The sequence below is a fragment of the Herbiconiux moechotypicola genome (genome assembly GCF_024979255.1).
GTDB classification, from domain to species: domain Bacteria; phylum Actinomycetota; class Actinomycetes; order Actinomycetales; family Microbacteriaceae; genus Herbiconiux; species Herbiconiux moechotypicola.
The window spans coordinates 113,442-171,112 of sequence record NZ_JANLCN010000006.1 but is presented as its reverse complement, the minus strand read 5'-3'; the positions used below and the strand labels follow the sequence as shown (position 1 = coordinate 171,112).

The following is a 57,671-nucleotide window of genomic DNA, read 5'->3' as shown; positions in this document are numbered from 1 at the left end:
CCCTCGTGGGCATAGAAGAACGGCGCTGCCCAGCCGCCGGTGCGGTCGAACACCGAGCGGGGCAGCAGGGTGGCGCCCTCCCACACCGAGAACACGTTCCCCGAGGCGTCGGGTTCGCCCTTGCGGATGCGCGGCACCCAGCGGCGCGGGTTCTCGGCGCCGGAGGGGTCGACCACGCGGGGCTGCAGCAGGCCGATGCCGCCGTCACGGCCGAGCAGCGCGATCGCGTCGGCGAGGAAGCGGGGGTCGGGGAGGCTGGCGTCGTCGTCGAGGAAGAACACGTAGTCGCCCTGCACCACGGCGGCTCCGGCGTTGCGGCCGGCGGGGATGCCGAGGTTCTCGGGGAGCTCCAGTGTGCGCACCGCCTCCGGCAGGCCTGCGGGCGCCCAGCCGTTGCCGACGCAGACGATGTCGAGGGTGACGCCGGTCTGGGCGAGCAGCGACTCCGCGCCGCGCAGCAGATCGGCGGGCCGGGTGCCCTGCGTGAGCAGCACCACGCCGACGGTGGGTGCGCTCATCGAACCCGCTCCGCGCATCCGCTGCCGCCCCGGCCTGTCGCGCTCAGGAGCGCACCCGCTTCGAGGCCATGATGGCCACGAAGTGCCCCACCAGAGCGAGCAGCGACAGCGGCACGAGCGCGCCGAGCAGGATGCGGTCGGCGAGTACCCCGCCCACGAACAGCCCGACCACCGCGAACACGAAGACGAGCATGGTGAGCTCGACCGAGTGGTAGAGCCGGTGGAACGGCACGAAGCGGGCGGCGCGGCGCAGCCGGGCGACGAGCGCCTGGGAGGGCTCCGACTCGCCTTTGCGGTCGGCGAGCTTCTCGAGCCCCGCGTTCGCGCGGGCGACGTGCACCATGTCGTTGAGGGCCTTGTTGAGCACGATCACGAGGGCCAGCAGCAGTCCGAGCGTGGTCCAGAGGAAGTCGGCGGGGGCCTCGAACGGGTAGCCGGCCGCGCGGATGCCGAGGGCGATCGGGATGAGCGCCTCGGTCGTGTAGTGACCCACCTTGTCGAGGAACACCCCGGCGGGTGACGAGGTGCGGCGCCAGCGGGCCACCTCGCCGTCGCAGCAGTCCACGAGCATCTGCAGCTGCCCGAGCACCAGGGCGAGCGCCGCACCGGCGATGCCGGGGATGAGCAGCGCGGCGGCGGTGGCCCAGCCGGTGAGGATCATGAGGCCCGTCACACCGTTGGCCGAGATGGAGGTCTTCAGCAGCAACCAGGTGAGGTAGGGCGAGATGCGCCGCAGGTAGAGCGACGCGGTCCAGTGCTCGGCGTTGCGGCGGCCGCGCACCTCGGGCGGCTGCGCGACGGCCTTCAACTCGGCGATGGAGCGGGGCGCGCCGTGGTTCGGCATCGTCTGGTCGTTCGCCCCGGTCTCGTTCGCCACAGTCACCTTTCCCGCACCGTCGTTCGTCACCGGTGCCCTCCTCGCCACAGTCACCGTCCGTTGTGGGCCGTGATGTTCGAGGTCAGCTTGCCGAAGCCGAGCAGAAAGCCCAGACCCCAGCTGAAGTGGATGCACGGCAGCACCACGAGAAACCATACCCCGGTTCGCGCGCCCGCCCTGAGACCGGCGGCGAGCGCCGACACGGCGACGAACAGCAGGTACACCCCCGGCACCACGAAGCCGAGCAGGAGCCACGGCCCGGCCGCTCCGCCGAGCCCGGTGACGATCGCACCCACCACGCCCACGACGGCGCCGAGCACGGCCACGAGCACCATCACGGGCGGCACGAAGTACTTCAGCGCGTTCGCCGAGAAGAAGCGCCGGGCCAGCTCCCCCCGCCACAGGCCGGTGGAGAAGAACTGCCGCGCCAGCCGCTCCAGACTGGGACGAGGACGGTAGACCACGACGAGCTCCGGAGTGAACCAGACCGTTCCCCCCGCGTCGCGCAGGCGGCGGTTGAGCTCCCAGTCCTGCCCGCGGCGGATGTCCTCGTCGAAGAGTCCCACCCGGGTGAGCCACTCGCGCTGGAAGACCCCGAGGTACACCGTCTCGGCCGGTCCCTCCGACCCGCCGACGTGGTGCGCTCCCCCGCCGAGCCCCGCCTTGGAGCCGTAGGCGAGAGCGACCGCCGACTCGAACGGCGTGGTGCCCTCGGCCTTCATGATGCCGCCGACGTTCGCCGCGTCGGTGCGCAGCATCGTCGCCACCGCGATGCGGGTGTAGTCGCGGGGCAGCAGGGAGTGGGCGTCGACCCGCACCACGATCGGGTGCTGCGAGGCCTCGATGGCCACGTTGAGACCGCTCGGGGTGGAACCCGTGGGGTTCTCGATCACCCGGATGCGCGGGTCGACCCTCGAGAGCCGCTCCACGAGTTCGGTGGTGCCGTCGATCGACGGGCCGAGCGCCACGATCACGTCGAACGGGCCCGTGTAGTCCTGGTCGAGGAGGCTCGCGATCGCCGCCTCCACATGGGTGACCTCGTTGAGCACCGGCATCACGTAGGAGACCCCGGGCAGAGCCCCGGCGGGCTGGGCCGACCGGGTCGTCGGGGAGTCGGTCATCGCATCCGTTCGTCGTTCGTGCATCGTCGTTGCTGCGTCGTCGTCGGTGCGGCGTCGACCACGGCCGGAAGAGCGGCCGGGCATGCGTCGAGGCCGGCAGGCCGACGTCGCGGGACAGCGACGCCGAGCCTACCAGCCTCGTGGCGAGGCGCCTCGTGGAGGCGCAGCGCGGGTGGGGTGCTGCTCGACTACTGGGGTGCTCGGCTACCGAGTTGCTCGACTACTGGGCGGCGAGCTGCCCCAGGGTCACGTCGACGGTGTGCGAGTCGCCGTCGCGCAGGTAGGTGAGCTGCACCTCGGAACCCGCCGCCTGGGTGCGCACGAGCGCGGTCAAGTCGATCGAGTCGGTGACGGGCAGCCCGTCGAGGGCGGTCACCACGTCGCCGGCGGCGAGGCCGGCCTTCTCGGCCGCTCCCCCGGAGGTGACCGACTGGATGAGGGCGCCGGCGGTGGTGCTGCCCTCGGCCGAGGCGGCGTCGCCGACGGTGGCGCCGAGCAGGCCGTGCGTGGCGGTGCCGTTCTCGATGATCTCGTCGGTCACGCGCTTGACCAGGTTGACCGGGATGGAGAAGCCCACACCGATGTTGCCGGCCTCGGTCGAGCTCGAGCCGGCGCTCGCGATCGCCACGTTGATGCCGATGAGCTTGCCCTCGGAGTCGAGCAGCGCGCCGCCGGAGTTGCCCGGGTTGATCGCGGCGTCGGTCTGGATGACCGAGAGCGAGATCGACTGCTGCTGCGTGGTCTGCTGCGGGGTGGACTGCTCCTCCTGGCCGGGGATGTCGAAGTTCCAGAAGTCGTACGGGCCCTGCTCGCCGTCGCCCTGGTCGGGCGTGGGGTTCGTCTCGGTGTCGTCGGGGGCGGCCGAGGAGGCCACCGTGATGCTGCGGTTGAGCGCGCTCACGATGCCGTTGGTGACGGTGCCGGCCAGGCCCAGCGGGGCGCCGATGGCGATCGTCACGTCGCCGACGTTGAGCTTGGACGAGTCGGCGAACTCGATGGGGGTGAGCCCGGAGGCGTCGTCGAGCTTGATGACGGCGAGGTCGGCGACCGGGTCGGTGCCGATGATCGTGGCGTCCCAGATCTTGCCGTCGTTGGTCTCGACCTTGATCGAGGGGTCGTTGGTCTCGCCGTCGAGGGTCACCACGTGCGTGTTGGTGACGATGTAGCCGTCCTCGGAGAGGATGACGCCGGAGCCGGTGCCCGCGGCACTGTCGCTCTGCACCGAGATCGTGACCACCGAGGGCGAGGCCTTCGCGGCGACCGCCGTGATGAGGTTCGCGCTGTCGGGGTTGTTGACGGTGATGCTGGTGGGGCTCGAGGCGGAGGTCGTGGTTCCCGAGTCGTTCTGGGTGACGACCCAGGCGGTGACCCCGGCGCCCGAGGCGCCTCCGATGAGGGCGCCGATCGCGAGGGCGGCGACCAGGGCGACTCCGCCGCGGCGCTTCTTCGGGGGCTTGGGGGCGGTGGCCTGGTTGACGTAAGCCCCTGATGCGGCGTACATCGCCGAGTTGAACGCGGGGTCGGGAGCGGTGTAGCTCTGAACCGGGGAGCCGAAGGCGCCGTTGCCGTAGTAGGGCTGCTGGGGGGCGGGCTGCAGAGGGGCCGGCTGCTGGGGGGCCGGCTGCTGGGGGGCGCCGTAGCCCTGAGCCGGGTAGGGGGTGGTGGGGTTCGTGGGGGTGTGGTTGACCGGAGCGACCGGTGCGGGGATCGGCGAGACGATGGCCGCAGCGGTGGGCTCGACCGGGGCCGGGGCCTGACCGAGGTTCTCGGTGGGGACGGGGGTCTCGGTCGGCACAGGTGCCGGGCCGAGGTTCTCCGTGGGGGCCGTGTCGGCCGGAGTGGTGTCTGGGGTGGTGGCAGGGGTGGCGGGAATGCCGGTGCTGTCATCCGAGATGTGGTCTGGGTTCGTGCTGCCCGAGTTCCCGGTGCTGTCTGACATGAGTGCTCCTTCCAAGCACTCGCTAGCCTCGCCAGCCAAGCTGAGCGTTCTCTATGACCAGGCTGAGCACCGACTGCCGTGTGCTTATGACCGAGCCGTGAGCGGGCGCGCTCTCGCCCCGAGCATCCCGACCGTTCCGCGCCCGTACAATGGCGACGACCCGAATCGGAGACCCGCATGACCATTACAGGATCCTGGCAGCGCACGGCCCGGGGCGCCGGACTTCTCGGCACCGACGGCAGGATCGCCTCCACCATCTTCGCCGAGATGAGCGCCCTCGCCGTCTCCACCGGAGCCATCAACCTGGGTCAGGGCTTCCCCGACGAGGACGGCCCGGCCGTCGTGCTCGAGGCGGCGCGCGAGGCCATCGCCGACGGCCTCAACCAGTACCCTCCGGCCATCGGCATGCCGGTGCTGCGCCAGGCGGTCGCCGAGCACCAGCGCCGTTTCTACGGCCTCGAGGTCGACGCCGACCGCGAGGTGCTCGTCACTGCGGGGGCCACCGAGGCGCTAGCCGCCACCATCCTCGCCCTCGTCGACGAGGGCGACGAGGTGCTCACCTTCGAACCGTTCTACGACGCCTACGGCGGGCTGATCTCCCTCGCCCGCGGCGTGCACAAGACGGTGCCGCTGCGCCTGCCCGGCTTCGTGCCCGACCACGACGAGCTGCGCGCCGCCGTCACCGACCGCACCCGCCTCATCCTGGTCAACAACCCCCACAACCCCACCGGCAGCGTGCTGCCGAAGGAGACCCTCGAGCTGATCGTCGAGCTGGCCGAGCGCCACGACGCCGTTATCGTGACCGACGAGGTGTACGAGCACCTCGTGTTCGACGGGGTGCCCGTGGTGCCGGTCGCCACGCTGCCGGGAGCCAGGGAGCGCACCGTCACGATCTCGTCTGCCGGCAAGACCTTCAGCACCACGGGCTGGAAGACCGGCTGGATCGTGAGCACGCCCGAGCTCGTCACGGCGATCCTCGCGGTGAAGCAGTTCCTCACCTTCGTCAACGGCGCACCGTTCCAGCCCGCGGTCGCGCTGGGCCTGGGCCTCGGCGACGACTTCTACTCGGGCATCGCGGCCACCCTGCAGGGCAAGCGCGACCTGCTCTCGGAGGGGCTCCGGGCGGCGGGCTTCGAGGTCACCGTGCCGAAGGGCACCTACTTCGTGGTGGCGGATGCGGCGGCGCTCGGCTACGACGACGGGGCGGCGTTCTGCCGCGAACTCCCCTCGCTCGCCGGAGTGGTGGGGGTGCCGATCAGCGCGTTCTGCCACCCGCGGCTGGCCGGGGAGTACTCGAGCCTCGTGCGCTTCGCGTTCTGCAAGAAGACCGAGGTGCTCGAGCGGGCCGCCGCGCAGCTCGCGGGGCTGGCGGTCAGCGCCGCGTGACGGCTGTCAGCGCGGCGTGACGTCGAAACGGCGGAGCGCGAGCGCGGGGTTCACCCGGCGCACCTCGTCGATACGGCGGGGATCGATCTCGGCCACGGCCACGTCTTCGCGCTCGCCGAGCGACGCCAGCGTGACACCCATGGGATCGACCACGAGGCTCGCGCCCACCCCGATCGGCGGGGTCTGGTCGGCGGCGGCCACATAGATCGTGTTCTCGAGCGCCCGGGCCGTCACCAGGGTGCGCCAGTGGTGCTCCTTGAGGGGGCCGCGCACCCACTCGGCGGGCACCACCACGAGGTCGGCCCCGGCGTCGACGAGTCGCCTGGACACCTCGGGGAAACGGATGTCGTAACAGGTCTGCAGTCCGACGGTCACACCCTCGATCGAGAAGGTCTCCGGCTGCTCGATCGCGCCGGCCTCCACCCAGTCGCTCTCACGCGAACCGAACGCGTCGTAGAGGTGCAGCTTGCTGTAGCGGGCCACGATGCCGTCGACCGGCGAGATCGCCACGAGGATGTTCGCGAAGCGGTCGGCGTCGGCAGCCGTGGCCACCATTCCCGCGACCAGGTGCACGTCGAGACGGTTCGCGAGGGCCGACAGGGCGGTCACGAAGGGGCCGTCCAGCGGCTCCGCGTTCTCGACCAGGGCGGGTCCGAGTGGATCGGAGAAGTAGGAGGAGTACTCGGGGAACACCACGAGCGATGCCCCTCGCCGCACGGCCTCCTCGGCGAGCCGGGTGATCGTGGCGAGGTTCTCCGTCTTGCCGGGGCCGGGGGCGAACTGCGCCACGGCGACGCCGAAACCGAGCCGGGCGCTCACGAGACGCTCACCATCGCCTTGATCGCGCGCTGTGCACAACCGAGCCGGGCGCTCACGAGACGCTCACCATCGCTTTGATCGCGCGACGTTCATCCATCGCGGCGTAGGCGTCGGGCAGCTGCTCGAGGCCGACCGTGAGGTCGAAGACCGACCCGGGCCGCAGCACGCCGTCGAGCACCTCCTCGAGCAGGGTGGGAAGGTAGTGCCGGGCAGGAGCGAGGCCGCCGGCCAGGCCCACGTTGTTGAAGAAGGCGATGCCGATCGGGAACTCGATGCCGTGCGGCATGCCCACGAACCCCACCCTCGAGCCCGGCCGGGCCACCGCGAAGGCCGTCGAGAACGCCTCGGCGGTGCCCACGCACTCGAGCGTCGCATCCGCCCCCACTCCCCCGGTGAGCTCGATCACGGTCTCGACGGCGTCGGCGCCCCGAGCCTCCACCAGGTCGGTGGCCCCGAACTCGAGGGCGACAGCCTGCCGGGCCGGGTTGCGGCTCAAGGCGATCACCCGCTCGGCGCCGAGGCGCTTCGCGGCGAGCACCCCACTCAGCCCCACGGCCCCGTCGCCCACCACGGCGACGGTGGATCCCGGAACCACCCCCGCACTCACCGCGGCGTGGTAGCCCGTGCAGTACACATCGGAGAGCGCGAGCAGGTGCGGCAGCAGCGCGTCGTCGGGCCGCCCACCGGGCACCACCACGAGCGTGCCGTCGGCCTGGGGCACCCGCACGAACTGACCCTGGCCGCCGTCGACGCCCTTGGCGGCGAAGTAGCCCCCGTGCAGGCAGGCGCTCGTCACCCCGTGCACGCAGTGCGGGCAGGTGCCGTCGCTGTACATGAACGGGGCCACCACGAAGTCGCCGACCCGCAGCGTGCCCACGTCGGTGCCCACCGCCTCCACCACGCCCACGAACTCGTGGCCGATGCGGCTGCCGGGAGCGCGGTCGGACTCCCCGCGGTAGTACCAGAGGTCGGAACCGCACACGCAGGTGGAGACCACACGCACGACGGCGTCGGTGGACGCCTCGATCACCGGGTCGGGAACGTCGTCGACCGAGACCGAACCGGCGGCGTGGAAGAGCAGAGCGCGCATGCTGCGACTCTACCGAACCCCCGCGGCACGGGCCGCGCTCGCCCCGCACCGGCACCCGCCCGAATCCGCTCGGCGCTCAGCCGGCGCCGAGCACCAGCCGGCGGTAGCCCGGGATGAGCACACCGCGCTGGGCAGACCGCCTCAGCAGCCGGAGCGGCCGGCCCGCCCCGCCCGACTCGAGCTCGGCGTCGAGCACCGCGTCGAGCACCAGCGAGATCTGCGCCATGGCCAGCGGCGCGCCGAGACAGAAGTGCGCACCGGCACCGAACCACAGCTGTTTGAGGTCGGCCGACGGGTTGCCCACCGGGTCGAACGCGCCCGAGGCACGGTTGGCCAGGAACGTCGCCAGCACGAGCCGCTCGCCCGGACGCACCACGACCCCGCCGACGTCGGCCTCGGCCACGACGCTGCGGAGCATGACCGGCGAGGGCGTGGTCACCCGGAGACCCTCCGCGACCGCGGCGGCCACGAGCGTGCGGTCGGCCGCGAGACGGCTCAGCCAGCCGGTGTCGGCCAGCACGGCGATCAGCCGCGGCAGGTACGACACGAGCGTCTCGGTACCGGTGAGCACGAAGGCGCCGACCGCTCCCATCGCCTCCTCCTCGCTCAGGCCGAGCTCCCGCATCCTCGCCGGCACCGTGTCGGCCTCGGCGTGGTAGGCGCCCCGGGCACCTCGGGTGAGTTCGTCGAGCACCGCGCGCGCGGAGGCGACCTGCGCGTCGGTGAGGCGCGGGCGCGACAGCCGCACGTAGCCGGTGATGCGCGAGACCCTGGCGAACAGCTCCTCGCCCACCACCTCGCGGTCGAGGCCCACCAGCCCGCTGATCATGCGCCCGGCGAACTCGCGCACCGTCGCCACGAGGTCGACCGGCTCTCCCGCGGCGAGCGCGCGGCGCATCCGGTCGGCCTCGACGGACAGGGTCGACCGGGTGAGCTCGCTCACCACGGCGGGCGAGAAGAGCGGCGACAGCCGCCTGCGCAGGGCCAGGTGATCGGCGCCCTCCATGTTGAGCAGCACCGAGGGCCCGAGCACCGGGGTCCACAGGTCGCTCGGCGACCCCGGGCCGGTCTTCGTGAACGCCGCCGGCCGCAGCAGCACCGAGCGCAGCACCTCGGCGTCGGTGACGAGTACGCCCACGCCCGGCACCCGCAGCACGGGGCGGCGTGCACGGGAGAGCAGCGGGTAGACGAGCGGATGCGCGGCGCGCTGCACCCGTTCCTCCCAGCGTCGCTCGAGGCCGAGCGGCTCGAGGCTGCGCCGCACGGGGCTGCGCCGCTCGGGGCCGGGCGGCGTCGCCCCCGTCGCAGTCGAGCCGGTCACAGTCGCACCACCATCGCCCCGAGCGAGATGCCCCCGGCGAGGCCGATGAGGGCCACGAGCGAGCCCTCGCCGACCAGCCCGCGGTCGAGGGCGAGCCTCAGCTGCAGCGGGAGCGTCACCGACGCCAGGTTGCCGTGCTCCGCGACGGTGAGCAGGGTGCGCTCCACGTCGACGCCGAGCGCCTCGACGATGGTGCCGTGGTAGGCGGCGGCCACCTGGTGGATCGCCACGAAGTCGAGCTCGGAGCGGTCGATGCCGAGCTGGTCGAGCGTCTCCTGCACCAGACCGACGCCCACCCGGGCGAAGGCCCGCTGGAGGGCGGCGCCGTCCATGTCGAAGTAGCTGCCGCCGACCGCGTGCGGGTTCACCGAGCCGCCGGTGGGCAGGGTGCCCACCTGCCAGTGCTCGGAGCGGGCGACGAAACGGCTGCCGAGCACGCCGGCGGGGGCCGCGGCCGCCTCACTGGCCTCACTGGCCTCGAGCAGCACGGCCGCCCCGGCGTCGCTCATGGTGTAGCCCGCGAAACTGCGCAGGAACTGCTCCCGGCCGTCGAGGCGCCACCGCACCGCGTGCGAGGGCTGCTCCCCCGACGCCACGAGCACGCGGCGGTACCGCCCGCTCTCGATCAGGGCCGTCGCCACCTCCATCGCGTTGATGACGCTGTTGCAGGCGTTCTTCACGTCCATCACGGGGCAGTCGAGCCCCAGCTTCGAGGCGACGATGTGGCTGGTGGCGGGCTCGATGAGGTCTTGACTCGCGGAGGCGAACAGCAGTAGGTCGACGGGACCGCCGGCGCGCTCGGCCACCGGCCGGGCCGCGGCTGCGGCGAGGTCGGAGGTCTGCCAGCCTTCGGGCCGCAGGTGCACCCGGTCGACGCCGGTGAGCCGCGCGATGAGGCCGGTGGGCAGCTTGAGATCGGGGTTCTCGGCGCGCAGGCACTGCTCGGTCTCGTCGGCCGAGCGGGTGACGGGTGGCAGGAAGGTCTCGACGTCGGCGAGCCTGGCCCGGATGCGCGCGGCGCTCACGAGACCGCCTCCCGGAGCTGCAGCGCGTCGAGGCCGTCGCGGGTGGTGACGAGGGGCGGGCCGAGCAGGTCGACCGTCGGGCGGGCGTCGAAGGTGAACGAATACGCATAGGCGGCGACCGTGTACCGCGTGACGGGGGGTTCACCCGAACGGCGTGCGAGCCGCCAGACCGCCTCCGACGCGGCGCCGAGGGCGAGGGCGGCGGATCGGGGAATCGTACGCCGCGGGAGGGGGATGCCCTCGCGTTCGAGCAGCCGGAACACTTCGTGCTCGAGACGGACAGGATCGCCGCCCGTCACCGCCAGGGTGCGGCCTCGCGCGCCCGGAGCCGTCGCGGCGCGCACGATGTACTCGACGAGGGTGTCGACAGGCACGAGGTCGCTCAGCGCCGGGCCTGCGGGCCCCTGTCCGAAGCGGGGCAGGCGTCCACGACGGGCGGCGTCGAGGAGGCGCGGCACGAGGGTCGTGTCTCCGGCTCCGAACACCGCGCGGGGCCTCAGCACCACCCACTCCCCCGGATATTCGCGCACCACGGACTCCGCGGCCGCTTTGGTGCGGGCGTAGATGCCCAGACCACGCGCCGGAGCGGCGTCTCCGGCCACCCCGATCCGGTCGTGACCGTCGTAGAGCACCGAGGCCGAGGAGATGTGCACGATCCGGGGCCTCCGCGCCGCCCGCGCCGCGGCCCTCACGATCCGCGTCGTGGCCGTGACGTTCTGCGCGGTGAACTGCTCAACGGTGCCCCAGGGCTCGCTGCGCGCGGCGGCGTGCACCACGACGTCGGGTGCGAGGTCGGCGAGAACGTCGTCGAGTGCGGCTGCGGCCTCGGGCGCGGAGAGATCGAGACTCCGGTATGCGGGATGGAATCCCGGGCGTCGGCCGATGCCGCTCACCTCGAACCCGGCGTCATGGTCCAGACGGGCGAAGAGCACCCCGCCGACGAACCCCGAGGCGCCGGTGACGAGAACGCGCAGAGGGGTCGAGGCGGTCATGCGGCCGCCTCGCGCACGATGCGGCGGAGCTTGGCCGCGGGGTCGCGCTCGACCCAGGCGGTCGGCACGACGTCGCCCGCGCATCCGTACCTGTCCAGCAGGCCGGCGAGCGCCTCGGCCACGACGCGCTCCGCATCGGGCGCCGGGTTCTGCAGGGAGAGCCGCAGTTCGAGACCGTGCTGGCGGAGGGCCCAGTCGCGGTAGGCGCCCGGCGGGGTGGGCGCGGCGGCGATCGCCTGGCGCACGGCGTCGGGGAACAGCTCGACCACGCTCCGCCCGTTGGCCGCGGGGAGGTGGAGCACGGCGTCGTCGCGCCCGTCGATCGCGGCGATCACGGCGGTGACCCGGCCGCAGGCGCAGCGTTCGCCCTCGGCAGCGGGTTCGATCCGGAGCACGTCGTCGAGGCGGTAGCGGATGACGAGCTGGGTGCGCCGCTCGAAGTCGGTGACCACGGGGCGGAACCGGGTGTGCTCGTCGTCGAGCCACTCGCGCTCCACGAGGACGGACTCCTCGTTGAGGTGGAGGGAGCCGCGCTCGCAGCTGAGGGCGAGGAGGCCCTCGGTGGCCTGGTACACCTGGCGAACCGGCCGGCCCCACGCCGCCACGATGCGGGTCTCCATGTCGGGCTCGAGCACTTCGGCCACCGAGATCACCTGCAGCGGGCGGAACTCGTCGGCGACGGCGTCGCGCGCGAGGGCGTCGAGCACCGAGGCGGGCGCGACGAGGAGGTGGGGCGGCCGGCCTGCCGCGACCGCATCGCGCAGGGCTGTGACGTGGTCTTCGATCGGGCGGGTGAGGTCGAACCAGGAGAAGTCCACGCGGTTGCTGCCGACCGCTTCGTAGAGACCGCCGCCGGCGCGGAGGAAGAACGCGATGCGCAGCGGGCCACGGCGGCGGTCGAGCGCGAGCCGGAGCGCTGGCCGGCCGAGCAGTCGGCCGAGCACGGTACCCGCCCAGAGCGCGCGCTCGCGGGGGTCGACGAGGAAGACTCCGCGAGTGCCCGAGGTGCCGCTCGAGAGGCCCACCACGACATCGCCGTCGACGACGGGTGTGAAGTCCCGGCTGCGTTCGGCCTCGAGGGCGACGGCGAGGGCGTCGACGAGTCTCAGGCCGCGCGTGTTGAGCCCATCGAACTCGGCCAGCAGCACCGACTTGTCGATGACGGGGAACCACTCGAGCCGTGACGGGAGACGGCGGTAGAAACTCGTGCGCCCAGCCCTGCGGAAGAGTTGTCGAACCCGGCGCGACTGCCAGGCCTCGAGCCGCGCGCGTGAGCGGAATCGAAGCCCCCATCTCGCGCGGGCGAAGCGGGCGAGCAGCAGGAGCGAACGCACACGGTCCCCCACGGCTCGGCTCACAGTCCCAGAATACGCACGCCGCGCCGTGCTCCTAGAATGGCGGCATGGCGGGGATCATCGGGCACCTCCTTCCGCTCGCCGTGGGGGTGGCCCTGAGCTCGGTGCCGATCGTCGTGATGGTGCTCATCCTGCTCTCGCCCCGCGGCCGGTGGGCGAGCCTGTCGTACCTCGTGGGCACCGTCGTCGGTCTCTCGGCGCTCACGGTGGGGTTCACGGCCGCGGCCAGTCTGCTGCCCCCGCTGCCGGCCTCGAAGGAGAGCCCCGAGGTGGCGGCGATCGAGATCGTGCTCGGCGTGGCGCTGCTCGCCCTGGCCGTGGTGCGGTTCGTTCGGGCACGGCACCGCAACAGAGTGCGTGCCGCCCGGGTGGTGGGCGGCATGCGGGCCGCCGACACCGCTGCCGGGCCCGACCCGGCCCTGAGCATCCTCGACGACGACGTCTCGCACGGCCCGCCGGTGTGGATGACCCGGCTCACCGGACTCGGACCGGTGCCCTCGTTCGGTGTGGGCTTCGTGCTCATGCTGAGGCCCAAGAACCTGCTGCTCACCATCGCGGCGGGCGTCGCCATCGCGACCGGCGGGGTGTCGGTCGGCGAGATGGCGGTGGCGGTCGCCGTGTACGTGGTGCTCGGCCTCTCGACCCTGGCGGCACCCATCATCTTCACGCTGCTCGACCCCGCCCGCATGAAGCGCCCCCTCGAAGAGACCAGGGTGTGGATCGAGGGCAACAGCGCGATGGTCACGACCATCGTCGTGTTCGTGCTCGCCACGGTCATCATCGGCAGCGGGCTCACGCACCTCTGAGGCGCGACACCTCTGGGGCGTGAGCCCGCTGTCGACGCGGCGATCCGAGCCCGCTGTCGAGCTCGCGAATCAATGGAAGTCGCGCAGGAACCGCTCGAATTCCACCCGACCGGTCGAGGTCGCGCTGCCCGTCACCTGCGGCAGCCTCAGCACGGTGAGACCCGAGTAGGCCGACGGCGTGCCCGAGAAGGCGTCGCGGATGTGCGACCAGCCGACCGTCGACGGGGTGCCCGCGGAGCCCAGGTTGTCGGCGAGCGCGTTCTCGCCCTTGAGCGTCACGCCCGACTTGCCCGCGGCCGCCCCGACCCAGCGCACGAGCGACGCGGCGTCGGAGTAGGCGTGATCGGCTCCGTCCCACTCCCGGCCGTCGGGCATCTCGAGGGCCGTGAAGTGCAGCGTGACGGCGTGGGCGGGCGCCCTGCCGCCGTCGGTCTCCGACCGCAGCTCGCGGGCGAGCGAGACGATGCCGTCGTACCCGAAGTCGGTCGACGAGCCGTTGTAGTCCTGGTCGGTGTGGAGCATCCCCGCCGCGATCTCGGGCGCACGCCGCATCGGGCTCGTCGCCATCGTCTGCCAGTGCACGCCGGGGATCTTGAAGCCGAGCGGCACCGAGGCGAACCCCTCGTCGAACGCCCCGACCGCCTGGCGCATGACCTCGCGGCCGTGCTGCAGGAGGCTCTCGTGGTACCAGCGGGTGAAGTCGCGGCCGTAGCGCAGCGAGTGGTACGAGCCCGAGGTGATGAACCGCTCGTGGTCGGTGGGCGGCGTGATGGCGGCGTAGCTCAGCCCCGGGATGCTCCAGGCCGCGGCCACGCCGGCGACCGACCCGTAGCGGGCCACGGCCCAGTCGGCGAACGACCGCACGGCCGCCGGGCTGGAGCTCTGGAAGGTTCCCCTGTTGGGGTACCCGGCCGGGTTGCCCGGCACCGACTTGTCGTGCGCGTTGTAGGACGGATAGCGCAGCTCACCCGCGGGACCGGTGCTGATGGAGAGCTCCTGCACCCGCCCGCGGTAGTCGGTGGCGCCCTGGGTGTAGTGCTCCTCGAAGGCGTTCATGAACCCGCGCATGTCGGCCAGGGCGCGGTCGTTGCCCGTGCCCCAGGGCGCCGGTGCCTCCTTGTTGACGTTGCCGTACTCGCTGACGTAGTAGTTCTCGACCGGCACCTCGGAGCACCAGCCGGTCACGCCGCAGATCTGGTAGGGCTCCCACACCCAGTCGGGCACCGAGATGTCGCACACGTCGCCGACGTTGCTCTTGCACTCGTGGAACGACATGAGCGGCACCAGGTCGAGCCCGGCCGAGGTGATGGCGGCGAAGACCTTGTCGTAGTAGCTCCAGTCGAACACGCCGCGCTCGGGCTCGGCGGTGCCCCACCAGACGTCGACGGCGACGGCGTCGACTCCCTGCCGGTCGGCGACGGCGAGCGAGGAGGTGAAGGCGCGCCATTGCGGACCGGAGCTCGCCCAGTCGTCGATGAACAGGGGGGCCATGAGGTTCACGGTGCGGGCGGCTCCGGTGCCGGCCGACGCCGAGGCGAGCGGGACGAGGGGCGACACGGAGAGCGCCGCACCGCACAGCAGAGCGGCGGCCGCGAGGCCGCGCGTGGGGATCTGGGATTTCATCCCCACACGCTAGGCTCCCGCAGCCGCCGCCCGGCCTGAGTACTTTCTACTGGTCGAATCTGGCCTACCGGTCGGATCCGGCCCTGCTCCGGTCCGCGGCCGCCGCGCGCATCCGCACCGCCGCGAGCACGGCCCCCGCCCCGATGAGCAGCACGGCCACCGGGATCGCCCCGCCGAGCGCGCCGAGGTCGGCGCCGGTGGCGGCCAGCTGGGAATCGTCGCCGGCCCCGGGTGCGGTGGTGGGCGATGGGCTCGCAGTGGGGTCGGGCGTGGGCGACGGGGCCTCGGTGGGTTCGGGCGACGGCGGCACCACGCCGTTGATGGCCGAGGTGTCGTTCGCCAGCGAGCCCGTCACCGAGGCGATGGCGCCCACCATGATGCCGAGCGCCTCCTCGTTGACGTTGGTGATGTCATCGGCTGCGGAGTGGTAGTTCGGGTCGTGGGTGACGCCCGCGGTGCCGCCGAACAGCGCCACCTGCTCCTCGGTCTTCACGTCGTCGGCGCCGGTGAACAGACCGGATGCGGGCACGCCGTAGGCGATGAACGCGTCGTAGTCGCTCCGGGCGTCGAAGGCGGTGTCGATCCACGGCTGGCCGTTCGCGTCGAAGTAGTCGGTCAGCGCCTTCTCCGTCGCGATCGAGCCCTCGGGCACCTCGACCGGAGCCGGGAACGTCGACTCGTCGGCGTCGTAGACGCTGATGACGTAGTTGGGCGAGGCCACCATGTCGAAGTTGAGGTAGGTGGCGATCTTGTCGAGCTCGCCGACCTCGCCCTCGGGGAGCTCCTCGTCGGCGATCGCGAGCTGCTCCACGTAGTGGGTCGAACCCACCAGGCCCACCTCCTCGGCGCCCCACCACGCGAAGCGCACCGCGTTGTTGAGCTCGCCCGAGGCGGCCAGCTGCACCGCCGTCTCGAGGATGGCGGCCGAGCCGCTGCCGTTGTCGTTGATGCCGGCGCCCTCCTGCACCGAGTCGAGGTGCGCCCCGAGCATCACCACGTTGCCGGGGTCGCCCGACGGCGTCTGGGCGATGATGTTGAAGGTCTCCACGCTCGTCGTGGTCTCCTGCAGCTGCAGATCGATCGTGACGGGGCCGTCCTCGAGCGCGGCCACGGCGGCGGCTCCCTCCTCTTGGGAGAGGCCGACGGTCGGCACGTACTCGGGCACCTGCTCGCCCAGGGTGCCCGCGAGCGGACCCGGCTCGTTGTTGTAGACCAGCAGCGCGGCGGCGCCCGCGGCGGAGGCGGCGAGCGACTTGTCGGCGAAGGCGCACTCCCCGCGGCTCACCAGCGCGACCTTGCCCGCCACGTCGACGCCGTCCCAGGCCTCAGGCGTGCAGGCGACCAGGACGGCCGGCTCGACCAGCTCGAGTCCCGTGAGACCCTCGGGTGGCGTGGCCGTGGTGCCCTCCATCGGGATGCGGTCGAGCTCCTCGGTCTCGAGGTCTTGCGTCGTGCCCAGCAGGGTGATGGAGTACTCGTCGATCGACTGGGTGGTGGCGATGAACTCCTGGCGCTCCGGGATGTACCCGGCCGCGGTCAGCACCTCCTCCACGTAGGCGCCGCTCGCCTCGTAGCCCGAGGTGCCGAGCGCGCGGTTGCCGTCGTTGGCCTCCGCGATCGCCTGCAGTGCCTCGAGGTGGGCCATCACCCCGGCGACGGTGACGCGGCTCTCCAGGTCGGCGGGATCGACCGCGTAGGCCGCGCTGCCGAAACCGGCCGCGCCCGCGATCACCACCCCCGTGCCCAACCCGATCGCTGCAAGTCTCCGATGACGTCTCTTCACGTGGATCTCCCCTGGTCGCGTGAACGTTGGCTGAAATATACCCGCAAACGGGGGTCAGGCGGCAAGGGGAAACACGATGGAAACGTGAGCACAAAGGAGTTTTGTCTCGCTTTGTGTCAGCACAGTGGCGAACAGAACGCGCCCCGCAGCAGGATCGGGCCATGACCACACCGCTCAGCACCCTCCCCACCGAGCCCGCCACCGCGTTCACCGCAGACTGGCAGGCCTGGCACGACGAGCTCGAGCGCTCCCGGCGCGACCCGCACGGTTTCCTCGCGTACTCGTCCATCACCCTGCTCGACGGCACGCCGCGCGCCATCGACGGCGCGCCAGGCCTCTGGAGCACCGGACCGGACGGCCCCCGCGTCGACCTGCCCGAGGGTGAGACGATCGAGCTCGACGGCATCACGATCACGGGTGCCCACGGCTTCGGCCCGCTCGAGGAGCGGCAGCGTCGGCGGGCGACCTGGCGCGACGCGGTGCTCGAACTCTCGCGACGGGGCGGTCACGACCTGCTGCGCCCCGTGCATCCGGAGAGCCCCCGCCGCACCGGCTACCTCGGAACCCCCACGTTCGAGCCCGACCCGCGCTGGGTGGTGGAGGGCCTGTTCGTGCCCTGGGACGAGCCGCGCGACCTCAGCATCGACGCGGCGGTGGACGGCATCGTGCACACGCACACCTCGCCCGGTGTGGTCGAGTTCACGATCGACGGGGTCGAGCTCTCGCTGGTCGTGTTCGAGGGCGGGCCGACGCCGGGCAGCCTGTTCACGGTGTTCACCGACGCCACCAGCGGGGTGAGCACCTACCCCGCGAGCCGGGCCCTGCACGGCTTCGAGGTGGGCGACGACTCACGCGTAGTGCTCGACTTCACACGCACGAGCAATCTGCAGTGCGCCTACACGCCGTACTCGCCCTGCCCGCTCGCACCGGCGCAGAACCGCCTGCCGGTCGCGATCGAGGCCGGGGAGCGCACCCCGCACGGAGACCCGCGGGCCGCCGACGACTGACCGGTGGTGTCGCCGCCGGTCAGTCGAAGAACTCCCGCACGCTGCCCCTGGAGGCCTCGGCGATCCAACCGGCGAGCTGCTCGATCGCGGCGGGATCGTCGGGCAGCTGCAGCGGCGACACGCGGATGAGCGGCTGAGCCGGCGGCACCACGAAGGCCTTGCTGCCCGCTCCCACCACCACGCCCTTCGAGGCCAGGCCCAGCAGCGCATCCGTCTCGTTGCGCACCTCGACCCACAGCACGATGCCGTGGGGCCCCGAGTGCACGCGCACGCCCCGCCGCTCGAGCGCGTCGCGGAGCGCTCCTCGCCGGGTGCCGTACGCCGCCCTGGCCTGGCCCACCACCGCCGATGCACCCGGGCTCGCGATGAGATGGGCGAGTGTGTTCTGCAGGATGCGGCTGTTCGACCCCACCCCGTGGCTGCGCAGACGGATACTGCGCTCGACCAGCTCCACGCTGCCGCCGAGCACCGAGGTGCGCACGTCGATGCCGTAGGCCTTGCAGTAGCTGCGCACGCGCAGCACCCGGTCGGGCAGCGCGGTGCCGAGCGTGGGCGGCTCCGCCTCGGCGAGCGGCCCGATCGAGTCGTCCTCGATGACCCAGACCCCGGGATGCGCGGCCAGGAGCGCCGCGAGGTCGGCGGCGCGTTCCGGGGAGAGCGCGTGATCGACGGCGAACGGTGCGCCCGGCTGCACGATGAAGGCGACGGCACCGCGCTCCAGAGCCGAACGCAGCGACTCCACGGTCGGGCCGTGCTCATCGCCCCGCACGCCGATCGGCGAGAGGTCGAGGTCGCGCAGGGTGTCGAGGTAGCCCGGGCTCACGGGCTCGTCGACGGCCACCACCGAGCCGGGCGGGGCCGCGGCCGCCGTGGCGAGCAGCAGCGCCTCGGTGCCGCCGCCGGCGGTGGCCCAAGAACGGGCGGCGAACGGCCAGGTGCCGAGCACGGCCTCCTGCAGCCGGGAGGTCATGAAGTCGCGGCCGAACACGTTGAGGTCGCTCGCGGTGAGGCTGTCGAGCACGGCGTCGCGCAGGTCGGGCTGCAGTGCGATGTCGGGGGCGCCGCTCTGCAGGTCGATCTCCGACCACACCGTGGCCGCCGCGGACGCCGTGCTGCGCTCTTCGGGAGCCGTCACGAGGGTGCCGCCCCGGCGGTGGGTCTCGATGAGGCCGCGCTCGCGGAGGTGGTTCCAGGCTGCCAGCACGGTGCCGATGCTCACCCCGGCTGCCGACGCGAGGCGCCGGATCGTGGGCAGCTGACTGCCGATGGGCAGCTCTCCCGAGCGGATCAGCGCCTCGAGTCCATCACCGAGCTCCTGAGAGGTGCGACCCGGCACACGGTCGACGATCCAGTCGGAGGTGATGGTCTCCGCCGTAGCCGGACTCCCCGCACCGAGAACCGTTGACATCGCTTGTGCTCCCTCTCACAGGGCCGGCGCACGAACATGTGCCGGTACACAAACGATAGTCCAGAAGAACAAACTCCCCGCCTCAGGCGTTCTGGAGTGCGGACTCCTCGGGCTCGTGGCCGGCCTCGAGGGCATCGCGGTGGCCGTAGACCGTCGCGAGCACCTCGGCGGCGTCGAACGACTGACCGACCCCGTGCCAGGCCACGTGGTGATCGGGCCGCACGAGGGCGTAGTCGGCGCCGTACAGCGCGCGCACCTCGGGCTCGGTGAGGTGCAGCACGTCGAGCGGGAGGCCGTTCTCGCGCGAGGCCCGCGCGAAGTCGTCCACGGCGGTGGTGTCGTCGGTGAGCACGAGCAGCGCCGGCGCACTGCCGAGCCGGCCGTACAGCGTGACCCCCGACGCCTCGATCGCGCCGTTGGGGGCGCGGTGACCCGGGCGGGCGTCGTCGACGTAGACGTCGGGCGTCCACGGCCGCTCGGCCGTGCGCTGCCCCTCGTCGTAGACGATCGCCGACGAGGCGTCGTAGCGCTCGTCGAACACGACCCCCAGCGCGAACGCGAAGTCCCGGGCGAGGATGCGGCCCACCTCGGCGCGCCGCTCGGCCGCCTCGGCGCTCGTGTCGTCGTCGGCCGGCACTCCGACGGCACGCACCTCGGCGAGCGCCTCGTCATTGGCGATGGCCCGGGCGAGGGCGTGGTCGGCGACCCGCTCGTTGTGCACCCGGCGTTCCTGGTCGTAGGAGTCGAGGAGGCCTGCGCCTCCGGCACCCTGAAGCACGGCCGCGAGCTTCCAGCCGAGGTTGGCGACGTCGCCGAAGCCCTCCGAGAGGTTGCCGCCCGGCGTGCGCACGTGCGCCGCGTCGCCCACCAGCGCGATGCGGCCGCTCACGAACCGGTCGGCGATCCGGGTGCTCTTGTAGTACCCCGTGAGGCTCACCACCTCGAGGTCGGCGTCGAAGCCGAACCCCTTGCGTGCGCCCTCGATCAGCTCCTCCTCCGAGGGCACGTAGTCGACCGGGAACGGGCCGGCATAGGCGCGCCAGTCGGTCTCGTTGAGGGCCGAGACGAACCCCGAGTAGTGGTCGTTGAACACGATGTTGCTCGCGCTCGGCGCCGGACCCAGCTCGGCGGGCACCCCGCCGACGGTGCGCACGACGTAGCGCCAGTGCCGTTCGGTGGCGTACTCCCCCGAGCGCCCGATGCCGGCGAGCCCGCGCACCGTGCTCTTCGAGCCGTCGGCGCCGACCACGTAGGCGGAGCGGATCTCACGGCGTTCCCCGCTCTCGACGTGCACGACCGCGGAGGTCACGCCGTCCGCATCCTGATCGACCGCCTCCACCCGCCAGCCGCCCGCCACGGGCACCCCCAGCTCGGCGAGCCGGTCGAGGAACACCTTCTGGAACACGGTCTGCGGCCGTCGCACCCCGTCCTCACGCGAGACCGGGCCGCCCGCTGAGCGGGAGAACGCGTCGGGCGCCTTGCCGCCGAGCACGTGACCGACCACGCTCGTGACGAGCACGTTGCCCTTGTTCCACTCCGGCGGCACGGTCCAGTTGTCCCGGATCTGCTCGGCGACGCCCCAGGTGCGGAAGATCTCCACGCTCCGGGCGCTCACCCCCGCGGCGCCGGCGCGCACCAGTGTGGCTTCGGTGGCCGAGTCGACGACGGCGACCGAGACGCCGTGCCGGGTGAGCTCGAGCGCGGTGCCGAGCCCCGAGGGTCCGGCGCCCACGATGAGCACCTCGATCTGCTGCGGAGGTGTGCTGCGGGGGAACTCGAAGCGGTCGACCCAGGTGCGGTCGGTGGCGTGGTGGCCGGTGGAATAGCGGGCGGAGGAGGTGGTCATGGTCTCTCTTTCGTGACGTGCGGATGCGCGGTGCGGGCGCGCGGGTGGGTGCGGGTGTGCTCTCAGGCGCCCACGAGCTGCCCGGTGGGAGCCGAGGCGGCGAGCCCGAGGTGACCGCGGAGGGTGTCGTGCTCGTACTCGCGCCGGAAGCGGCCACGGTTCTGCAGCTCGGTGACGACGCCGTCGACGAAGGCCTCGAAGCCCGCCGTCTGCACGTCGATGTTGATGGTGAAGCCGTCGGCGGCGCCGAGGTCGACCCAGGTCTCGATGTCGTCGGCGACCTGCTCGGGGGTGCCGACGATGACGCGCTGGCCGCCGGAGAGGTTGTTGAACAGCAGCTGGCGGATGGTGAGGCCGCGCGTCTTGGCGTCGGCCACGATCTGGTGCCGCCGCACGGTCTGGTGCGAGCTGCTCGCGCGGCCCGCCAGCTCGCCGTAGGGCAGCTCCTGGTCGAGGTCGAAGCCCGAGACGTCGAACTCGAGGTAGTCGGAGAGGTCGCCGATGAGCGGTTCGAGGGCCAGCAGCTCGTCGAGCTCGGCCTTGCGCCGCTGGGCTGCCTGCTCCGTGTCACCGAGCACGACGTAGAGACCGGGAAGCACGAGAAGTTCGTCGCGGGAACGCCCGTTCGCCTCGGCGAGCCCCTTGACCTCGTCGGCGAAGGCGCGTCCGAGCTCGGGCAGCCGCTGCGAGGTGAACAGGGCGTCGGCCCAACGGGCGCCGAACTCCTTGCTCGCGCGGGAGGTGCCGGCCTGGAACAGCACGGGACGGTTGCCGCGGTAGCCGCCCGTGAGCGGGAGTACACCCGCCCCGGAGAAGAACTCTCCCGCGATGTCGACGGGGCGGGTGAGTGTCTCGTCGATGTAGAGATCGGCCTCGGCGTCGGCCACGATCGCCTCGGGCGGCAACGAGCGCCAGAAGGCGTCGACGATCGAGACGAACTCGTCGGCCGCCCGGTAGCGGGTCTCGGCGTCGAGCACGGCGCTCTTGCCGAGAGCGCGCAAGGTGGTCGGCTCCTGGCTGGTGATGATGTTCCAGGCGCCGCGCCCCTTGCTCACGTGGTCGAGCGAGGCGATCTGCCGCGCGAGCAGGAAGGGATTGCCGTGGATCGCCGGATTGGTCGAGGCGAGCCCGATGTGCGAGGTCTCGCGGGCCAGGGCGGCCAGCAGCACGGTGGGGTCGAGGCCCCGCCACGGGCGCACGCTCCCGGTGCGGTCGAGGCCGCCGAGGCGGTCGGCGATGAAGATCGCGTCGAAGCGGCCCCGCTCCGCGATCTGCGCGATGCGCGTGAAGTAGTCGATGCCATCGATCCAGTCACTCGCGAACCCCGTGCCGGCGGGGTCGAGGGTCTTCCAGGCGGCGTCGTGCCGCCCTGTGGACTGGAGGTTGAGGGTGAGGTGGACCTGCTTGCCGGTCATGGGGTGGTGCCTTTCGCGCGCATGGTGGGAGCCGAACCGATGAGGGCCCGGGTGTAGGGATGGGCGGGCTCGTTGACGATGCGCGAGGTGGCGTTCACCTCGACGAGCTCTCCGCGGTAGAGCACGAGGGTGCGGTCGGTGACCCCCGCCACCGAACCGAGGTCGTGCGAGATGAACAGGAGGGCGACGTCGGCGCCGCGCAGGCGCCCCAGGAGCTCGAGGATGCGCACGCGGTTCGCCGAGTCGAGAGCGCTGACGGGCTCGTCGAGGATGAGCAGGCGGGGCTTGGTCACCAGGGCACGGGCGATGGCGACCCTCTGGCGCTGACCGCCGGAGAGTTCCGCAGGGAACCGGTCGGCGAACGCGGGATCGAGCTGCACCTGCTCGAACTGCGCACGCACCGCATCCCGCACGGCCGCCCGGCCGAGCACGCCCTGGATGAGCAGGGGCTCGGCGACCGACTGCCCGACCGAGACGTCGGGGTCGAGGCTGCGCTGCGGGTCCTGGAAGACGTACTGCACGACCCCGCTGCGGCGGAAGGCGCGGAGGGCTCGCGACGAGAGCCCGGTCACCTCACGCCCGGCCACCCGCACCGACGACCCGGCGTCGGGCTGCACGAGCCCGAGCACGGAACGCGCGATGGTCGACTTGCCCGAGCCGGTCTCGCCGATCACCCCGACCGCCTCGCCGGCGGCCACCGTGAACGAGACCTGGTCGATGACCTTCTTGCGCGAGCGGCCACGGCCGTAGTGCACGTCGAGCGATCGCACCTCGAGCGCGGGGGCGAGGTCGGGCACGGTGAGCCCGGGCGTGGTGAGCTCAGACATAGTCGAACTCCCGCTCGCCGATCGGTTCCACGAGGTACCGCTCGAGGCCGTACTGTTCGTGCTCCGAGATGAGCAGTCGCGAGTACTCGTGCTGCGGGTTCTCGAGGATGTCGCGGGTGACCCCGTGCTCCACCACCGAGCCGTCCTTCATCACGAGCACCTCGTCGCAGAGCTGGGCCACAACCGCGAGATCGTGCGACACCACGATCAGCGAGAGGCCCGTGCTCTCCTTGAGGCTCGCCAGCAACTCGAGGATCTCCGCCTGCACGGTCACGTCGAGCGCGGTGGTGGCCTCGTCGGCGATGAGGATGTCGGGCTCGAGCGCGATCGCGGAGGCGATGAGCACCCGCTGCAGCATGCCGCCCGACAGCTCGTGCGTGTACTGCTGATAGACGTAGGCGGGGTCGCGCAGCTGCACCGCGTCGAACAGTTCCAGGGTGCGCGCCTTGGCCTCGCGGCGGCCGAGGCCGCGCTTCACACGGAGCACCTCCTGCACCTGCTTGCCCACCCGGATGGACGGGTTGAGGTACGAGGCCGGGTCTTGGAAGACGGCCGAGATGCGCGTGCCGCGCACCTGGGTCCACTCTTTCGGCGTGAGGCTCGCCGCATCCCGCCCGAACAGCTCGATGCGACCTCCCGACACCTCGAGGTACTGAGGAAGGAGACCGAGGATCGCCCGGCAGGTGAGGCTCTTGCCGCTGCCGGACTCCCCGACGATGCCGATCACCCCGCCGCGGCGGAGGGAGAAGCTCACGCCGTGCACGAGCTCCTCGTCGCCGAGGTCGTTGTGCAGGGTGACGCCCGAGAGCTCGAGCACGATGTCGTCGTGGGTGGTGGTCATGGCTGCTCCTGAGGGGTGGGTGCTGCGGTGGTCGAGACCGGTGAGACGGCGGCCTGAGCGGCGGCCGCGAGGCGCCGGGCCTTCGAGGCCTTGGCCGCGCGCGAGCCGATCAGGGCGCGGCCCGTCTCCCCCGCCGCGTCGCGGATGGCGTCGGCGAGCAGGTTGAAGGCGAGCACGGTGATGAGGATGAGCGCGGTCGGGAAGACGGGGGCGTACGGCTGCTGCTGCAGGTAGCCGAGGTCGGAGGCGAGGATGCCGCCCCAGGTCGGGGTGGGCGGCTGCACCCCGATGCCGAGGAACTGCAGGCTCGAGATCACCACGAGGCCCACGCCCAGGGTCGTGGCCAGCGAGATGGCGATCGGGGGCAGCACCTTCGACCAGACGTGCCGGCGCACGATCCATCCCGTCGTGGCGCCCGCGAGGATGGCCGCCTCCACGTACTGCGACCTCGCGACCGACAGCGTCGCCGACCGGGCCACCCGGTAGAACAGCGGCGACACCAGCAGGCCCACCGCGATCATCGCCTGGGTGATGCCGTTGCCGAGCAGGGCGGTCATCGCGACCGCGAACACGAGGAAGGGCAGCGCGATGAAGGTGTCGACCACCCGCAGCGAGATCCACTCGAACACCGAGGTGAGGTAGACGGAGAGGATGCCGGGGATCGCGCCCACCACCAGGGCGATCGCCGCCACCAGCCCCGTGCTCGCCACGCTCAGGGGGGCGCCCGCGAGGATGCGGCTCAGCACGTCGCGCCCCAGGTAGTCGGTGCCGAGCCAGTGCGCGGCCGACGGGGGTGCCAAGTTGAGCGCGGTGTTCTCGAGCGGATCGTAGGGGGCCAGCAGCGGCCCGAACAGGGTGAGGAACAGGATGAACGCGAGCATGGCGAGCGCGATGCGTGCGCTCGGCAGCTTGAGGACGGTCTTGACCACGGTCACACTCCCCTGGAGGCCGACGGGATGAGGCGGTTCAGGCCCACGTTCACGAGCAGGTTGAACACGACCACGAGCACGATCGAGATGACGAGCACCGCCTGCACCGAGGGCACGTCGCCGGTGACCGCGGACTGGGCGGCGAAGGTGCCGTAGCCGGAAAGGCCGAAGATGGCCTCGATCAGCACGGCCCCGCCGAGAAGCGCCGGGAACTTCAGGCCGAGCACCGAGAGCGCCGGAGCCACGCCGTTGCGCAGCACGTGACCGAAGAAGATGCGTCGGGGGCTGAGCCCGCGCACCTGCGCACCGATCACGTAGTTCTCACGCGACGCCGCGACGAGCCCGGTGCGCAGCTGACGGGCCACGTCGGAGACGGTGTCGAAGCTGAGCGCGACCGCGGGCAGGATGAGGTGGCTGAACCAGGGCCAGAAACCCATCTGGAGGGGCACGAAGCCGACGGCCGGCAGCCACCGCAGTCCCACCGCGAAGACCGCGATGAGGGCGATCCCCACCACGAAGGGCGGCAGCACCGAGAACACGGTGGTTCCGGTGGTGATGGCACGGTCGATCCACGTGGTGTGGAACCTCGCCGCCAGCACGCCGAAGAGGAATCCGAACACCACGCCGATGACGAGGGCGAGGCCCGCCACCGAGAGACTCACGACGGCCCGGTCGCCGAGCAGGGTGGCCACCGGCACCCCGTTCGCCCAGCTGTTGCCGAAGCTGCCGGTGAACAGGGTGCCGAGCCAGTCGAAGTACTGCACGAAGAACGGCCGGTCGAGTCCGTACTGCTGGTTGATGACGGCGACGGCCTCCGGGGTGGCCGCGTCTCCCAGCTGGAGCGCGGCCGGGCTGCGGCCGCTGAGAGCTCCGAGGAGGAAGGTGAACAGGGTGCCGAGGAAGAAGACCGGCACGAAGATGCTGAGCGGCCGCCCGATCGACACGAGCACGCGCCTGACCCGGTGCCAGACGATCCCCTCCCGGGGGACCGCCGCCTGGGCGATCCCCCGAGGGGTGGTGATGGTCGAGGCGGTCACGGTCAGTTCCCGCCGATGGTGACGCCGGTCCAGTCGATGAACCCGTCGATCTTGGGCAGGTCGGAGATGTTCTGCGCCAGCGCGAGCGGCGTCGCGTAGGTGTAGAGCGAGATGTTGCTGCCGGTCTGGTAGCCGATCTCCGCCGCCGCCTGCAGGTTCTTCTCGTAGTCGGGCGAGTCGAGCGGCGTCGAGCGCGCGGTGGACAGCGCCGCGCTGAACTCGTCGGAGACGTAGGGCGAGCTGAGGTTCAGCACGCCCAGGCTGTCGTACTGGTCGGAGAGCCCCTGCACGGCCGAGTCGCGGCCCACCCAGCCGAAGAGCGAGGCCGGGTAGGTCTTGCCGTAGTAGCCCTTGCTCCAGGTCGTGAAGTCGACCACGTTGATGGTGGTGGTGATCCCCACCTGCGACAGCTGCGACTGCAGGATCTCGGCGACCTTGTCGAAGCCGTTCGTGTTGAGCGCCTGCACCTCGAAGGAGATGTCACCCGGCTGGTAGCCGGCGTCGGCGAGGATCTCCTGCGCCTTCTCCGGGTCGAAGACGGTGTCGCCCACGAGCGACTCCACGAAGTCGGGGTGCCCCTGCGGGAACGGCTGGTTGTTGGCCTCGCCCTGCCCGAAGGCCAGCTGCTGGATGAACTGGTCGGGGTCGATCGCGGCCCGGATGGCCTCGACCACGGCGGGGTCGTCGAACGGCGCCTGGTTGCGGTTCACGCTGAAGAAGCTCGATCCCCACAGCCGGTCGGTGCCGCTCAGCACCTTGAGGTCGGCCGCCTCCGCCGCCTCGACGAGATCGGGGGTGATGACCGCGAAGTTGGCCACGCCCGACTGCAGCGCCGAGATGACCGTGTCGGGGCTGATGCCGAAGTTGATGCGGATGGTGTCGATGTGGATGTTGTCGGCATCCCAGTAGCCGTCCCACTTCTTCAGCGTGATGTGGTCGCTCGGCACGAGCTCCTCCACGATGAACGGGCCCGCACCCACGGGGCTCGCGGCGTTGAACGCGGTCGGGTCGGCGGCCACGGCGGTCGGACTCGGCAGCTCGCCGGTCTTCTCGGCCAGGATGTAGGGGATCTGGAAGTCGGGCTGCTTGAGGTCGAGCCGCACCGTGAGGTCGTCGACCACCACGGCCTGCTCCACGTTGGCGTAGGAGGCCTTGAGCGCCGAGTTGGTCTGCGAGAAGACCCGGTCGATGTTGAACTTCACGGCCTCGGCGTTCACGGGCGTGCCGTCCTGGAAGGTGAGGTCGGGCTTCAGCGTGATGGTGATGGCGTCGCCGGCCTCGTTGTACTCGTAGCCGCTGGCCAGCCCCGGCTCGATCTGCTTGTTCTCGTCGATGGTGAACAGCGACGCGAAGATCGGGGTGGTGAGGTAGGTGCCGGCCGTGCCGCCGATCACCAGCGGGTCCCAGTTGACGGGTGCGCTGGTGTAGGCCCAGGTGATCGTGCCGCCCTCGGTCGCGCCGGGCGTCGTCCCCGCCGAGCTGCTCTCGGTCGAGCAGCCGGTGAGCGCCACCGCGGCGAGGGCGGCTGTCGCCGCCAGGGCCAGGCCTCGCGAGGCGATCGTTGTGGTCTTCATGGGTCTCCAAGGGTCGGGGTCGTGCGTTCGGTGGTGCCGATGCTGACACGGTGGAACTCCGCGTCGTTTTTTGTTACGAACGGAGTCGGGCTTTGCTACGTTTTGTTGCCCCGACCGCGCTGAACAATGTGTCGGTCCCTATCGTCGGTGCCGTGAACACACGCACAGAGCTCTCGTCGCAGCCCGGGTTGTCGATCTTCTTGCAGACTCCCCCCGAGGCCGATCCCGGCCGTTCGTACGCCCAGGCGCTGGGGGCGATCGAGTCCGCGGAGCGGCTCGGCTACGAGACGGCCTGGATCGCGGAGGCTCACTTCGCGCCGATCGGCCTGCCCTCGGCGCTGGCGTTCCTCTCCGCCGCCGCCCAGCGCACCACGCGCATCCGGCTCGGCACCGCCGTGGTGCCGCTGGTGTTCGACCACCCCATCCGGCTGGCGGAGACGGCCGCCGTCGCCGACTTCTTGAGCGGAGGGAGGATCGAGTTCGGGGTCGGCAAGAGCAACGGGGGCGGCTTCTCGACCTCGGCGTTCGCGGCCTTCCGGCTCGACGAGAGCGACAAGGACGCGCTCTACGACACGACGCTGGCCGCGCTCAAGGAAGCGCTCCACGGCGTGATCGACGGGGGCGAGAAGGCCCTGCACGTCTATCCGCCACCCGGTGCCCTGCTCACGCGGGTGTGGCAGGCGACCGCCACCGGCACCAACGCGGCCGCCATCGGGCGGGCCGGCGACGGACTGCTGCTGCACCGCCTGGCCTTCGAGGGAGAGACCGGGCCCGTGCAGGCTGCGCTCGTCGACCGCTATCTCGACGCCCTCCCCGCCGGAGCCGAACCGCGCATCGGAGTGTCGCGCTCGGTGCTGCCGGCAGCCTCCCGCGCCGACGCGCTGGCCCTGGTGCGCTCCGACTTCGCGAAGAACCCCGTGCAGTACACCGGATTCGGAGCGGCCTCGCCCGAGGAGTACCTGCAGCGCTCGAACGTCTACTACGGCACGGTCGACGAGATCGCGGAGAGGCTCGGCGACGACGAGGCCGTGGCGCGCTCGACCGACTACCTGTTCAGCATCCCGCTGCCGAACGAGTCGGCCGAGTTCGGCGACGGCCTCCGCGCCATCGCCGAGGAGCTCTACCCCCGCTTGCCGCTGGGCGCGGAAGCGACTCACCGAGCGGGCTCGAGCACCCTCCGGGCGGCCGTGTAGCGGTTCTCGACGAACGGCAGGCCGAGGTTCTCGCGCAGGGTCGACCCCTCGTACTCGGTGCGCAGCACCCCGCGCTCGCGCAGGATCGGCAGCACCTCCTCGACCAGCCGGCGGAACTGCGCCGGGTGGCCGACGTGGATGTTGTAGCCGTCGAGCGCGCGCAGCTCGAACCAGCGCTGGAGCTCGTCGGCCACCGTCTCGGGTGAGCCCACGAACGGGGTGCGCCTGGGGCTCGAGACGGCTTCGACCACCTGCCGCAGGGTGAGGCCGCGCGACTCGGCGAGCGCCACGATCTGCTTCGCCTGGGTGTGGAAGCTGCGCTCGGAGTACGCCAGCACGCCGGAGGGGAACGGCGCATCGAGCTCGTACTGCCTGAAGTCGTGCCAACCGAAGGCGCGCCCGAACTCGGCGAGCGACTGTTCGAAGCCGCCGTCGGCGCGCTGAGTGGCGAGCTCGATCTCCCTGGCCTCCTCGTCAGTGTCTCCCACGAACACCGAGACGCCCGGCAGCACGAGCACGTGCTCGGGGTCACGCCCCTTAGCGGCGGCCCTCGCCTTGATGTCGGTGTAGAAGGCTTGCCCGGCCTCGAGCGAGGCGGCGTGGGTGAACACGCCCTCCGCGATCTCGGCACCGAGGTCGCGGCCCTGGGCGGAGTCGCCGGCCTGGAAGATGACCGGCTGCCCTTGCCGCGAACGCGAGATGTTGAGCGGTCCGGCCACGCTGAAGTACTCGCCCTCGTGGTCGAGCCGGTGCTGCTTCTCGGGGTCGAGGAAGACCCCCGTGGCGCGGTCGCGCGGGAAGGCGTCGTCCTCGTAGGAGTCCCACAGGCCCTGCACGGTGCGCACGTGCTCGAGGGCGCGGCCGTAGCGGGTGTCGTAGTCGTAGTGCTGGTCGAGGCTGAAGTTCGCCGCGGTGCCGGCGTCTCCGCTGGTCACCACGTTCCAGCCCGCGCGACCGCCCGAGATGAGGTCGAGCGAGGCGAAGCGGCGTGCCGTGTTGAACGGGTCGTTGTAGCTCGTGGTGAGGGTGGCGACCAGGCCGATGCGACGGGTCGACACGGCGAGCGCCGAGAGCAGCGTCAGGGGCTCCAGGCGGTTGAGGTAGTGCGGCGGCGAGTCGGCGGTGATGAACTGACTGTCCACGATGAACACCAGGTCGAACAGGGCCTCCTCGGCCTGACGGGCCTGGTCGATGTACCAGGCGATGTCGATCGAGGAGTCGGCCGGCACCTCCGGGTCGTGCCAGGTGTTGAAGTGGCCGGGGCCTCCGGTGCCGGTGAGGACGGCGCCGAGCTTGATCTGTCGCGTGCTCATGGGGGTCTCGCTCTCGGTTCGGGCGTGAATTGTTTCGGGCGTGGATGGGTTCAGGCGTGGATGGCGTCAGGCGTGGACGGGGATCGCGGTGTCGGCCGGAACCACGACGCGAGGCCGGCCCGGGGCACGCAGGCGCTCGAGGAAGAGCACGATCGTCGCGGCCACCGAACGATGGGAGACGTCGTTGAGGATGTCGTGGCGGCCACCCTCCACCAGGTACGACTCGACGTCGGGGATGCGGGAGTAGACCGCCGAAGCGGCCAGGGGGTCGCTGACGGCATCGGCGGAACCGTGCACCGTGAGCACGGGTACCAGGATGCGCGAAGCCAGCTCGGGCGTGACGGCCTCGGCCACGGCGTCGAACCGTCCGAGCTCCCCCGGCTCGACGGCTCCTTCGGCCGACAGGGCTCCCCGGTGCACGGGGCAGGCGCTCCGCAGCTCCAGTTCGCTCTCCCACTCGCCCGCGGGGAGCGCGTCCGAGCCGCCCGGCTCGGCTGCCGGCAGGCCCGCGAGCACGGCCACCTCGGAGAACAGCCTCCCCTCGGCCAGGAGGGTGACGGTCGCCGCGGCGCCGGTGTCGGAACCCACGATCACACGCGGCACGTCGTCGCGGTCGGCGAGCAGGGCGCCGGCGAGCCGTGCGGACTCGGCGAGGTCGCGGCTGGCGTCGGGCACCACGGCGACGCGATAGCCGTCGAAGGCCAGGCGGGCGGCGAACCGGCGGTAGACCGCGGCCGACTCGCCGCGCCCCGCGAGCACCACCACCGAGCCTCGGAGGGCGGCCGAGGGCTCGGTCCAGGGCGTGCCGGCGGGCAGGGGCGATTCGGGCGAGTGCTGATTCACGGGTTCTCCTTGTGCGCGAGATTTGTTCTGAACATTAGTAACGCATCCGCCAATATGTACCGACACAAAACGTAAGACGGTTGCCGCTCGTGTCGAGCGGCGCCCACACTGGTCGGGTGAGTACCGATCCCCAGTTCGCCACCCGTCAGATCAGGAGCGGGTACGCCTCGGCGACGTTCCAGAACCCGGCGGTGGTGCCGATCTACCAGAGCGCGGCCTACGAGTTCGAGAGCTTCGCGGCGGCGAGGGACATCTTCGCCCTGCGCCGTCGCGGCAATCTCTACAGCCGCACCGGCAACCCCACCCAGACCGTGCTCGAGGAGCGCGTCGCCGCTCTCGACGGCGGGGTGGCCGCCCTGGCCACGGCCTCGGGGCAGTCGGCGGTGCTGGTGGCGCTGCTCGCCCTCGCCAAGAACGGCGAGCACCTCGTGGCGGCCCGGCAGCTCTACGGCGGCACCGTCGACCTGCTCACCGACACCTTCGCCGACTTCGGCATCGAGGTGACCCTCGTCGATCAGGACGACCTCGAGGCCTGGCGCGCCGCCGTGCGCCCCACCACCCGGGCGTTCTTCGCCGAGTCGATCGGCAACCCCACTGCCTCGGTACTGCGGGTGCAAGAGGTCGCCGACATCGCCCATGAGGCCGGGGTTCCGCTCGTGGTCGACAACACGGTGGCGACCCCGGTGCTGCAGCGCCCAAAGGAGTTCGGGGCCGACATCGTGGTGTACTCCGCCACGAAGTTCCTCGGCGGGCACGGCAGTTCGCTCGGCGGCGTGATCGTCGACCTCGGCACCTTCGACTTCGGGGCCGAGCCCGCCCGCTGGCCGCAGTTCACGCAGCCCTTCGCCCGGGTCGGCGACGTCGTGCTGTGGGAGCGGTTCGGGCAAGCCGGCAGCGCCTACCTCGTCTACGCCAAGGTCAAGCTGGTGCACGACCTCGGCCCCTCGCTGTCACCGTTCAACAGCTTCCAGCTGATCCAGGGCATCGAGACCCTCGACCTGAGGGTCGCGCGGCAGAGCGCGAGTGCGCTGACCGTGGCCGCCTTCCTCGATTCGCGCCCCGAGGTGTCGGTCGTCCGGCATCCGGGCCTCCCTGGCGACCCCGGGCACGAGGCGGCGAGCCGATACCTGCCGCGCGGTGCCGGCTCGGTGTTCTCGTTCGACCTGGCGGGGGGCGAGGAGGTCGTGGAGAACTTCGTCGATAGTCTCGGGCTGTTCTCCCTCGTGGCGAACATCGGCGACGCGCGCAGCCTCGTCATCCACCCCGCCACCACCACCCACAGCCACCTCGACGACGACCAGCTGCGGCTCGCGGGCTTCTCCCGCGCCACCATCAGGCTCTCGATCGGCCTCGAAGACGTCGACGACCTCGTGGCCGATCTGGCCCGCTCCCTCGACCTCGTAGGCGCGCTCGATCCCGCCGACGATGCCGCGCGCGACCACGATCCCGCCCGCGAGCCGGCGCTCGTCACCGACTAGGAGACCTCATGCACTTCGGATACTGGACACCGGTCTACGGCGGATTCCTCCGCAACATCGGCGACGAGGGGATGCCGGCCACCTGGGACTACATCAAGCGGGTGTCGGTCGAGGCCGACCGGCTGGGGTACCACACCACCCTCGTGCCCGAGCTCTACCTCAACGACCGCAAGGGCGTCGAGGCACCGAGCCTCGAAGCCTGGTCGCTGTCGTCGGCGATCCTCGCGGTCACCGAACGCCTGCGCGTGATGACGGCGGTGCGGCCGGGCTTCCACCTGCCGACGGTGATCGCCAAGACCTCGGCCACCATCTCCGACATCGCCGGGCCCGACCGCTTCGCCCTCAACCTGGTGGCCGCCTGGTGGGCTGAGGAGGCCAGGCAGTACGGAGGCGCCTTCGCCGCCCACGACGACCGCTACGAGCAGGCGCGGGAGTTCGTCGAGGTGGTGAAGGGGCTGTGGAGCCGCACCCCGTTCGACTACGACGGCTCGTACTACAGCGTCGACGGCGCCGTGCTCTCCCCCAAGCCCGTCACCGCTCCCCCGATCTTCGCCGGGGGCGAGAGCGAGGCCGGCCGCGAGGCCATCGCGGGCTTCGCCGACTCGTACGTGCTGCACGGCGGCACCGTCGACGAGGTCCGTGCCAAGGTCGCCGACCTCGACGAACGGCGGCTCCGTCGCCACGGAGAGGGCTTCGCCGAGTTCGGCATGGCGGCCTACGTGATCGTGCGCGACACCGAGCGCGAGGCGAAGCGGGAGCTCGAGCGCATCACCACGGTCGATCCGGCGTCGCCAGGTTACGCCTCGTTCGAGGAGTTCCGGGCCAACTCGCGCCTGGACATCGAGCTCTCCAAGCGGGAGTACTCGGTGGGCACGAGAGGCCTGCGGCCGAACCTCGTCGGCACGGCGGAGCAGGTGGCCGAGCGCATCCGGGCGTACCAGGATGCGGGCATCACCCTGCTGCTCATCCAGTCGTCACCGCTGCACGAGGAACTGGAGCGCATCGCCGAGCAGGTCTTCCCGCTCGTGCCGGCGAACACCCCCGCGCTGGTGTGAACGGCGCGGCGTAGACTCGCCGCACATGGACGACCCGCACCGCGACGAACCGCACCGCGACGACGATCCGCACCGAGGCGACGATCCGCACCGCGGCGACGATCCGACGCCCAGCGACGATCCGATGCGCATGTCGGAGCAGCCGGCCCTCACCACCTCGCAGGGCACGGTGTGGCTCGTGGTGGGCGGCATCATGGCGGTCATCTCGATCGTGCTGCTGTTCGCCCTCGCGCGCATCGACACCGGGGCCGTGGCGATGCCCGCCATCGCGGTGATCGTGCTGCTGTACGTGGGGATGATCGAGGTGCGCCTGCTCGTGCGGCGCCTGCGCACCCGGCTGTTGCTGCTCGCCGTCGGGTTCGGGGCGATCGCGGCGGTGGCACTGGTGGCGGTGCTCCTGGTGGGGATGGCGCAGGTGCCGTGATCGCGCGGTCGATAACTCGTAGCGATATTGTGTAACAATTCGAGGATGCTCCCTGTCCTGGCCGTGCTGCTCGCCGCCGTCTGCTTCGGCACCACCGGCACGGCGCAGGCCTTCGCACCCGAGGGGGCGACACCGCTCGCGATCGGGGCCGCGCGCATCCTCGTCGGTGGTGCCGTGCTCGCGATCATCGCCCTCGCCGCGCGGCGGCGGCCCCCCACGGATGGGCCCATGCTGCCGCGGCCGAGCGGCCGTCAGGTGGTGCTGGTGCTCGTGGGCGCGGCGGGCGTACTGGCCTACCAGCCGCTGTTCTTCGCCGGCACGGCGGCCAACGGCGTCGCCATCGGCACCGTCGTGGCGCTGGGCTCCGCCCCCGTCATCACGGGGGTGCTGGCCGGAGTGCTCGGCCGGAGCCTGCCGAGCGCGCGGTGGTTCGCCGCCACCGCGGTCGCGACGGTGGGTGTGGTGCTCATCAGCGGCGTGTTCGACACGGCCGGGCCGACGTCGGCGGGGTCGGCGGGCGGGACCTCGCCGCTCGGCCTCCTGGCCTCGGTCGGCGCCGGCGGCTCGTACGCCGTCTACACCCTCGCGAGCAAGGCGCTGCTCGACCAGGGGTGGACGCCGAGCTCCGCGATGGGTGCGCTGTTCGGGGTGGCCGCCGTGGCGAGCATCCCGCTGCTCCTGGTCGCCGGTGCGGGCTGGCTGCTCACCCCCGAGGGCATCGGCATGACGCTGTGGCTCGGGCTCGTCACCACGGCGGGGGCCTACCTGCTGTTCGGCTGGGGGCTCGCCCGGTTGCCCGCGGCGACGGTCTCCACCCTCACGCTGGCCGAACCGCTCACGGCCACGCTGCTCGGCACCCTGCTGCTCGGCGAGCAGCTCGCGCCCCTGGCCCTGGCCGGGCTCGTGGTGCTCGGAGCCGGGCTGGTGGTGCTCGCCTGGCCTGCCTCGCACAAGGGCACCGGCACGAGCCGCCCCGTCAGGACGCGTTCCTCCGCCGGGTGACGATGACGTGCGCGACCAGCGCCGTCCAGCCGGTCTGGTGCGAGGCGCCGAGGCCCTGGCCCGTGTCGCCGTGGAAGTACTCGTAGAAGGCGATGTTGTCGCGCCAGCGCGGGTTCTGCGAGAGCAGCGGGTAGCGCGCGTCGGAGGGTCGCGGTGCGTCGCCGTCGCGGCGGAACAGCGACACCAGCCGCCCCGCGAGGTCGTCGGCGATCTCGCCGAAGCTGTGCTGCTCGCCCGACCCGGCCGGGTACTCCACGCGGTGGGTCTCGCCGATGCTCTCGTCGTAGCCCCGCAGCGACTCCACGATGAGCACGTTGAGCGGGAACCACACCGGGCCGCGCCAGTTCGAGTTGCCGCCGAACAGGCCCGAGGTCGACTCGGCTGGCTCGTAGTCGACCACGGCCTCCACCCCGTCCACCTCCACCCGGAACGGATGCTCGCGGTGCCAGGCCGAGATGCTGCGGATGCCGAACGGCGACAGCATACGTCCCGGGTCGACCACGCCGTGCAGGATGCGCTCCAGCCGCTCCGGCTCCACGAACGCCAGCAGGGTCTTGGCCGCCGCATCCGGACCGCCCCGTCGGTGCACCAGTGAACGGTAACCCGGGTACCGGTCGAGAAAAAGCGTGCTGCGCAGGATGAACTCGTCGAGGCGCCCCATCTGCGCGGGCTCGAACACCAGCGAGGCCGTGAGCGGCACGAGTCCCACCAGCGAGCGCACCTTGAGCGGCACGTCGCGGCCGTCGGCCAGGTGCAGAAGGTCGTAGTAGAACGCGTCCTCCTCGTCCCACAGGCCCTTGTCGTTGGCCGCGCCCGCGATGGTGAGGAAGTGCTGGAAGAACTTGGTCGCCACGTCTTCGTAGGCGGGGTCGTGCGCCGTGAGCAGAAGCGACATGTCGAGCAGGTGCAAGGCGTAGGTGGCCATCCACGCCGTGGCGTCGGCCTGCTCGAGCCAGCCCACCTCGGGCGGGAGCGTGGAGCGGTCGAGCGGCGCGATGTTGTCGAGCCCCATGAAGCCGCCCTCGAAGAGGTTGTTGTCGCCGTGGTCCTTGTTGTTGGTCCACCAGGTGAAGTTCATGAGCAGCTTGTGGAAGATGCGGCCGAGAAAGCGGTGGTCGCGGCTGCCGTCGATCTCGAACACCCTGAGCGCCGCCCAGGCCTCGATGGGCGGGTTGGTGTCGCCGAAGTCCCACTCGTAGGCGGGCAGCTGACCGTTGGGATGCATGTACCACTCGCGCAGCATGAGCACGAGCTGCACCTTGGCGAACTCGGGGTCGATGTGCGCCATCGTCACGCAGTGGAAGGCGAGGTCCCACGCGGCGAACCACGGGTACTCCCAGGGGTCGGGCATGAGGATGACGTCGTGGCTGGAGAGGTGCCGCCAGTCGCCGTTGCGCACCGCTCCCCGGCCGGGCGGCGGCGGGGGCGAGGTGGGGTCGCCGTGCAGCCAGCGCAGCACGTCGAAGTGGTAGAACTGCTTCGCCCAGGTCAGGCCCGCGAAGGCCTGCCGGGCGATGCTGCGCTCCTCGGCGTCTGCGGCCTCGGGCAGCACCGAGTCGTAGAACTCGTCGGCCTCGACCTCGCGCTCGGCCATCGTCTCGGCGAAGCCGTCGAAGGCGGCGGCGGTGTCGCCGGCGGCGCCGTCGGCGAGCGCCTCCGGGCCCTCGGCCGGGGTCAAGCGGAGCCAGAGCTCTTCGGCCCCGCCGGCCGGGACGGTGAGGATGCGGTGGAAGGCCGCCTTCGTGCCCTCCCCTGCCGGGTTCACCGTGGCGGTGCCCTTCACGACGTGGTCGTCGATGCCGTCTTTCGGGAAAGGCGTGGTGGGGTCTTCCTCGTAGAGGAGGGCCCGGTTGGTCTCGTTCTCGCAGAACAGCGTCTCGGTGGCCGTTCCGTCAGGAGCGCTCGCCATCCTCAGCACCAGGTCGGCCGCATCCGGTCGCGTCACGAGAAGGCCGTCGGATGCGCGGTGGATGCGCGGGCGCGGCCCGGTGTCGAGGTCCCAGCTCCAGGTGTCGCGCAGCCACAGCTGGGGCAGCACGTGGAGGGTCGCCTCGTCGGGCCCGGCGTTCTCGACGCGGATGCGCATGAGCAGGTCGTGGGCGCTCGCCTTCGCGTAGTCGACCGTGACCACCCAATACCGCTCGTCGTCGAACACGCCCGTGTCGGCGAGCTCGAACTCGGGTTCGTCCTTACCGCGCCGGGCGTTCTCCTCCACGAGCTGCTCGTAGGGGAACGCCGCCTGCGGGTAGTGGTACCGCCAGCGCTGCCAGGAGTGGGTGGGTGTGCCGTCGAGGTACCACCAGTACTCCTTGACGTCTTCGCCGTGGTTGCCCTCGGGCCCGGCGAGGCCGAACATCCGCTCCTTGAGGATGGGGTCGACGCCGTTCCAGAGGCCGAGACCGAGGCACCAGCTCTGCTGCAGGTCGCAGAAGCCCGCCATGCCGTCCTCGTTCCAGCGGTAGGTGCGGGAGCGGGCGTGGTCGTGGGGGAAGAAGCGCCACGCGTCGCCGTCGGCGCTGTAGTCCTCGCGCACCGTGCCCCAGGCGCGCTCGGCGAGGTAGGGACCCCAGTCGCGCCACGCCGTGCGCTGCCCGCCCGGTCGGTCGGGGTCGTCGGCCTCGGCGAGACGGCGGCGTTCGGCGGTCATGCTGCGATTGTATTGCCGGGGCAGCGGCTCGGGCTGCGGCGCGCGACGCCGCCGCCGCTCCGGCGGAGCGCGGTCAGGCGCGGAGGGCGTGCTCGAGTGCGACCCACGGCAGCATGGCGCACTTGATGCGGGTGACGTAGCGCGACACTCCCCCGAGCGCGACCGCGTCGCCGAGCAGCTCCTCGTCGCCCTCGAGGGCGCCCTTGGACTGCATGAGCTCGCGGAACGCGTCGATGCGGGCGGCGGTGCCCTCGTCGTCGAGGTCGTGCACGAGGTCGTTCAGCACCGACGCCGACGCCGTGGAGATGGAGCAGCCCTGGCCCTCCCAGCTGAGGGACTCCACCCGGCCGGAGTCGTCGCGGTGCACGGCGAGGGTGACCTCGTCTCCGCAGGTGGGATTGATCTGGTGCGAGGTGCCGCTGGCGCCCTCGCGGAGGCCGTAGCCGTGCTTCTCACGGGCGTGGTCGAGGATGACCTGCTGGTACAGGCTCTGCAGCTCGGCGGAGGCCATCACGCCACCCCGAAGAATCCGCGCACCTCGGCGACGGCCTCGATCGCGGCGTCGACCTCGGCCGTGGTGGTGTAGAGGTAGGCGCTCGCGCGGGTGGTGGCGGTCACTCCGAAGCGGCGGTGCACCGGCTGGGCGCAGTGATGGCCCACGCGCACCGCGATGCCGCGGTCGTCGAGGTACTGGCCCACGTCGTGGGCGTGCACGCCGTCGACGACGAAGCTCGCGAGGCCGACGCGCTCGGCGCCGTGGCCGCTTGGGGTCGCGGGACCCGGGCCGAGCACGCGCACGCCCGGGAGAGCCTCGAGACCCTCGTGGAGGCGGCGGCCGAGCTCGGCCTCCCAGCGCTCGATGCGCTCGAGACCGACCGCCTCGAGGTAGTCGACCGCGGTGGCGAGCGCGATGGCCTGGGAGACCCGCTGGGTGCCGGCCTCGAAGCGCATCGGGGCGGGCAGGAACTCCGACTCGGTGAGGCCCACCGTGGTGATCATGGAGCCACCGGTGAGGAAGGGCGGGAGCGCGTCGAGCAGCTCCTGCTTGCCGTAGAGCACGCCGATGCCGGTGGGGGCGAGCATCTTGTGGCCCGAGAACACCGCGAAGTCCACGTCGAGCGCCACCAGGTCGAGCGGCAGGTGAGGTGCCGACTGGCAGGCGTCGAGCACGGCGAGGGCGCCCACGGCGTGCGAGAGGGCGACCAGCTCGGCGACGGGGTTCACCGCGCCGAGCACGTTGGAGACGTGGGCGAAGGCCACCACCTTCGTGCGCGGGCCGATGAGCTCGGCCGCCTCGTCCATCCGGAGTCGCCCCTCGTCGTCGAGGCCGATCACGCGGAGCGTGGCCCCGGTGCGGAAGGCGAGCTCCTGCCAGGGCACGAGGTTGGCGTGGTGCTCGAGCTCGGTCACCACGATCTCGTCGCCGGCACCGAGGCGGAAGCGCTCGGCGGGGGCTCCGCCGCGGCCGAGCGAGGCGTTCGAGAGGCCGTAGGCCACGAGGTTGAGGCCCTCGGTGGCGTTGGAGGTCCAGACGATCTCCTCGGGGCGCGCGCCCACGAAGCGGGCGACCGTGGCGCGGGCCTCTTCGAAGAGCTCGGTGGCTTCGCCGGCGAGGGTGTGCGCGCCGCGGTGCACGGCGGCGTTGCTCACCTCGTAGTAGCGGCGTTCGACGTCGATGACGCTTCGCGGCTTCTGCGAGGTGGCGCCGGAGTCGAGGTAGTTCAACGGGTGGCCGTTGACGGTGCGCGCGAGGATCGGGAAGTCGGCGCGCAGCCGCGACACCTCGGCGTCGTCGAGGGGGCCGCGGGTACCGGCCGAGGTGAGGTGCGGGGAGGTGTCGATCGTCACCCCTCTATTGCATCACGCCTCGGAGTAGGCCTGGTCGATCCGGGCGAGAAGATCGGCGTCGATCTCGGCGGGGTCGGCGATGCGGGCGCGGTGGGTGACCATGGAGTTCCAGGAGCCGGCGGGCTCGAAGCGCGCGCCCGGATCGGCACCCTTGAGCTTGACGCCCAGATCGAGTCGCTTGGCCGTGACGGCCACGATGGCGAACTTGCGGTCCCCGCGCACGAGGCTCACGTAGCTGTCGGTGGGGGCGAGCTCGACGTCGTCGCCGAGAGTGCGGGCGTGGGCGACGATCGCGTCGAAGGCAGGACGCCAGTGCGCCTTCGCCCCGGAGAACTGGGCGTCGACGCGGTCGGCGGCCGTCGGGCGGGGTGCCGCGTCGGCTTTGAGGATCGAGTAGATGGCCATGGCATGACCCCGGCCGAGCCCGAAGTCGGTGGCGAGCCACGTGACCACGTCGCCCGCTTTCACCCCGGGGCCCACGAGGCCGCGCTCGGCGGCCAGGGCGCGGAAGTCGTCGGGGCCCTTGCCGGTCTTCTCGCGGATGGTGTCGAGGTACGCCTGGAAGCTCATGCTCCGATCATGCCGGATGCGCGGGGCGAGCGGGCGGGCCGGCGCGCCTGGGTTCGGCGTGCGCGGGTCACCGCGTCAGGGTCTGCGTGCCAGGGTCAGCGCGCCAGGGACGTGACGCCGCCGGGCCCGACCAGCCCGGCGTGGTCGGGAACGCGCAGGTGCAGCTCGGGCAGCCACCCTGCGGGATCGGGCCAGCCGCGACCGGCCGGGAGGGTGGCGAGAGCCTGCCGCACTGCGGCGGTCGTCGCCGCAACGGGAACGACGCGCGCGGGCGCCGTGGCCGCGAGCACCCCGAGCCACCAGGCCGCCGCCCGCGGTTCGAGCGTCTCCGCGCCGAGCACGAGGTAGTAGTCGGGCAGCACCGACTCCCCCGCGGCGAACGCCGAGAGCGCCGAGGCGACCTCCACACGCAGCACGCCGGCCGTCGACGGATCGTCGAAGTAGCCCGACCACGCCCGTGCCACGGCGGCGAGCGGGTCGAGGTCGTGCACGAGGAACGGGCGCGACGCCGCTCCCAGCACCTCGCGCACGGGCGGCGCGCCCTCGCCGGTGAGCCGCAGCGCCTGCACGTTGGGCAGCCGGCCCAGCTCGCCCACCACCGCATCCGTCACCGCGCCCGCGAGCACGACGACGGTCGACGAGGGCGACCTCACGCCTCGGCTCAGGCCTGCTCGACCGTGACCGAGGTGCCGTAGGCGCACACCTCAACGCCGCCGGTGTCGCCGTAGTCGTTGGTCTCGAAACGGAACGCCACGACCGCGTTGCCGCCCCTCTGCTGGGCCTCGGCCGCCAGGCGGTTCAGCGCCTCGGTGCGGGTCTCGTGCAGCAGCTCGGTGATGCCCTTGAGCTCACCACCCGCGAGAGCCTTGAACGAGGCGCCGATGTTCGAGCCGATGTGACGCGAGCGCACGGTGAGGCCGAACACCTCGCCCTGCACGGCGGTGATGCGGTGGCCGGGGACGTCGTTGGTCGTGACGATGAGCATGTGCCCACGATAGCGTCGGGCCATGGATGCGCAGCCCCCTCCCCCGGTGCGGCGCGCGGCCGCCGCGGATTCCGCCTTGATCGCGCGCCTGCTCGACGCCTTCAACCGCGAGTTCGGGGTGCCCACCCCTGGTGTCACCGTGCTGGAGCACCGTCTCGAAGGGTTGCTGCGGCCCGAAGCCGTGCGGTGCTACCTGGCCCACGATCCGGGCCGCCCCTCCGACACCGTCGGATTCGCCCTCGTGACCCTGCGGCCCACCGTCTGGTACGACGGGCCAGTCGTCTCGCTCGACGAGCTCTACGTCGCACCGGCGCATCGCGACCGTGGGCTCGGCGGAGCCCTCCTCGCACGGGTCGTCGCCGAGGCCGCGGCCTCCGGCGCGGGGGCCGTGCAGATCGACGTCGACGAGGGCGACACGGCGGCGCAGCGGTTCTACCGCCGGCACGGGTTCTCGGAGACCGATCCCGACACGGGCGAGCGCGGGATCGCGTTCTGGCGCGAGCTGGAGGCCTGAACCGTCACGGTGTGGACTCGTCGGCCCGGCACATCCGTTCGCCGAGCCCGGCTAGGGTGAGGGGTGGTCCCGGGGCGAACGACAGGGACCATCGACGGGAGGGTCTCGCGTGGACACGGAAGAGCCGGGGCACGAGCTCGACCGCCTGGTGACCGAGGGCCGCTGGGATGCGGTGGTGGCGATCCTCGACCATCGGTGGGGAGAAGTGCTCTCCGCAGATCCGGAGGCGGTCAAGCGCGCGGTCAATGCCCTGCCCGCCTCGGTGCTCGAGGCGAATCCGCGCTGGTCGCTCGCCGCGAACTACGTGAACCGCTTCGTCTCGAACGGGCAGACCCCCACCACGATCTTCCGCGGCACCTCGCCCACTCCCGAGCCCGTGAGCCTGCTCGACCTGCTCGCAGGGCTCACGAGCAAGATCGCCGAGCGCCGCGCCAGAGGACGGTACTCGGATGCGGTGGAGGCGGCCGCGGAGGCCCGCTCGCTGCTCGACGAGGCCGACGACACCAGTCGCACCTCGCTGAGGCAGGCGCTGCCCGAGATCGCATTCCAGTGGGGCATGGCGTGGGAGTACGCCGGCGACAGCAAGCGCGCGGCGCAGGAGTACGCGGAGAGCTACGACTCCGCGGTGGCGATCGACCACCGTCTGGCCACCGCGTCGGCGGCGGGGGCGCTGGCCTGGCTGCACGCCATCGCCGGCCGCAACATCCAGGCACGGCAGTGGCTCGACCGCCTGCCGCCCGTGGGCGAGGAGTGGTGGGGCAACCGCGCTGCGGTGACGGCCCGCTTCGCGCGCACCCAGCTGCTGGTCGACGAGTTCCGTCTCTCGGAGGCACGCGCCGAGGCCGCGACCATCAGTCTGCGCGGCGTGCCGGAGCGCTGGCCGGCGCAGAAGTACCTCCTCGCCCTCATCGAGGACGATCCCGCCGTGTGTCTCGACCTGCTCACTCAGATCGACTCCTCCGCGGCGACACTCCCCGCCGACGCGGTCTCCCAGGGGGCCTGGTCGCCCTTCGTGGCGATCGCACGGTCGGTGCTGCTCGGGCGCCTCGGCAACTGGGCGGCTGCACGTGAGGCCCTCGACACGATCCATCTCGACGAGCGCGGCACGGAGTTCGGGGCCCTCCACATCCGGCTCTGGAAGGCGGCGGCGGCGCTGGTCACCGGAGACGTGGCCCGCGCGAGACGCAACAGCTCCACCCTCATCGGTCAGTCGACCGCGTCGCCGCGGGTGCTGGTCGGGGCGCTGGCGGTCTCGGCGGTCGCGGCTCGCCGATCCGGCGACGAGGAGACGGCTGCCACCCACCTCGACATGGCCGTCGCGCTCGCCGCGCAGCACCGCCTGTTCGCCCCGCTCACCGTCGTTCCCCCGGCCGAACTGCGCGATCTCGTTGTGGCGGCGGGTGCCACACTGCCGGCCGACGTCGAGAGCGCCCTGTTCACCGACGATGCGGCCGTCGTGTCCGATCCCGATCCGTTCCTCGGGCTCACCCCTCGTGAACTCGCCGTGGTGCGCAGCATGGTCGCACGCTCGAGCGTCGACGAGGTGTCGACCGAACTGTTCGTGTCGCGCAACACGATCAAGAGCCAGCTGCGGTCGGCCTACCGCAAGCTCGGTGTCGGGTCGAAGGCGGCGTTGGAGGAGCTCGCGCTCCGGCACGGGTACGCACCCGCTGACGAGTGACGCCCGGCGGGGATGCGCGCGGAGTGCCTGACGTGCCAGAGTCAGACATGGCCATCACCGTGAACTCCGACAATTTCGTCCGTGCCGAGACCGCCCGCATGTTCCACGACCTCCAGCGCGACGCCGGCGGGGTCAACCTCTTCTCGCACAACCGCACGCCCGCGGCGATCGACGCGCAGACGGTCATCCGTCTCAACCGCGACACCCTCTACAGCTTCGCGGTGGTCGACCTCGCCGAGGGCGCGACCCTCACCGTCCCCGAGCACGGCGACCGCTACCTCTCGGTGATGATCGTCGACGAAGACCATCTCATCCACCGCACCTATCACGACGCCGGCAGCTACCCGCTCTCGGCCGCCGAGCACGGCACGCGGTACGTCACCGTCGCGGCCCGCGTGCTCGTCGACCCGAACGACCCGGCCGACCTCGCGGCGGTGCACGCCGTGCAAGACGGCCTGCTCATCGAGGCGGTGTCGTCGGATCCGTTCGTGCTCGACGACTACGACACGGAGTCCTTCGACGAGACCCGATCCGCCCTGCTCACGCTCGCGAGCCGCCTCACGGGGTACACCCGCATGTTCGGGTCGGCCGACGAGGTCGACCCGGTGCGGCACCTCATCGGCACGGCGGCGGGCTGGGGCGGCCTGCCCACGAGCGAGGCCGTCTACGTCGGGGCCAACCCGCGGCTCGCCCCCGGCCGCTACGAACTGACGGTGCGGGATGTGCCGGTCGACGGGTTCTGGTCGATCTCGGTCTACAACGCGGCCGGATTCTTCGAGCCGAACGCCTCGAGTGCCTACACGATCAATGACATCACGGCCGTCAAGAACGACGACGGATCGGTGACGGTGCGTTTCGGCGACTTCCCGGAGGGCACACCCAACGTGATCCCCACGCCCGAGGGCTGGAACTACCTGGTGCGCCTGTACCGTCCCCACCCCGAGATCCTCGACGGCAGCTGGAGCTTCCCCGTGCTGGGGGCGTGACCCGCGGGTCGTGCCGGCGCCGGGCGTGACCCTGGCGCTCCACAGTTCTGGGCCGCGGTCGCCCGGCGGTCGCGCCCCGGCGCCCCGTGGCGATCATCGTCATCGACATCGACGACTTCACACTCGTGAACGACCGGCACGGCCACGGCGCGGGCGACGAACTGCTCTGCGAGGTCACGGCGCTCTGGGCGTCGGCCATCAGGGGCACGGATGCGATCGCCCGGGTGGGCGGCGACGAGTTCGTGGTCGTGATGGAACGCGCGATGGGCGACCAGGCCCGTGCCGTTCTCGACCGTGTGCGCGGGCTGACCGCGCAGTCGTTCTCCGCCGGCATCGCGGCGTGGGATGGGCTCACGCCCTTCGAGGCGATGGTGGCGCGGGCCGACGAGGCGCTCTACGCCGACAAGCGGCTCCGCCGGGGCGCTCCCTGACCCTGACACAGGCGCGCTGGAAGCCTTCAACGACAAAGATCCGGCGCAGCCCGTGGGGGCTGCGCCGGATCTTTTCTGCCAGGTGACCTGGACTTCTTCGTTGCGGGGACAGGATTTGAACCTGCGACCTCTGGGTTATGAGCCCAGCGAGCTACCGAACTGCTCCACCCCGCGGCACAAGAGAAAACTCTAGCACAGGTTTCAGGTGGGAGCGAATCGGGCTACTCGGCTCCGTGCAGGCGGCTACTCCGAGGCCGCGATGGCCCGGTCGATCGCGTCTTTCAGGCGCTGGTCGGCCTCGCCGTAGGCGGCCCAGTCACCGGCCGCCATGGCGGCGTCGCGGTCGGCGAGCGCCTGCTCGGCGTCGGCTAGGGCGGCCATCAGCACGGGGTCGCCGGTGGCGCCGCCCGAACCGGTGCCCGGGTCGGTGGTGCCGGTACCGGGGTCGGTCGTTCCGGTGCCCGGATCGGTGGTCCCCGTGTCGGGATCGGTCGTCCCGGTGTCGGGATCGACCGGCTCCACGTCGCCGTCACCCGCCGACGCCCCCGAGTCTCCCCCGAACAGCACGTCGAGCGCTCCGTCGAGGGTGTCCTCGAACGCGATCTCGTTACCGAACGACACGAGCACCTTCTGCAGCAGCGGGAAGCTCGTCTCACCGCGCGACTGCACGTACACCGGCTGCACGTAGAGCAGACCGCCGCCCACGGGCAGGGTGAGCAGGTTGCCGCTGATCACGCTGCTCTCGCCCTGCCGCAGCAGGTTGAGGGCGCCCGAGACCGCCGGGTCGGCCGAGAAGCTGTTCTGCACCTGGCCGGGCCCCGGTATCGTGTCGTCCTTCGGCAGCGTGAGCAGCCTCAGCTTGCCGTAGTCGTCGGACTTCTCCCCGTCGGTCGAGCCGGCGTTCGCATCCACCGCCAGGTAGCCCGTGAGCACGCTCCGCGACGACTCCGCCTCCTGCTGCGAGAGCGGGATGAACGTCGAGTACAGCGAGTACGACGGGTCGTCCTGCGTGGGCATCTGCAGGGTGAGGTAGTACGGCGGCTGCAGCGTGGGGCTGGTGGCCGAGGAGGTCGGGTCGTTGGGCGTCGTCCAGGCGTCCTCCTGCGAGTAGAAGGAGCCCGCATCCGTCACGTGGTAGGTGCCGAGGATCGACCGCTGCACCTTGAACAGGTCGGCCGGGTAGCGCACGTGGCTCATGAGGTCGCCCGACATCTCGCTGATCGGCTTGATGGTGGCCGGGTAGATCTTCTCCCAGGTCTGCAGCAGCGGGTCGCTCTCGTCCCAGGCGTAGAGCGTGACCGAGCCGTCGTAGGCGTCGACCGTGGCCTTGACCGAGTTGCGGATGTAGTTGATGTCGTCGACCGGGTACGCCGGGGTGGGCGTGTAGGTGTCGGCGATCGACTCGCTGAGCGACTGCACTTTGGAGTACGGGTAGTTCGCCGAGGTGGTGTAGCCGTCGACGATCCACACGATCCGCCCGTCGACCACCGAGGGGTAGGGGTCGGAGTCGATGGTGAGGTAGGGCGCCACCTTCGACACGCGCTGCGCGGGGTCGCGGTCGTAGAGGATCTGCGAGTCGTCGTTCACCGCATCCGACAGCACGATCTGCTCGGACTGGAACTTCAGCGCGTAGACGAGCCTCTTGAAGATGTTGTCGAGCTTCGGCCCGCCGTCGCCCTGGAAGGTGGTGTAGGTCTGCGAGGCGCCGTCGGTGCCCGACGGGTAGTCGAGCTCCACGTTCGAGCCGCCCTCGGGCCCGCCCACGATGGAGTACGCGGGCGAGTTCTCACCGAAGTACACGCGCGGCTCGAAGTCGCCGAGCTCGCCCACCGACGGGATGCCCGACTCCAGGAACACGGGCTGGCCGTCGGCCGAGCGCTGGTTGCCGTAGGCAGCGACCACGCCGTAGCCGTGGGTGTAGACGACGGTCTGGTTGTACCAGGTGGCCGAGGCGCCCAGGGCGTCGATGTCGATGTCGCGCACGGTGACCACTGCATCCTGCACCTGGCCGTCGATGTCGTAGCGGTCGACGTCGAGGTGCTCGGGGAACTGGTAGTACTGCCTGAACTGCTGCAGCTGCTGGAACGACCGCGACACGAGGGCGGGGTCGAGGATGCGGATGTTGGCCGTGGTCTCGGCGTCGTTGCGCAGCGCACCCGCCTCGGCCGTGGTGGTGGCCTCGTAGGGCGTCTCCTCCACGTCGGCGACCCCGTAGGCGTCGCGCGTCATGTCGATGTTGCGCTGGATGTACTCGGCCTCGAGCGTGCGCTCCGAGGGGTCGACCTGGAACCGCTGCACCACCCACGGCGCGAGCGAGCCCAGGATGAGGGCGCTCACCACGAGCAGGGCCGTGCCGATGATGGGCAGCCGCCAGCGGCCGATGACGGCGGCGACGAGGAAGAGGATGGCGACGATGGCCGCGATGCCGGCCAGGATCTGAAGACCCGGGATGGTGGCGTTGACGTCGGAGTAGCTCGCTCCCGTGATGAGCCCCGAGCTGTTGGCGAGCGTGGCGTACTGGTCGAGCCAGATGCTCACGGCCTGCAGCAGCAGGTAGACGGCGGCGGTGACGGCCATCTGGATGCGCGCGATCTTCGAGATGCGCACCTCACGCTGCGAGAACCGGATGGCCCCGTAGAGGTAGCTCGTGGCGATGGCCGCGAGCCCCGACACGATCACGACGGCGGAGGCGAACCCCACGACCCCGCGCCAGAACGGGAGGTCGTAGATGTAGAACGAGATGTCGAGCCCGAACTGCGGGTCGGTCTGGCCGAACGCGGTGCGGTTGAGGTACTGCAGCGTGAGCTGCCACCGGGAGGCGGTGGCGACACCCGCGAACAGGCCGAGCACCGCGGGCACGCCGAAGGTGGCGAGACGGCGGAGCGGCTCGATGACCTGCTGGTAGCGGTCGAGCTGCGAGTTGAGCTTGGCGTACACCGGCCGCCAGCGGAAGGCAATCTCGATGGAGGCCCACACGGGCAGTGCCATGGCGAAGAAGCCGATGACGAACATCACCCCGGCCGCGAGCCACTGCGTGGTGAGCACGTTGAGGAAGCCGAGCTGGTCGTACCAGAGGATCTCGGTGTAGAGCGTCGAGAAGACGAAGAACAGGATGGCGAGCACCACCACGATCGCGATCGCGATCGCGAGAGTGACTCTCGAACGTCGTGCGGGCTTCTCTGCTGATTGGGAAGTCACGTATGCCTCTGCGTCTGGTGCCGGTGTCTGTCAATCCTAGACACTCCGAATACTAGGAGCGACCGGCTGGGAGCCCGCTGGCGGGCCGCCGTGCGTCAGCTGGCGGCGCTCAGCACGCTGTCGCAGGTGGGCAGCGCCGAGGTGTCCCCTCCGCTCGCGATGGCGTCGAGCGCCGCCATCGAGTCGTCGAGGGTCGACACGGCGAACACCGTGAGCCCGTCGGGCACATGGCCCACGACCTCGCCGCAGTTCGACGCGGGGGCGAGGAACCAGCCGGCCCCCGCATCCTTCGCCCCGTACATCTTCTGGCGGATGCCGCCGATCGCGCCCACCTCGCCCGCGGCGTCGATGGTGCCCGTGCCGGCCACGTTCTGGCCGCCGTTCAGCTCGCCGGGGGTGAGCATGTCGATGATGCCGAGTGCGAACATCATGCCGGCGCTCGGCCCGCCCACGTTGTCGAGCTGGATCTCGACGTCGAACGGGAAGTCGTAGCTCTGCATCACGGTGATGCCGAGGGCCGGCGTTCCCGTCGTGTCGGAGATCTGGGGCACGATGCCGACGGTCTCCTCGGTGCCGTCCTCGTGCTGCACGACGACCTGCGCGGGCTGCTCGGTGCCGTTCGCGGCGAGCGCCGCACGCAGCTCGTCGACGTCGTCGGCAGACGTGCCGTTGACGCTGAGGATGAGGTCGCCCTCCACGAGCGAGCCGGCCGAGGGCCCCTCGTCGTCGACCGCGGCGACCGCGAGCTCGGTGCCGAACGCGATGTCCTGCTGGGTGAGCGCGGCGGCGATCGCGGCCTGCTGGCTGTCGACCATGAGGGTCGCGTTCTGCTCGTTGCGCTCCTCGGTGGTGACGCTCGGCGGGTACACCTGGTCGATCGGGAGCACGGCCTTGGTGGGGTCGAACCAGGCGCTGAGGATCTCGGCCCAACTCGGCCGCGACTCCGGGGTGCCGCGCACCGACACCGTGAGCATGTCGAGGGTGCCCGCCGTGGGATAGGTCTCGGTGCCCTCGATCGAGATGAGCGGCACCTCCTCGCCGTCCTGCTCCTGGGTGCCGAGGGTGTCGTAGACGGGGCCCGGCTGCTCGATCACGTAGGGCGCGGGCAGGAGGCTCATGACCAGGCCCAGCACCAGGGCGACGATGAGCACCGTCCACCCGGCATTGACGGGGCCGGTGACCCGGCGCGCGCCGGAGCGGGGGCGTGCCGGTGCGCCCTCGGGTTCGAACAGGGTCACGCTGTCCTTTCGGGACGAGGAGGTGGGGAGCCCGTGTTCGCCACGGGCGCACGGCCGGACGGTCAAGCTTATGGGAAAACCCAGCCTCCGCGACGGGCCACGAGTTAGCGTAGAAGCACTCTCTGACAGCGTGCAGGGAGTGTGCAGAGAACGCGGAAGGAAGAGCTGTGAGCGACCAGTCCCCAGATCGGCCGGAGGACGAGTTCCGCGACATGCTGCGGGCGTTCCTCTCCGGCGAGTCCGACATCGACCCCGCCAAGCTCGCGAGCGCGGCGGGCCTGCCCTCCGACCCCGCGGCCGTCTCGCAGCTCATGCAGCAGCTCCAGAACGCCATGCAGTCCAGCGCCGACGGCGTGAACTGGGATGCGGCACTCACGCAGGCGAAGGAGATCGCGGGCCCCGGCTCGCTCTCCGTCACCGATCAGCAGCGCTCGCAGCTCGAGCAGGCCCTCCACATCTCCTCGATGTGGCTCGACGAAGTCACCTCCCTCTCGGAGTCGGCCGTCGCGCCCCGCCTTCTCACGCGCACCGAATGGGCCACCACGACCATCCCGGTGTGGTCGCAGCTGGCCGAGCCGGTGGCCGTGAGCATCTCGGATGCGCTCACCACCGTGCTGAAAGACCAGGCACCCGAAGAGATGGCCGGCATGCTGGCCGGGGCGAGCCAGCTCATGCGCAACCTGGGCGGAACCCTGTTCGCCATGCAGCTGGGCCACATCGTGGGTCAGCTCTCCCAGGAGGTGGTGTCGGGCGGCGACATCGGCATCCCCCTGCTCGAGGAGGGCCAGGCGGCGCTGCTCCCCCAGAACATCGCGGCCTTCGGCGACGGCCTCGACATCCCGGCCGACGAGGTGCAGCTCTACCTCGCCGTGCGCGAGCTCGCCCACGCGCGCCTGTTCAAGCACGCGCGCTGGCTGCGCCTGCACGTCATCTCGTCGATCACGGAGTTCGCCAAGGGCATCACCATCGACACCTCGCGGCTCGAGGAGCTCGCCGAGAGTTTCGACCCCTCCAACCCCGAAGAGCTCCGCGCGGCGATGGCCAGTGGCGCCCTCATCCCCCCGAAGACCGAGCAGCAGCTGCACGCGCTCGGGCGACTGGAGACCACGCTCGCCCTCATCGAGGGGTGGGTCGACACGGTGACGGCGCAGGCGTCGAGCCGGCTGCCGCGCTGGAACGCGATCGCCGAGACCGTGCGGCGCCGGCGCGCCACGGGCGGCCCGGCCGAGTCGGCGTTCGGTGCCCTGATCGGGCTCGAGCTCCGGCCGCGCCGGCTGCGCGAGGCCGCGGCCCTGTGGCAGGCGGTGACGGATGCGGTGGGCCCGGAGCAGCGCGACGCGCTCTGGTCGCATCCCGACCTGGTGCCCACCTCGGCCGACCTCGACGACCCGGCCGCGTTCGTGGCCCGGCTGCAGGCGGGCGCGCCCGAGCCCGACGAGATGGATCAGGCGCTGGAAGACCTGCTGCGCGGCGAGGAGTCGCGCGGGGAGGGCGAGCAGCCGCCGGCACCGTGAGGCGCCGACGTCGGCCGTGCTGCTGACTGCTCCTGCACGGATGTGCTCTGACGAGATTCTCGGTCGGTGCCTGTGGAGAACTCCTGAGGGTGCTCGGCGGTGGTGCATGCTGCAGGGGTGATCTTGCGACTCGATCCCTCCGCGCCTGTGGTGTGGCGCACCCCCTCCAGCGTGCAGTTCGGCATCGAGCGCCCGCACGCCGTCGTGGCGCTCGAGAGCGCGCACGACGAGCAGGCGCTCGAACTGCTGCGCCGCGGGGTCACCCCGTTGGGCCTGCGCTCGCTGCTGGCGGCCGAGGGCGCTCCTGCGTCGTGTGCCGAGAGCATCGTAGAGCGTCTCGGCCCCGCGGTGGTGACCACGGAGTCGGCACCGGCGCATGCGCCGCTCGCCGGCTCGCGGGTGTGCGTCGACGGGCGCGGGCAAGCGGCCGAATGGATCGCGGCCCTCGTGCAGCGGTGCGGCGCCGTGCTCGTCGAGGTCGACGGCACGGCGCGCGACGGCGACGTGGGCCCGGTCGATCTCGCGGTGCTCGTGTCGGCGTTCGCCACGGCGCCGCGGCGCGCAGCGGTGTGGTTGCGGCGCGATGTGCCGCACCTGCTCGTGGAGTTCGGCGACCGCTCGGTGCGCGTGGGTCCGGTCGTGGTGGCCGGTGAAGGGCCCTGCTCCACGTGCATCGAGCACCATCGGCGCGACGCCGACCCGGCGTGGCCGGCCATCGCCGCCCAGCTCGTGCGCCGCGCGCCGCCCACGGCCGACGCGCTGGGCATCGCGGCGGCCGCACCGCTCGCGGTGGAGGTGGCGGTGGCGCATCTGACGGCGCGGGGCGCTGCGTCGTGGCACGCGCGCGCTCTCCGGTGGCACCACCCGCTCCTCGGTGGGTCGGCGGGGGCCGGGCCGTCGGTCAGCCGCGAGGAGCTGGAGTCGCACCCGTGGTGCGGGTGCCGATCTCCGACAGGAATCGCGATGCCGTCCGGTCCTGGCCCCGTCGCTGACCGCGGGCTGCCCACGAGAGCTCGAGGTAACGGCGTGCCCGGGTGATGCCCACGTAGAGCAGGCGGCGCTCCTCGTCGACGGCGTCGAAGCCGACGGCATGGGCGATCGGCAGGAGGCCCTCGGCGACGCCCACCACGAAGACGGCGGGCCACTCGAGACCCTTGGAGGAGTGGAGGGTGGCGAGAGTGACGGCGCGCAGCGTCGGCTCGTGCTGGGTGGCCTGGCGCGCCAAGAGTTCGTCGGTGAACTGACGGAAGCTGGAGCCGGCGGGCATCGCCTCAGCGAGGCCCATCAGGGCGTTGAGCGACTCCCACCGGTCGCGCTCGGCGCCGGTGCCCTCCGGAGCGTGCTGCGACCAGCCGCGCGAGCGGAGCACGTCGCTCACCGACTTGAACAGGGGTTCGTCGACGATCGTCACCGAGGCCGCGCGCAGTTCCATCACGGCGCGTTTCACGTCGGGCTGGTCGAAGAACCGCGCGGCGCCGCGCACCTGTGAGGGCACGCCCGCGTCGGCGAGCGCCTGTTCGAGCACGACCGACTGCGCGTTCACGCGGTACAGCACCGCGATGTCCTGCGGCGGCGTTCCCTGCGCGATGAGCTGCGCGATCCGCGCGGCGACGGCGCGTGCCTCGTCGCTGTCGCTCGCATAGGCCGTCACGGCGGGCTGCGCGGGCTCGGCGGGCTGCGCGGGCTCGGCGGGCTGCGCGAGCTCGGCGGGCTGCGCGAGCTCGGCGGTCGTGACCGGCTCAGCGGGGCCGCTCGGCTCGATCGCGCGCAGGGTGAGGGCGCCGGGCCTGCCCCGCATGAGACTGTTGGCGGCGTGCACGATGGGCGCCGTCGAGCGGTAGTTGCGGTCGAGCGACACCATGGAGGCGCTCGGGTAGCGCCGCGAGAATCCGAGCAGGAAGTCCGCACTCGCGCCCGCGAAGGAGTAGATGGTCTGGCTGGCGTCGCCGACCACGCACAGGTCGCGCCGCTCACCGAGCCACAGCTCGAGCAGGTGCTGCTGCAGCGGCGACACGTCTTGGTACTCGTCCACCACGAAGAAGCGGTACTGCTCGCGCACCTGCATCGCCACCGAGGGCTCGAGCTCGATCATGCCCGCCGTGGCGAGCAGCACGTCCTCGAAGTCGAGCTGTCGTCGCTCGTCTTTCAGCTGCTCGTAGCGCGCCTGCAGCTCGAGCAGCTGCTCCACGCTCAGCCCGCCCGGCACCGCACGACTCGACCTGGCCGCCCGACCGTATTCCTCGATCGACAGCTCCGACACCTTGCGCCACTCGATCTCGGCCGCCACGTCGCGCAGCGCCGCGGTGTCGAGTCGCAGCCTGAGTTGCTCGGCCGCGTGGGCGATCGCCCTGGCCTTGTTGTCGATGATGCGGGGGGCCTCACCGCCCACCACCTGCGGCCAGAAGAAGTTGAGCTGCGAGAGCGCTGCGGCGTGGAAGGTGCGCGCGGCCACGGCACCCGCGCCGAGCGGGCGGAGCCGGGTGCGCAGTTCGCCCGCCGCACGACTGGTGAACGTGAGCGCCATGACCCGGTTCGGCGGGTAGACGCCCGTGGCCACGCCGTAGGCGATGCGGTGCGTGATGGCGCGCGTCTTGCCGGTGCCCGCACCGGCGAGGATGCACACCGGACCGAGCAGGCTGCTCGCCGCCACGCGCTGCTCAGGGTCGAGCGCGGCGAGCAGCGCGTCGGCCTCGGGAACGGCCTGATCGCCCCCGAGCGCGGTGGCGCTCGACGCCGGGGGTCGGCCGTCGGGAATCCCCGTCATGCGGTGTGATGCTCCGGAAGGGGGCCGCCGTACCAGCGCTCGATGATGGCCCGGGCGATCGACGAGGGGCCGGGCAGAAGCACGTCGACAGCGGGGTCGGCGACCTCGGCGCGGCTGAACCAGCGCAGCTCGAGGATCTCGTCGCCGTCGGGCCGCAGCACCGCGCCGTCGTCGGCCCTCGCGAGGAACCCCACCATGAGGGAGGCGGGAAAGGGCCACGGCTGCGAGCCCACGTACTCCGGGTTGCGGATGACCACGCCCGACTCCTCGGCGACCTCGCGCACGGCGGCGGCTTCGAACGACTCCCCCGGCTCCACGAAGCCCGCGAGCAGCGAATAGCGGTTGTGCTCCCACAGTGCGTTCGAGCCGAGCAGGATGCGGTCCTCGGCGTCGGTGATCCCCACGATGACGGCGGAGTCGGTGCGCGGGAAGAGTTCGACGTCCTCGGCCACGCAGCGCCGCACCCAGCCGGCGCTCTCGATCGTGGTGGGCGAACCGCAACGCGGGCAGAACTCGTGGTTGGAGTGCCAGTTGGCCATGGCCAGCGCCTCGGTGAACACGCCGGCGGCGAGGTCGTCGAGCAGCACGGCGATCCGGCGCAGGTCGAGCCAGGCTCCGCCGTCGACGGCCGTCAGTGCGTCGGCCCCTTCGTCGTCGAGCGAGACGGCGAAGACCGGTGCGCCGGCGACCGTCTCCGCCGAGGACTCCAGGGTCGTGCCGAGGTAGAGCACCACCGGCCCGTTCGTGTGCGTCGCCGCGTCTGTGGCCGGTGGGGAGTCGGGCCCTGTGATGCCCACCAGGCCCTCCAGCGCATCCGGAGCCACCAGGCGCAACGACGGGCGCGCATCCTCCTCGCCGGCCGGTCGGCCGAGGGCCAGGCCGCGATGCAGTACGAGCACACGGGCGTGCTCGTGGCGCCACAGGTCGCGCTGCCGCTCGGGCACCCCGCGCGAGGCGTGGTCGCGATCGACGGCGGCCCTCGACAGCGGCAACGTGGCGTGAAAAGCGCGAGACATGGTTGCCCAATCGTGCGTGGCGGAAACCGTGGCCGGAGCGCGCCGCCCTACTCTGGAAGGCATGGCGAGATCCCACCTCACTCTAGCCGCGCTGGCGACCTCCGCCGTCGCCGGAGCCGACATCGTGGCGTCGCGTGCGCTCTCCTCCTCGGGCGCCGGGCGCTTCGACTCCGCGGTCGTCACGCTCCGCTCCGGCGAGGAGTACACGGTGCGGGTGCCCACCGGCCCCGACGCCGAGTCCGAGCAGTCCCGCGACCTCGTCGCCCTCAACGCCCTCACCGCCGGGGTGCGGTCGCGACTGCCGTTCCACATCCCGGCCCTCATCGGCCAGGCCCCGATCGGCGGCACGCGCGCGCTCGTCTACGACTACATCCAGGGCAGGCCCGCCACCCTCGCCGATGTCGGCGGCGAGCACAGCGCCTCCGACTCGATCGGCCGGGCCATCGCGGCGGTGCACTCGCTGCCCACCTCGGTCGTCTCCGACGCCGGGCTGTCGTCGCAGTCCGCCACGCAGGCGGCCGCGACGGCGAAGAAGCTCGCCGAGCGCGCGGGCGCCACCGGCAAGGTGCCGAAAGAGCTGCTCACCCGCTGGGCTCTCGCGATCGACGACAGCGCACTGTGGCAGTTCCAGCCCACGGTGGTGCACGGCTCGCTGGCGCCGGAGTCGTTCCTCGTCTCGGGCGATCAGGTGTTCGGTGTGCTCGGCTGGCACGAACTCAAGGTGGGCGATCCCGCCCTCGACCTGTTCTGGCTCAACTCGGCCGCGCGCGCCGAGAGCGCCGACCGGGTGTTCGCCGCCTACGAGGGCGCCCTGGGCCGCCCTGCCGACCGTCAGCTGCGCAAACGCGCGCGCCTCTACGCCGAGCTCGAGATCGCCCGTTGGCTGCTGCACGGCCACGACACGCGCGACCAGGCGATCGTGGCCGACGCCGAGGCCATGCTGGCCGGCCTCAGCAGCACCGTGCAGAACGACCTGCTCAACCCGCTCTCCACCGACACCGGCCAGATCATGGCCGTCGAAGACGTCGAGGCGATGCTCGACCGCACGCCCCTCGCCGACCGCTTCGGCGAAGGCGACCGCGTCGCGCACGCCAACCGCATCGCCGAGGACTGAGGATGCTCAGCCGAGCGTGCTCCGCACGAGCCGCTCGAGCTCGGCCTCGTCGTCGAGCATGGTCGGCCTGACGACGGCGTCGTCGGAGACGAAGTAGAAGCAGGCGTCGACCCGCTCCACATCGATGCCGGCCCAGCGCGCGTAGGCGAGTCGGTAGAGAGCGAGCTGAAGCTGCTTCAGTTGCAGCTCCTCCTCGTCGCGGGGGGCCTTGCCCGTCTTCCAGTCGACCACGAGAAAGCCATCCCCCTCGGCGAAGATCGCGTCGATCTTGCACACCACGATGCGCCCGCCGAGCACGAGGTGGAGTTCGCGCTCCACCTCGACGGCGTCGCGCTCGGCGAACTCCGAGCGTTCGAAGGTGGCGATGAGCTCCGCGAGTCGGCGCTCGTCGTCGTCGAGCTCGTCCGCCGCGCGCCAGGTTGCGCTCTCGAGAGCTGAGACACCGGGCGCGGACGCACCGGAGGCACCGGCGTCGTCTCCGAGATCGTCGTCGTCGAACTCGAGCTCGTCGGCGAACGCGTCGAGGTCGCCCGACGAGGGCGACGCCGCCGCGAGCAGCTCGCCTCCGCGGTCGCGGAAGCGGTTCTCCACCCAGCTGTGGAACCGGGTGCCGAGACGGGTCTGGCGGAACGGGCGCTCGGGCATCGGCCGTCGCAGCGTTCGCAGCACCGCCTGCGGGTCGGCGACGTAGTCCTTGAACCGCGAGGCCGGGATGCGTACCGGCACGTCGAGCCGCGCCGCGCGCATCCGGTCGGCCCGTTCGGCCAGCAACAGCTCGATCTCGGAGTCCCACGGGGTGGGAGCCGCGGGGTCGGACCCCTCCACCAGCGCCGCAGCCGACTCCATCCGGCCTCGCCGCGTGCCGAGCGGCTCCCGGGGCCAGCTCACCCAGGACTCGGTCTCGGCGAGCGGGTTCTGCTCGTGCTCGGAGCGGTCGGGCAGCACCTCCGCCTCGACAACGCCGGCCTCGGCCAGCTCGTGCAGGTAGCGGCTCGGCGGGCGCGCGGTGACACCGGTCGACCAGAACGAGCCCGACACCAGGAGCGCGTCGCGCGCGCGCGTCACCGCCACGTAGGCGAGGCGGCGCTGCTCCGCCGCGTAGTGCTCGGCGTTCGCCTCGCGGAACTCCTCGAGAACCGGCCCGAACGCGGTCTGGGTCTCGATCCCCTGCCAGTCGAGCATCGGCAGCTCGGCGCGGTCGCCCCGGAAGTCGTAGGGCAGCTCGCCGAACGCCAGCCAGCCGAGCTTGCTGCGCGGGTCGCCCGGCAGCTCGCCCTCCACCATCCGCGGCACGGCGACCAGGTCCCATTCCAGACCTTTGGCACCGTGGATGGTGAGGATCTGCACGGTGCCGGGCTCGGCCGGATCGCTCCGCGGTTCGAGCCGCTCGCGTTTCTCCGCCTCCTCCAGCCAGGCGAGGAAGTCGCCGAGCCCCGACGACGGGTCGAGGGCGAGGAAGGAGACGAGCTGCTCCGAGAAGGCGTCGAGTGCCGCGCGGCCCTCTGCGGCGTGGGGGCTCGCGAGCACCTCCACGTCGAGCAGCAGCTCCTGCTGCACGAGGTCGACGAAGTCGACGAGTCCGAGGCCGGCGCGGGTGCGCAGTTCGGCGAGCTGGGCACCGGCTCGGCGCAGCCGGTCGAGTCCCACCGGCGAGAAGCCTTCCAGGGCGGAGTGACCCTCGGGCGCGGTGGCGACGAAGTCGAGCGCGTCGACGATCGACCGGTCTTCGTCGGCCACGACCGAACCCCGGATGCGCCCGGCCACGGCCGGTTCGAGCTTCTGGAAGCGATGGTCGCGCTCGGCGATCCACGAGGCGAGGGCGCGAAGGGCCGCGAGGTCGCGCACCCCGATGCGCCAGCGGGCACCGCCCAGCACCCGCAGGAGGTCGGCCCCGGCGGTGGGGTGGTAGAGCACGCGCAGCGTGGACACGAGGTCGGCCACCGCGGGCTGCATGAGCAGACCGCCGAGCCCGAGCACGTGATACGGGATTCCCCGGCGCTCCAGAGCGGCCGTGAACGGCTCGATCTTCTTCACCGAGCGGCACAGCAGCGCCGCTGTCGGTGGCTCGGCGGCGGCCAGCCTGCGCTGGAACCAGGAGGCGACCGCGTCGGCCTCCTCGGTGACCGTCTCGGCGAACGCGGTGTCGACCGACCCCTCACCCGCGCCCGGCCGCGGCTGCAGGCTCTCCACCACGACCGCGCTCTCGGCCGTGAGCGGCGTCACCAGCGCGTTGGCCGCATCCAGCACCCGGGTCGGGTTGCGCCAGCTCGTCGACAGCGCGAACGGCTCGCCCGAGGCGCCGAAGTCGGTCGCGAACC

General features: G+C 71.6%; 47 protein-coding genes and 1 tRNA gene (2 of these 48 cut by a window edge). 14 read left to right on the top strand and 34 right to left on the bottom strand.

The window, feature by feature from the left end; translation table 11 throughout:
* From N1031_RS11445 to N1031_RS11430, 4 genes are all read right to left on the bottom strand, one after another.
* Nucleotides 1-518 carry the 5' portion of a glycosyltransferase family 2 protein gene (locus N1031_RS11445; RefSeq protein WP_259479767.1) on the bottom strand. The gene continues 352 nt to the left of window position 1, outside the view, so the window shows 518 of its 870 coding nt (coding positions 1-518); it begins with the start codon at nucleotides 516-518; the stop codon falls past the left edge of the window.
* Nucleotides 519-561: 43 nt separating this feature from the next.
* Complete coding sequence (locus N1031_RS11440; protein ID WP_259479886.1) at nucleotides 562-1,362, bottom strand: CDP-alcohol phosphatidyltransferase family protein; 801 nt, start codon at nucleotides 1,360-1,362, stop codon at nucleotides 562-564.
* Between the two features lie 83 nt (nucleotides 1,363-1,445).
* Complete coding sequence (locus tag N1031_RS11435) at nucleotides 1,446-2,540, bottom strand: glycosyltransferase family 2 protein (protein WP_310795685.1); 1,095 nt, start codon at nucleotides 2,538-2,540, stop codon at nucleotides 1,446-1,448.
* Between the two features lie 196 nt (nucleotides 2,541-2,736).
* Nucleotides 2,737-4,455 carry a S1C family serine protease gene (locus N1031_RS11430; RefSeq protein ID WP_259479766.1) on the bottom strand — a complete coding sequence of 573 codons (1,719 nt, stop codon included), beginning with the start codon at nucleotides 4,453-4,455 and terminating at the stop codon, nucleotides 2,737-2,739.
* 177 nt (nucleotides 4,456-4,632) lie between these two features.
* Between N1031_RS11430 and N1031_RS11425 the strand changes: the two genes are divergently transcribed.
* On the top strand, nucleotides 4,633-5,841 hold the full coding sequence (locus tag N1031_RS11425) for an aminotransferase class I/II-fold pyridoxal phosphate-dependent enzyme (RefSeq protein WP_259479765.1): 1,209 nt from the start codon (nucleotides 4,633-4,635) through the stop codon (nucleotides 5,839-5,841).
* 6 nt (nucleotides 5,842-5,847) lie between these two features.
* On the opposite strand, the gene N1031_RS11420 is transcribed toward N1031_RS11425, so the two are convergent.
* The 6 genes from N1031_RS11420 to N1031_RS11395 all read right to left on the bottom strand — a co-directional run bounded on the left by N1031_RS11420 (nucleotide 5,848) and on the right by N1031_RS11395 (nucleotide 12,446).
* Entirely contained in the window at nucleotides 5,848-6,660 is an 813-nt protein-coding gene (locus tag N1031_RS11420; RefSeq protein WP_259479764.1) for a carbon-nitrogen hydrolase family protein, read from the bottom strand.
* A gap of 52 nt (nucleotides 6,661-6,712) precedes the next feature.
* On the bottom strand, nucleotides 6,713-7,750 hold the full coding sequence (locus tag N1031_RS11415) for a zinc-dependent alcohol dehydrogenase family protein (RefSeq protein WP_259479763.1): 1,038 nt from the start codon (nucleotides 7,748-7,750) through the stop codon (nucleotides 6,713-6,715).
* A 76-nt stretch (nucleotides 7,751-7,826) separates the two neighbouring features.
* A complete protein-coding gene (locus N1031_RS11410; RefSeq protein WP_259479761.1) occupies nucleotides 7,827-9,071 on the bottom strand; it encodes a cytochrome P450 in 1,245 nt (414 codons plus the stop codon).
* Complete coding sequence (locus tag N1031_RS11405; protein ID WP_259479760.1) at nucleotides 9,068-10,096, bottom strand: 3-oxoacyl-ACP synthase III family protein; 1,029 nt, start codon at nucleotides 10,094-10,096, stop codon at nucleotides 9,068-9,070. The genes N1031_RS11410 and N1031_RS11405 overlap by 4 nt, the downstream gene beginning before the upstream one ends.
* On the bottom strand, nucleotides 10,093-11,088 hold the full coding sequence (locus N1031_RS11400) for an NAD-dependent epimerase/dehydratase family protein (RefSeq protein WP_259479759.1): 996 nt from the start codon (nucleotides 11,086-11,088) through the stop codon (nucleotides 10,093-10,095). Before N1031_RS11400 ends, N1031_RS11405 begins: the two co-directional genes overlap by 4 nt.
* On the bottom strand, nucleotides 11,085-12,446 hold the full coding sequence (locus N1031_RS11395) for a F390 synthetase-related protein (RefSeq protein WP_259479758.1): 1,362 nt from the start codon (nucleotides 12,444-12,446) through the stop codon (nucleotides 11,085-11,087). The genes N1031_RS11400 and N1031_RS11395 overlap by 4 nt, the downstream gene beginning before the upstream one ends.
* Nucleotides 12,447-12,490: 44 nt before the next feature.
* Between N1031_RS11395 and N1031_RS11390 the strand changes: the two genes are divergently transcribed.
* Nucleotides 12,491-13,249 (top strand): GAP family protein, encoded by a 759-nt coding sequence (locus tag N1031_RS11390; protein WP_259479757.1) that lies wholly within the window; start codon nucleotides 12,491-12,493, stop codon nucleotides 13,247-13,249.
* A 69-nt stretch (nucleotides 13,250-13,318) separates the two neighbouring features.
* On the opposite strand, the gene N1031_RS11385 is transcribed toward N1031_RS11390, so the two are convergent.
* Nucleotides 13,319-14,872 carry a family 14 glycosylhydrolase gene (locus N1031_RS11385; protein WP_259479756.1) on the bottom strand — a complete coding sequence of 518 codons (1,554 nt, stop codon included), beginning with the start codon at nucleotides 14,870-14,872 and terminating at the stop codon, nucleotides 13,319-13,321.
* 64 nt (nucleotides 14,873-14,936) lie between these two features.
* Nucleotides 14,937-16,655: a M28 family peptidase gene (locus N1031_RS11380; RefSeq protein WP_259479755.1), complete on the bottom strand. Its 1,719-nt coding sequence runs from the start codon at nucleotides 16,653-16,655 to the stop codon at nucleotides 14,937-14,939.
* Between the two features lie 161 nt (nucleotides 16,656-16,816).
* On the opposite strand from N1031_RS11380, the gene N1031_RS11375 reads away from it, so the two are divergent.
* Nucleotides 16,817-17,662, top strand: coding sequence for a DUF1684 domain-containing protein (locus tag N1031_RS11375; protein WP_259479754.1), 846 nt, complete (start codon nucleotides 16,817-16,819; stop codon nucleotides 17,660-17,662).
* Between the two features lie 19 nt (nucleotides 17,663-17,681).
* Here N1031_RS11375 and N1031_RS11370 read toward each other — a convergent pair whose 3' ends face one another.
* From N1031_RS11370 to N1031_RS11335, 8 genes are all read right to left on the bottom strand, one after another.
* Nucleotides 17,682-19,070: an aminotransferase class I/II-fold pyridoxal phosphate-dependent enzyme gene (locus tag N1031_RS11370; protein WP_259479753.1), complete on the bottom strand. Its 1,389-nt coding sequence runs from the start codon at nucleotides 19,068-19,070 to the stop codon at nucleotides 17,682-17,684.
* A gap of 82 nt (nucleotides 19,071-19,152) precedes the next feature.
* The gene (locus N1031_RS11365) at nucleotides 19,153-20,916 is read right to left on the bottom strand and encodes an FAD-dependent monooxygenase (RefSeq protein ID WP_259479752.1); all 1,764 of its coding nucleotides are present in this window, start codon (nucleotides 20,914-20,916) and stop codon (nucleotides 19,153-19,155) included.
* Nucleotides 20,917-20,978: 62 nt separating this feature from the next.
* Nucleotides 20,979-22,331: an NtaA/DmoA family FMN-dependent monooxygenase gene (locus tag N1031_RS11360; RefSeq protein WP_259479751.1), complete on the bottom strand. Its 1,353-nt coding sequence runs from the start codon at nucleotides 22,329-22,331 to the stop codon at nucleotides 20,979-20,981.
* Complete coding sequence (locus tag N1031_RS11355; RefSeq protein ID WP_259479749.1) at nucleotides 22,328-23,158, bottom strand: ABC transporter ATP-binding protein; 831 nt, start codon at nucleotides 23,156-23,158, stop codon at nucleotides 22,328-22,330. The genes N1031_RS11360 and N1031_RS11355 overlap by 4 nt, the downstream gene beginning before the upstream one ends.
* Entirely contained in the window at nucleotides 23,151-23,999 is an 849-nt protein-coding gene (locus N1031_RS11350; RefSeq protein WP_259479748.1) for an ABC transporter ATP-binding protein, read from the bottom strand. The genes N1031_RS11355 and N1031_RS11350 overlap by 8 nt, the downstream gene beginning before the upstream one ends.
* Nucleotides 23,996-24,928 carry an ABC transporter permease gene (locus N1031_RS11345; RefSeq protein WP_259479747.1) on the bottom strand — a complete coding sequence of 311 codons (933 nt, stop codon included), beginning with the start codon at nucleotides 24,926-24,928 and terminating at the stop codon, nucleotides 23,996-23,998. Before N1031_RS11345 ends, N1031_RS11350 begins: the two co-directional genes overlap by 4 nt.
* 2 nt (nucleotides 24,929-24,930) lie before the next feature.
* Nucleotides 24,931-25,965 (bottom strand): ABC transporter permease, encoded by a 1,035-nt coding sequence (locus N1031_RS11340; protein ID WP_259479746.1) that lies wholly within the window; start codon nucleotides 25,963-25,965, stop codon nucleotides 24,931-24,933.
* 2 nt (nucleotides 25,966-25,967) lie between these two features.
* Complete coding sequence (locus N1031_RS11335; protein WP_259479745.1) at nucleotides 25,968-27,539, bottom strand: ABC transporter substrate-binding protein; 1,572 nt, start codon at nucleotides 27,537-27,539, stop codon at nucleotides 25,968-25,970.
* A 152-nt stretch (nucleotides 27,540-27,691) separates the two neighbouring features.
* Between N1031_RS11335 and N1031_RS11330 the strand changes: the two genes are divergently transcribed.
* On the top strand, nucleotides 27,692-28,732 hold the full coding sequence (locus N1031_RS11330) for an LLM class flavin-dependent oxidoreductase (protein ID WP_259479744.1): 1,041 nt from the start codon (nucleotides 27,692-27,694) through the stop codon (nucleotides 28,730-28,732).
* Here N1031_RS11330 and N1031_RS11325 read toward each other — a convergent pair.
* Entirely contained in the window at nucleotides 28,693-30,045 is a 1,353-nt protein-coding gene (locus N1031_RS11325) for an LLM class flavin-dependent oxidoreductase (RefSeq protein ID WP_259479743.1), read from the bottom strand. The two genes, N1031_RS11330 and N1031_RS11325, sit on opposite strands and share 40 nt — an antisense overlap.
* A 66-nt stretch (nucleotides 30,046-30,111) precedes the next feature.
* The gene (locus N1031_RS11320; protein ID WP_259479742.1) at nucleotides 30,112-30,888 is read right to left on the bottom strand and encodes an alpha/beta hydrolase; all 777 of its coding nucleotides are present in this window, start codon (nucleotides 30,886-30,888) and stop codon (nucleotides 30,112-30,114) included.
* Between the two features lie 116 nt (nucleotides 30,889-31,004).
* Between N1031_RS11320 and N1031_RS11315 the strand changes: the two genes are divergently transcribed.
* From N1031_RS11315 to N1031_RS11300, 4 genes are read left to right on the top strand one after another with little or no spacing between them, the layout of a single operon-like run.
* A complete protein-coding gene (locus N1031_RS11315; protein ID WP_259479741.1) occupies nucleotides 31,005-32,366 on the top strand; it encodes an O-acetylhomoserine aminocarboxypropyltransferase/cysteine synthase family protein in 1,362 nt (453 codons plus the stop codon).
* An 8-nt stretch (nucleotides 32,367-32,374) separates the two neighbouring features.
* Entirely contained in the window at nucleotides 32,375-33,421 is a 1,047-nt protein-coding gene (locus N1031_RS11310; protein ID WP_259479740.1) for an LLM class flavin-dependent oxidoreductase, read from the top strand.
* Nucleotides 33,422-33,446: 25 nt separating this feature from the next.
* Complete coding sequence (locus tag N1031_RS11305; protein ID WP_259479739.1) at nucleotides 33,447-33,845, top strand: hypothetical protein; 399 nt, start codon at nucleotides 33,447-33,449, stop codon at nucleotides 33,843-33,845.
* A 45-nt stretch (nucleotides 33,846-33,890) separates the two neighbouring features.
* Nucleotides 33,891-34,847, top strand: a complete 957-nt coding sequence (locus N1031_RS11300) for a DMT family transporter (RefSeq protein ID WP_259479738.1) — start codon at nucleotides 33,891-33,893, stop codon at nucleotides 34,845-34,847.
* Here N1031_RS11300 and N1031_RS11295 read toward each other — a convergent pair.
* From N1031_RS11295 to N1031_RS11270, 6 genes are all read right to left on the bottom strand, one after another.
* Nucleotides 34,822-37,494 carry an MGH1-like glycoside hydrolase domain-containing protein gene (locus N1031_RS11295; RefSeq protein WP_259479737.1) on the bottom strand — a complete coding sequence of 891 codons (2,673 nt, stop codon included), beginning with the start codon at nucleotides 37,492-37,494 and terminating at the stop codon, nucleotides 34,822-34,824. The two genes, N1031_RS11300 and N1031_RS11295, sit on opposite strands and share 26 nt — an antisense overlap.
* A gap of 73 nt (nucleotides 37,495-37,567) precedes the next feature.
* Nucleotides 37,568-38,005 carry a Fe-S cluster assembly sulfur transfer protein SufU gene (gene sufU, locus N1031_RS11290; protein ID WP_259479736.1) on the bottom strand — a complete coding sequence of 146 codons (438 nt, stop codon included), beginning with the start codon at nucleotides 38,003-38,005 and terminating at the stop codon, nucleotides 37,568-37,570.
* Entirely contained in the window at nucleotides 38,005-39,336 is a 1,332-nt protein-coding gene (locus N1031_RS11285) for a cysteine desulfurase (protein WP_259479884.1), read from the bottom strand. The genes sufU and N1031_RS11285 overlap by 1 nt, the downstream gene beginning before the upstream one ends.
* 18 nt (nucleotides 39,337-39,354) lie before the next feature.
* Nucleotides 39,355-39,912, bottom strand: coding sequence for a DUF4287 domain-containing protein (locus N1031_RS11280; RefSeq protein WP_259479735.1), 558 nt, complete (start codon nucleotides 39,910-39,912; stop codon nucleotides 39,355-39,357).
* 95 nt (nucleotides 39,913-40,007) lie between these two features.
* Entirely contained in the window at nucleotides 40,008-40,565 is a 558-nt protein-coding gene (locus N1031_RS11275) for a hypothetical protein (RefSeq protein WP_259479734.1), read from the bottom strand.
* 8 nt (nucleotides 40,566-40,573) lie between these two features.
* Nucleotides 40,574-40,897 (bottom strand): YbjQ family protein, encoded by a 324-nt coding sequence (locus tag N1031_RS11270; protein WP_259479733.1) that lies wholly within the window; start codon nucleotides 40,895-40,897, stop codon nucleotides 40,574-40,576.
* A gap of 22 nt (nucleotides 40,898-40,919) precedes the next feature.
* On the opposite strand from N1031_RS11270, the gene N1031_RS11265 reads away from it, so the two are divergent.
* From N1031_RS11265 to N1031_RS11250, 4 genes are all read left to right on the top strand, one after another.
* Nucleotides 40,920-41,411: a GNAT family N-acetyltransferase gene (locus N1031_RS11265; protein WP_259479732.1), complete on the top strand. Its 492-nt coding sequence runs from the start codon at nucleotides 40,920-40,922 to the stop codon at nucleotides 41,409-41,411.
* A gap of 109 nt (nucleotides 41,412-41,520) precedes the next feature.
* Nucleotides 41,521-43,092 (top strand): helix-turn-helix transcriptional regulator, encoded by a 1,572-nt coding sequence (locus N1031_RS11260; RefSeq protein WP_259479731.1) that lies wholly within the window; start codon nucleotides 41,521-41,523, stop codon nucleotides 43,090-43,092.
* Nucleotides 43,093-43,139: 47 nt separating this feature from the next.
* A complete protein-coding gene (locus tag N1031_RS11255; RefSeq protein WP_259479730.1) occupies nucleotides 43,140-44,078 on the top strand; it encodes a DUF1214 domain-containing protein in 939 nt (312 codons plus the stop codon).
* Between the two features lie 86 nt (nucleotides 44,079-44,164).
* Nucleotides 44,165-44,509 (top strand): GGDEF domain-containing protein, encoded by a 345-nt coding sequence (locus N1031_RS11250; RefSeq protein ID WP_259479729.1) that lies wholly within the window; start codon nucleotides 44,165-44,167, stop codon nucleotides 44,507-44,509.
* A 100-nt stretch (nucleotides 44,510-44,609) separates the two neighbouring features.
* Here N1031_RS11250 and N1031_RS11245 read toward each other — a convergent pair.
* From N1031_RS11245 to N1031_RS11235, 3 genes are all read right to left on the bottom strand, one after another.
* Nucleotides 44,610-44,683 (bottom strand) — tRNA-Met (locus tag N1031_RS11245).
* A 69-nt stretch (nucleotides 44,684-44,752) separates the two neighbouring features.
* Nucleotides 44,753-47,707, bottom strand: a complete 2,955-nt coding sequence (locus tag N1031_RS11240; protein WP_259479728.1) for a UPF0182 family membrane protein — start codon at nucleotides 47,705-47,707, stop codon at nucleotides 44,753-44,755.
* A gap of 95 nt (nucleotides 47,708-47,802) precedes the next feature.
* Nucleotides 47,803-48,945 (bottom strand): YlbL family protein, encoded by a 1,143-nt coding sequence (locus N1031_RS11235; protein ID WP_259479727.1) that lies wholly within the window; start codon nucleotides 48,943-48,945, stop codon nucleotides 47,803-47,805.
* 167 nt (nucleotides 48,946-49,112) lie between these two features.
* Between N1031_RS11235 and N1031_RS11230 the strand changes: the two genes are divergently transcribed.
* Nucleotides 49,113-50,459, top strand: a complete 1,347-nt coding sequence (locus N1031_RS11230; protein ID WP_259479726.1) for a zinc-dependent metalloprotease — start codon at nucleotides 49,113-49,115, stop codon at nucleotides 50,457-50,459.
* 901 nt (nucleotides 50,460-51,360) lie between these two features.
* Here N1031_RS11230 and N1031_RS11225 read toward each other — a convergent pair.
* Both N1031_RS11225 and nudC read right to left on the bottom strand, forming a co-directional pair.
* Nucleotides 51,361-53,223: an ATP-dependent helicase gene (locus N1031_RS11225; RefSeq protein WP_259479725.1), complete on the bottom strand. Its 1,863-nt coding sequence runs from the start codon at nucleotides 53,221-53,223 to the stop codon at nucleotides 51,361-51,363.
* Nucleotides 53,220-54,239, bottom strand: coding sequence for an NAD(+) diphosphatase (gene nudC, locus N1031_RS11220; RefSeq protein WP_259479724.1), 1,020 nt, complete (start codon nucleotides 54,237-54,239; stop codon nucleotides 53,220-53,222). Before nudC ends, N1031_RS11225 begins: the two co-directional genes overlap by 4 nt.
* A 61-nt stretch (nucleotides 54,240-54,300) precedes the next feature.
* Here nudC and N1031_RS11215 point away from each other — a divergent pair, with 61 nt between their 5' ends.
* The gene (locus N1031_RS11215; RefSeq protein WP_259479723.1) at nucleotides 54,301-55,353 is read left to right on the top strand and encodes a phosphotransferase; all 1,053 of its coding nucleotides are present in this window, start codon (nucleotides 54,301-54,303) and stop codon (nucleotides 55,351-55,353) included.
* Nucleotides 55,354-55,359: 6 nt separating this feature from the next.
* Here N1031_RS11215 and N1031_RS11210 read toward each other — a convergent pair whose 3' ends face one another.
* Nucleotides 55,360-57,671: the 3' portion of an ATP-dependent helicase gene (locus N1031_RS11210; RefSeq protein ID WP_259479722.1), read on the bottom strand. Its footprint extends 1,120 nt past the window's final position; 2,312 of the gene's 3,432 nt are visible here — the last part of the coding sequence; its start codon lies beyond the right edge, outside the window — the gene reads right to left on this strand; it ends in the stop codon at nucleotides 55,360-55,362.

Excerpts from the sequence above, each read along its gene's own strand:
- N1031_RS11440 (WP_259479886.1), bottom strand. The coding sequence starts at position 1,362 with ATGCCGAACCACGGCGCGCCCCGCTCCATCGCCGAGTTGAAGGCCGTC.
- N1031_RS11335 (WP_259479745.1), bottom strand. The coding sequence starts at position 27,539 with ATGAAGACCACAACGATCGCCTCGCGAGGCCTGGCCCTGGCGGCGACA.
- sufU (WP_259479736.1), bottom strand. The coding sequence starts at position 38,005 with ATGGCCTCCGCCGAGCTGCAGAGCCTGTACCAGCAGGTCATCCTCGAC.
- N1031_RS11375 (WP_259479754.1), top strand. The coding sequence starts at position 16,817 with ATGACCACACCGCTCAGCACCCTCCCCACCGAGCCCGCCACCGCGTTC.
- N1031_RS11300 (WP_259479738.1), top strand. The coding sequence starts at position 33,891 with ATGCTCCCTGTCCTGGCCGTGCTGCTCGCCGCCGTCTGCTTCGGCACC.
- N1031_RS11390 (WP_259479757.1), top strand. The coding sequence starts at position 12,491 with ATGGCGGGGATCATCGGGCACCTCCTTCCGCTCGCCGTGGGGGTGGCC.
- N1031_RS11295 (WP_259479737.1), bottom strand. The coding sequence starts at position 37,494 with ATGACCGCCGAACGCCGCCGTCTCGCCGAGGCCGACGACCCCGACCGA.
- N1031_RS11365 (WP_259479752.1), bottom strand. The coding sequence starts at position 20,916 with ATGACCACCTCCTCCGCCCGCTATTCCACCGGCCACCACGCCACCGAC.
- N1031_RS11265 (WP_259479732.1), top strand. The coding sequence starts at position 40,920 with ATGGATGCGCAGCCCCCTCCCCCGGTGCGGCGCGCGGCCGCCGCGGAT.
- N1031_RS11310 (WP_259479740.1), top strand. The coding sequence starts at position 32,375 with ATGCACTTCGGATACTGGACACCGGTCTACGGCGGATTCCTCCGCAAC.
- N1031_RS11400 (WP_259479759.1), bottom strand. The coding sequence starts at position 11,088 with ATGACCGCCTCGACCCCTCTGCGCGTTCTCGTCACCGGCGCCTCGGGG.
- N1031_RS11225 (WP_259479725.1), bottom strand. The coding sequence starts at position 53,223 with ATGACGGGGATTCCCGACGGCCGACCCCCGGCGTCGAGCGCCACCGCG.
- N1031_RS11270 (WP_259479733.1), bottom strand. The coding sequence starts at position 40,897 with ATGCTCATCGTCACGACCAACGACGTCCCCGGCCACCGCATCACCGCC.
- N1031_RS11385 (WP_259479756.1), bottom strand. The coding sequence starts at position 14,872 with ATGAAATCCCAGATCCCCACGCGCGGCCTCGCGGCCGCCGCTCTGCTG.
- N1031_RS11360 (WP_259479751.1), bottom strand. The coding sequence starts at position 22,331 with ATGACCGGCAAGCAGGTCCACCTCACCCTCAACCTCCAGTCCACAGGG.
- N1031_RS11255 (WP_259479730.1), top strand. The coding sequence starts at position 43,140 with ATGGCCATCACCGTGAACTCCGACAATTTCGTCCGTGCCGAGACCGCC.
- N1031_RS11430 (WP_259479766.1), bottom strand. The coding sequence starts at position 4,455 with ATGTCAGACAGCACCGGGAACTCGGGCAGCACGAACCCAGACCACATC.
- N1031_RS11415 (WP_259479763.1), bottom strand. The coding sequence starts at position 7,750 with ATGCGCGCTCTGCTCTTCCACGCCGCCGGTTCGGTCTCGGTCGACGAC.
- N1031_RS11425 (WP_259479765.1), top strand. The coding sequence starts at position 4,633 with ATGACCATTACAGGATCCTGGCAGCGCACGGCCCGGGGCGCCGGACTT.
- N1031_RS11435 (WP_310795685.1), bottom strand. The coding sequence starts at position 2,540 with ATGCACGAACGACGAACGGATGCGATGACCGACTCCCCGACGACCCGG.
- N1031_RS11305 (WP_259479739.1), top strand. The coding sequence starts at position 33,447 with ATGGACGACCCGCACCGCGACGAACCGCACCGCGACGACGATCCGCAC.
- N1031_RS11355 (WP_259479749.1), bottom strand. The coding sequence starts at position 23,158 with ATGTCTGAGCTCACCACGCCCGGGCTCACCGTGCCCGACCTCGCCCCC.
- N1031_RS11350 (WP_259479748.1), bottom strand. The coding sequence starts at position 23,999 with ATGACCACCACCCACGACGACATCGTGCTCGAGCTCTCGGGCGTCACC.
- N1031_RS11325 (WP_259479743.1), bottom strand. The coding sequence starts at position 30,045 with ATGAGCACGCGACAGATCAAGCTCGGCGCCGTCCTCACCGGCACCGGA.
- N1031_RS11280 (WP_259479735.1), bottom strand. The coding sequence starts at position 39,912 with ATGAGCTTCCAGGCGTACCTCGACACCATCCGCGAGAAGACCGGCAAG.
- N1031_RS11215 (WP_259479723.1), top strand. The coding sequence starts at position 54,301 with ATGGCGAGATCCCACCTCACTCTAGCCGCGCTGGCGACCTCCGCCGTC.
- N1031_RS11370 (WP_259479753.1), bottom strand. The coding sequence starts at position 19,070 with ATGTCAACGGTTCTCGGTGCGGGGAGTCCGGCTACGGCGGAGACCATC.
- nudC (WP_259479724.1), bottom strand. The coding sequence starts at position 54,239 with ATGTCTCGCGCTTTTCACGCCACGTTGCCGCTGTCGAGGGCCGCCGTC.